We start from the raw sequence: 52,585 nt of genomic DNA on the forward strand, positions 1-52,585 counted from the left end.
CTGACCCCAAGCGAATACGTTAAATCCAACCAGGTCAGACTGCTCGAAGCGGCTAGATTCTAGTTTTGAATCCCATCAGAATTGGGGGAACATCAGTCCGACCTTTTTCTTCTTCATCAAGCGGTCGCATTTCTGGGTAGATATACACGTCGTCAAGCGTTAAATCTTCCCCCTTGCCGTAATGTGTAAATCGAGCTCCAGCATTATTGAGAAGTTCCAAAAACTCGTCGGTGATCGAGAACTCACTCCGCTTCTTCTCCGGCAACCGCCTGAAGGAAGACCATGCTGACTCCACCTCTTTGGGAACGTAAAGAGAGCCGTTCCATTCTTGAAACTCAACCGAATACTCTTGAGTCTCAAGATTTAATAATACGAGGTTGAAGCAAGAGGTTTGCGTATTAGCGCCCTGTAGGACCCCTCCGTCTATTGCAACATTTTCTCCTGCGGCCATTTCGTCAATAAACGCAACTGCCTGGGAATGCTCATGTCCCGTTAGAATCAGATGTGCGGCTTTCCTCGTAAACATTCTGAAAGGGCGATAGCTTGATTGAGCGAACCAATTTAGTGGATGATGGAACGCCACTATGGTCGCGTCTGATGTGGTTTTTACCACAGCTTCAAACCTTTTGATTGGGAAGACAACCGTACCCTGGGCCTCGCGCTGCTTCGACATCCATGCGACGTTTAGAAGATGAAAAAGTACCGAGTGACCATTTAGGGTAACCCTGTGAGACTGCCATAACGCGTGATTATTGAGAGGTTGTTCAATATAAAACTTCTGCTGGAACGCGAAAAATTGGTGCTGAACCTCAACGCATTGTTCTATGAGCGTATCTGTTATTTCGTCCGGTGACGTTTTTAAGATCTTCTCAATTATGAGCTCTCTGATTTCAGGTTTGCCCGATTCAAAGTCGCAGTCATGGTTGCCGGGACACATTAAGACTTTAAGAGGAATATTTTTTTCCCTTCTGATACTTTTCACTACATCTTCCAGAAATCCTTCAGCTAACGCGTATTCAGTTTCCTTACCACTAAAAGCAATATCGCCAGTAACGAGTATGACTACCCCGTCGACCATGGGTAGATCTTTGTAGGTCGCTCGGCCAATCAAGTCGCCGCGCGTCAAAATTTCATCCCTAGCTGTTTTGATGTGAATGTCGCTAAGATGGAGTATTAATAAGTTCATTCTTCTCGATTTTTCCAATATTTGAATTCACAGGAGCATGCTCAATCACAGCAGTATTGGCAGGTAATAGTACACTTTTTCCTTCACATTAAAACGGTACATTTGTCCACAGCTTCCAACAGTACATTTGTCCACAACTTTCCGTCGGTACGCTTCGAGTTACATCTAGGCCGAAGTTAACTACCTTTATCACTTCTGTGAATCCATTTTCCGCCAAGCTCACGCTCTGGTATACGCGATGCAGTTGGCCACACCGCTTCTGTAGTCTTTGTTTGCCAGGGTCAACAACCCATTCGTATACTTTAAACATACAAAAGTTGACAAAGTGGAGCCGAGTTGATAACCTGTGCCGTACGTGAAGCACTTAAACAGTGCTTTTATGGATCGGAATTCGGGCAGCGGTATTTGGGCAAGTCAGCGTGAAAAAAGGAAAAATTTTCGTGATGGCAGCCACCTTGGGGTTACTGGGTGCATGCGCTCCGATGAGCCCATACGAGGCCGTGGACAGCCCCGCTGTTCGTAAGACGGTTGAGAGTGCGCGTACACCCGGCGATCATGTTGCGTTGGTCACTTACTTTGAAAATTTGGCGGCGGAGATGCGGATAAAAGCTGAGGAACAGAGGCAACTTCTCCAGCATTTCCAGGAGAAAAGCTATCTCTACGGCCGACAGGCGCAGGACCGGCAGTCGCATACCTGGGCCTTGATGAACAGGTACGAGCGGGCGGCGAAGGCAAGCATCGGCAAGGCGGCTTCACACCGCCGGCTTGCGGCCGGCCTTGAGCAGGATGAGAGGGAACGCTACGCGGTTACCGGCGCGGGCAGCGCCAGGACCCCAGGAACATCGAGGACAGGGGACGCCCGTACCCGTTCCAGCCGGCACCCGCCCAACGACTAGACAGATTCAGCTAATCGCCCCCCGCTTAGCCGGGGTGCGATTTTTTATTGGTCAGCGTCGCGATGCCTTGCCTGGCGGTTCTCCACTGATCAGCCGGCTTGCAGCGCAACGAATGAAGAAGGCGTACGCCAGGGAGGTCATTTTGCGAAACATCTGGTTACCGATTGCCATACTTGCCATCTTTCTGCTGATCAGCATTGCCGCATTGGCTGGACTCGGGAGGAATATCGCCCAGAAACGGGATGCTTACAGCGACCCATTGTGCAAAGCATTCATGGACAAGACTCCCCAAGCCGTGGACAACATGGCGGCCAAAAATCCGGGCGGACAGGAAAAGAACAAGGAGGAGGACGGCATGGCAGGGCCTGAGCCTTACCGTGCCATCGGGAAAAACGTTTCCAGTAAATACAGGATCGTCGCCAGAAGCGGTACAAACCAAAGTATGAAAATGGTCCGTCGCGCGCCCACCAGTTCGGGCAGCGTGATTTTGCCGCGGTTGCCCCACTTCAAAACAGTTGCTTCCAGAAAGTCGGACGTTTCGGCATAGAGATAACTGCCAGCCAAAAGGCCCAGAACGCCTGCGATGGCATCAAAATTCCCCTGCCCAAGAGCAGCAGTTCCCGTGCCCGGGCAGTAGCCCAGCAGGCCAAAGCCAACCCCAAAGATGAGTCCCCCGATGATGTTGGCCGCATAACGGGTGGGTTTCACGTGCAGCTCGACCAGTCCCAATGCATGCAGGGAGAAGATGCCGATCATGCCGGTCGCGATGGCGGTGAGCATGATTTTCATGACGGTGAAATCCGTCAGGAACAGGGCGCCCAACAGCACCTCGTACTTGCCTACCCCGCCCTTTTGCAGCAAGAACCCGAATATCACACCAAAGAAGAGGCCCAGCATGATCTGCCTGGGCGTGTCGGCCTTTTCCTTCTGACGATCCGCTGCCTTTTTATTTGCCAGCGGAAGGATCCCGGGCAGCGGTACGTGCGGCGTAGCGCTCCCTTCTGCATGGATCAGCGAGTCGTGATCTGAAAGCGTATTCGTGTCCATATTCATGTTCATGATGATCTAATCCTAGATTCCAAACATAAGTTTGGCGGTTGTCATTCCGCCGATGAAGAAACATATCAATGCGACCCATGAGCCTACGGAAAGCTGCAGCGCGCCGCTGATGCCATGCCCGCTGGTGCATCCGCCAGCAAGCCTCGCGCCGAAGGCCATGACCGCGCCGCCGAGGAAGGCCACGCCCAACCTGAGGGCGTAACTGGAGCCAAACCGCTCTTCCCACAAGGGAGGCACCCAGTACCCCGTGATTTCACCTCCTGTGTACGCCGCGATGGCGGCGCCCAGAAGAATGCCGAGCAGGAGCGTGACATCCCACTGGATACTGGGTTTTGTTTCCTGATAGAACTTGAGGGATTCGGTGTGGCGTTTGGAAAACACCTTTCCGATGAGTCCGGCAATTCGCGCGTACGCCGTGGAAGCGCCAATCGGCTGGTTGGAAAAATAGAACGTCGCCATCGAAAGCAGCCCGATCAATGCCCCGACCAGATAAGGGGACCACGCGCCGCCATCGCTTGCCATGTAGTCCATTCTTGCCTCCCGTCGTAATTGGGTAATAGTTTCAGCTAGTTTTTGTTTCCATTGTCCGGCTCATCCCGCTGATCGGGCTGGTCGAGCGGAAGATTGAGAGCCTCCCACGCCTTGATGCCGCCGAGCAGGTTAAAAACATGAGTGAACCCGTTGCGCTTGAGGATGCTTGCGGCGAGACCGGCTCGATGGCCAACACTGCAATGAACTACCAGGTTGTCTTCCTTGGGCAGATGGGGAATCTTTTTTTCGAGGTCGCCGACATACGTATGGAGCGAACCGGGGATACGTTTCTCTTCCCGCTCGTTATCGTCGCGTACGTCCAGCACGCGTACCTCGTTCTTCTTCATCCGTTCCGCGCACTCCTGCGCGCTGATCGTGCCGGACATGGCAAGTGCAAGCCCCTGATCCCGCCATGCCTCTATTCCGCCGCCCAGCACCCCTTCCACGCGGTCCAGGCCAATGCGCGCGAGCGATGTAACGGCTTCATGAATATGCGCGGGTTCATCGACCACCAGGAATATTGCCGTGCTCTCATCCGCTAGCCATCCTGCAAACGCCGGAAGGCCCTGCAGCCAGACATTGTATGATTCTGGAATATGCGCGCCTGCGAATGCTTCGGGTGGGCGGCAATCGATCACGACGCCTGTGCTCATCCTTTCCTGGAATTCATGCGGCTGGAGCATCCGACCGCCGGTCCCGATTCCCTCGGGCAACGCCCTGCCACCCTGCAGGTTCACTTTTTCCATGTGGGAAAAATAGGGCGGACGCGGCAGCTTCTCGGCCACTTTGTGGTCCATGAATTCGTCGCGGCTGGTTTTGAAAACCAGGTTGGTTTCCTTCTCGATGCCGAGCGTGGAATCGTCGCGATCCGAAATGTTCCCGCCACAGGCGGAGCCGGCCCCGTGCGCGGGAAAGATCAGGGCCTGATCGCCGAGCGGCGCGATCTTCTCAAGGATGGAGTCGTAAAGAATCCCGGCATTCTCCCGTGTTTTCGCAGGGTCAGACAGATCCGTTCGTCCTGTCGCACTGACAAAGAGCGTATCCCCGGTAAAAATCCCCCAGCATTTCTTTCCGGTGCCCTTCGGGTAGACCGCATAAGTCATGCTCTCGCGCGTGTGTCCTGGGGTCTCAAACGCCACGAGGCGCGTGGTTCCGGCCTTGAGTTCCTGTCCGTTCCCCAGCTTGATATCCGATTGACCGAACAGTTCATGCCTGCCGGTCACGATTTGGGCGCCGGTAACTTCCGCCAGCGCTCGCGAACCGAATTCGAAATCTTCCTGGCGGTGCGTTTCGAGAATATAAGCGATGCTCAGGCCGTTATTCTGTGCGAGTTCAAGATATTCCTCGACATCCCGGCGCGGGTCGATGACCATGGCTATTCCCTGCCCGCAACCAAGCATGTAGGAATTCTGTCCCAGACCCGACGCTTTCAGTCTTTTGAAAAACACACTCCGCTCCTGTTATATCCAGCTTCGCCGTCAAGTCCTGCTAAGACCGGCCATTCGGCTTCCTAGTTCGGGCTTCAAGTTCGAGCCTCCAAGTTCTCGTCACGGAAAAGATACCAGGGCGGGCCTTACTGGTCAGTGCGCTCTCGCGCTTAAATCGGGGCGGCAAGGAATTATCGACTGAAGCACAGCCAGGAGGCTTGATCACGCGCAAATACATGCAGGTGCATATGCGGTGCGTTCGGCGGGGCACTGCGTTATCATGGCGGCAGTTTTCCGACCTTGCCCATGCCCGATATCGATTCGTTCTTTTCGCCCGAGGGCCCGCTGGCGCGCACAGTGTCCGGGTACAGTCCGCGCGCGCATCAGCTGGAGATGGCGCAGGCGATTGCTGAAACCATCGCGGCAAATTCTGTCCTGGTCGCGGAAGCCGGCACCGGCACGGGCAAAACGTTTGCCTACCTGGTTCCCGCGTTGCTGGGCGGCGGGAAAGTCATCATCTCCACCGGCACCAAGACCTTGCAGGACCAGTTGTTCAATCGCGATATTCCGACCGTGCGCGCGGCGCTGAAGGCGCCAGTTACCGTGGCGTTGCTGAAAGGCCGGGCGAATTACGTTTGCCATTACCATCTGGAGCGAACGCTGCAGGAAGGGCGGCCCAGCCTTATTAGCCGCGACGAGGTCAAGTATCTCAAGCTCATCGAACGCTACGCCAACGTCACCAAGAGCGGCGACAAGAGCGGCTTGAGCGAGGTGCCGGAAAATGCGGCCATCTGGCAGCACGTAACGTCCACGCGTGACAATTGTCTCGGTTCCGAATGCCCACATCACAAGGAATGTTTTGTCATGGAGGCGCGCAAGCAGGCACTGGCGGCGGATGTTGTGGTCGTCAATCATCACCTCTTTTTCGCTGATGTGATGCTGCGCGACGAAGGCCTGGCCGAGCTGCTTCCCGCCTGCAACACGGTAATCTTCGATGAAGCTCACCAGTTGCCCGAAACAGCGAGCCTGTTTTTCGGCGAGACTGTCAGCACCAGCCAGTTGCTGGAGCTTGCCCGTGATACCCAGGCTGAAGCCTTGCGGGGGGCGAAGGATTTCACTCCACTGCCCGAAGCTATCATGGCAATGGAGAAAGCGGCGCGCGACTTCCGTCTGACGGTGGAGGGCGAGAACACGCGTATGCCATTAGCGGCAACGCTGAAAAACCCTAGCTTCGGCGCGGCGTTGGACGAATTGCTGCAAAAGCTCGATGGGCTGGCGGAGCTGCTGGAAAACCAGGCGCAGCGCTCGGAGGGCCTGGAACACTGCGGGCAGCGGACGCGCGAACTCAGCGCCAGTATCAGACGCTGGCGCAATGAAGCCGAAGCTGACGGCTTCGTCCGTTGGGTGGAAGTATTCAGCCAGGCGCTGCAGCTCAACGCGACGCCGCTTTCCATCGCAGAGATATTCAACAGGCAGCTGAGCGGATCACCGCGCGCGTGGGTATTCACCTCGGCCACCCTGTCGGTAAAAGGCGATTTTTCCCACTACACTGGCGAGATGGGTTTGAACGCTGAATTGATCACGGCGCGGTCGGCTTGCTGGGAAAGCCCGTTTGATTTCGCCAATCAGGCTTTGCTCTATGTGCCCGCCGGCCTCCCCGATCCCAACAGCCCGAAATATACGGAAGAGGTGGTGAAAGCCGCGTTGCCGGTGCTGAAGGCCAGCCGTGGTCGCGCATTTTTCCTGTGTACCAGCCTGCGGTCGATGCAGCGTGCGCACGAATTGCTGCTGGAAGCATTCAAGCGGGAACGACTCGACTATCCGGTATTGCTGCAAGGCCAGGGTTCCCGTTCTCACATGCTGGAGCGTTTTCGAAACACGGCTAACGCAGTGCTGATAGGCAGCCAATCCTTCTGGGAAGGGGTGGACGTGCGGGGCGAAGCGTTGTCGCTGGTGGTGATCGACAAGCTGCCCTTCGCCCCGCCAGATGACCCGGTGCTGGCGGCGCGTATCGATAAAATCAACAAGGAGGGCCGCAACGCCTTCATGGAGTATCAACTGCCGCGCGCGGTGATCAACCTGAAGCAGGGAGCCGGAAGATTGATCCGCGACGAGACCGACCGCGGCGTGCTGATGATTTGCGACCCGCGCCTCATTACCAAACCCTATGGCAGGAAGATCTGGCAAAGCCTGCCGCCCATGAAGCGTACGCGTGTGCTCGGCGACGTGGAGTCATTCTTCGCCGGACGCTGACGGTAATTGACGTGTTCAGGCGGTTTCCATGAAGCATGTGCGCCCCATTTCCGTCAACTTAGCATGGCGGCATATTTTCGTATGCCACCGTACAGATTCAGCTATAGAAAACCTCAATACTGTTCGCCAAGCAGCTGATCCGAGGGGGCTGCAACATCACTCTTCAGCCGGCCTGCCAGGCCTTTCACCCATAACACGTACAGCCGGCAGGCGGGGAGCGGACAAAGAATTCCAATTTGACAAGAAGAAACCAGGATTTACGAAAATCTCAGCCAAAGCGTAAACCGATAAGTAGGTGCTTGATCTTATGTACGTTCTAACATGGCTCAGACAGACGAACATGAGTTATGCAAGCGTAAATTGGACACCTCGCTGCATTCATCTTGCCGTAATGCTGCCCGCCATGCTTGCCGCGCTCGGCCTGCCACATAGCGCAAGTGCGCAGGAGGACGACCGGCCTGAGCCGATGGTGTACGATCTGGTCGACCCGCTTGGCTCCACCAAAGGAAAAACGGAAATCAATACCTTGCTGGCCTATTCACCTCGCACAGGCGAAATGGCATGGTCGCCTGAGGTTGAATATGCGTTTGCCAAGGGACACGCAATTGAGTTTGAGCTCCCGGTTGAAAATACAACCGTAAACCAATACAAGGTTACGGTGCAAGGTTATTTCGGCGAGTTGATGAAGGGCCGCATGCTTCACGGCTGGCAGGCCGGGGGGCGGCGCATAAACGATCAAAAAGCCTATGCAGCGGAGGTGCTCTACCTGAATGACTACAAGTTTTCGGACAAGTGGAGCATGATGAATATGCTGGGCGTCAGGCACACCGCGATCGGTAAATCAGGTGAGTTTATCGGCTTGTTGAATAACAGCCTGTTTTATAGTTTCAGCAAGCGTTTTTCGTTTGGGGTGGAATTAAATAGTGAGATCGGCGCGCGAGATTATCGCTACCAGCTCACACCGCAATTTCAATACAGTATTAGTAAAAACGGGATAATCCAGATTGGCGGTGGACCGTCGCAGCTGACAACGCAATGGAACGAGCAGAAAAAAACCGAATGGCTGCTCGTTTCCCGTCTTATTTATGATTTTTGATAGGCCACCCGGCGAGCGCCAACAGCATTTCTTCAGGGGGTAAATACCCTGCCAATGGGTTGAAAACTGACCGTACAGATAAGTCGGTCGCAGGGCATGCGACATAGGCCCGTACCGCTTGGCCATAGCCCCAATTGTGTCGAAGGACGCAGCGGACCTTTTCGAGCATTGAGCTGACATTTCGTCCTTCGAGGGGAAGGAGTGACGCTGCGACAAGCGCCCGCGGCTATGACCGGTCGCGCAGTTCCGTCACCCCCTCCTGCTCGGCGCAATGGTTGCAGCAGTACATGGTACCGCTCTTTTCCAGCCCGTGCCCCACGATTCTTACCTTGCAATGCGCGCATGTCGGCGCCAGCGTGCTGATCGCGCACTCGAAGCTGTCGAAGGTGTAGGTCTTGCCGCCGGCAATTACCTGGAACGCTTTGTCATAGTCATTCCCGCATGCGTCGCATTTTGGCATAAATCCTCCTCTATTATTGGAGCTACCGGGCGCGTACGTAATTGCCCCGCCCTCCTGCCAGTCGCGTTTAACCTAACGTAAGCACAGGGTCACGGCACAGTATCCAGGGATAGCCATCCGGGGTGCGCCGGCATTCGCAGTTCTGCAGCGGATGAGTTCGCTGCGAGGTGCACACGAATCTTCCCAGCGACGGTACATAGCCGCAGCATCGCATCAAGGGAAAAATATCAAAACCCCTCCAGATCTGGCTCGGCGTCACTTGCATCGAGCCAGATTCACTGTAAGAAAGCGTTCCCCTATATGTATTCATCGATCGGCCAAGCGAGGCTTCCGCATTAAATTGTGGCATGTTCATTTTCCGTTTCCTCCTGATCACATGATAAAGGGCATCGTTTATCCTTAAAGTTCGCCCAAAACCGCGTGTATCACCCGCATCGCGCCTCCTGATGTGCAGACGCAGATATCCGTTGCGGCATCGCATTCGCAGGTCCAATCCCTGAGCTTGATGCGTTGCGGAACGATCGATCCGCTATCAGCCATGCTGAGTCCGTTAGCGGCCGTGCGATAAGGCGTGTTGATACGGTCGAGCGAGGCTTCGGCCGTGAATCCCGGTATGGTCGTCGTATTCATTTCGTACCTCCTTTCAGTTAGTGGTTCGAACAGTCGTGTTTGCGGTTATCGATCATAGTAGGGCGACATCTTGGTCACCAGAAACGGAAATTCCTCGGTGGCGTCGACGCGCACAAAGAATTTCTCGGTAAAGTCGGTGTTGCGATTGGTGTAGGAAAAGATGGCTTTGTAGATCTTGCGGGTGCTGCTAAGCGACGAGGGCACGACCTCCACTCCGGTCAGGGAACAATCCGCGCCGTATTTTTCCGCTGTCTTTGCATAAATCACCTGATAACGCATGGCCAGATAGTTCAGGACGCGATGTTCGTCAGTTGCGCCCGCGTTATCCGTCATTTGCATAATGCGGTGGAATAGTTCTTCGGCTGCCGGGGCGAATTGTTTCTCCCCGACGTTTCCCGGCCTGGGAATCGCCTTGATGAGGGTGTCGCGCGCGAATGAGTAGATCTGGTCAAACGCGACAATGGGAATCATGAGTCCATTGCACATTTCTGGCGGTGCAATGGGTCCGCGCATGCCTATAACCACGTCGATGTCGTTGGGCGTGGGCGCCGGACGGATGGCGTCGATCAGCATGTCGATATCGGCCGGATCGCGCGGCTGCAGGAGGTAGGTTTCCAGTCCCTGTATGGTCAAGACCCAGCACAGCTGGCGGACGAGGTAGCGATTCTGGCGTTGGGACAGCACCTCATGGAAGGCCTGCTGATCGGTTTTGCCGGCAGTGTCGGCGCGCCCGGTCGCCTGGGCAAATTCCTTCTCGGCCGCCAGATTCGGGAACCGGGCCTCGACCCTTCCGATGGCATAAACATATGAGATGATCCCCCCGCCATTTTGCGCTATTCCCGCTGCTCCGCCACAGCTACAGCCCGCGGCACCCATCTGCGGCGAAACCGACAGGTTCGAGCGGGTCTCCGCGAACGGCGCACCTGTACGCTTGTCCCCCCCTTCCATTCCTTTAGTCATTTGGCCCGTTGGCTGTTCTGAAGCCTCGCTCTCGATCTGTTCGGTCATTTTTTTCTCCTTCCCATTAGTTCATAGTGATAATAGAAACTCGTGTGCGTCGTGTGCCCAGTCTGCTCCTTCATCCCGCCATGCGCCGCGTTGCCGACGACGCCAGCAGGATGTGGTGGGCGGCTTCCGCATCCAGCAGAGGCGGAACGACGGAAGGCCGCTGCCTGGTGGAACCCTGTGTCAGTGCCAGCTTGATCTGGGCTGCGCTCGACGAGGGAAATTGCGACCACAGCAGCGCAATGGTCCCGGTGACGAAGGGCACGGCCACGCTCGTGCCAGAGAGGCTGAGCAATTTGCCGTCAGAACCCAGGCTGGTGATGCCGTCGCCCGGCGCGCTCAGCCCTCGCCTGCCAATCGACCCGCCCAGATTCGACTCGTTGAGCGGACGTCCACGCGTATCGCACGCCACTACCGGGATAACCCATGGATGACGCGTAATGGCGGAACTGCCCAATGTGCCCTGATTGCCGGCGGCCGCCACGATCAGCACCCCCCGGACAAGTGCCTGGTTCAGTGCCTCATCCAGCATCGCCTCACCTCTGGTGGAGGGCTGCGCCAGGGCGACGCTCAGATTGATGACACGGGCGCCCGCCTGGATGCAATCCAGGATCGCCCTCGCCAGCTCACCCGGGGTAGCAGCGGGCATGTGTTCGCGTCCGGCGCTCGTCTCGCTGAAGATGGGACGCAGGAGGAGCGTACAGTCCGGACAAAGCGCCGGCGCCGGAGAGGTTCGCTTGGCGGACAGAACGCCCGCGATGAACGTCCCATGCAAGCATGCCATGCTTTCGTTCTGTGCGCAGGTAGCCCCGTTGGGGCTGGTAAGTCCACGCAGATGTGCCGCATTGAAATCAGGATGCTGGGTGAACACGGGCCCGTCGATGAGTCCGATATGGAAGTCTGGACTGCCGCTGGTGCGTTCCATTAACGCCGTGAGCCGGATTGATTGCGTGGGAGACATGGCTCCCACTAATAGCATCCGGTCCAGAGCCCCTCTGTGCGCCAACAAACATAGTGGAAGTAATGCAGGCAGCAGGCTAAACTTCGAGGCAGGGCGGCACGTCAGCCGGGCAGCCCCGCAGGCGAAATGAACGAAACCCGAGGAATAGAAGCGTCTGGGGAATGCTCCATCAGTGCCCGCTTTCAGGTCACACCGATGCAGCGGAAATCATGATCGAAGCAGGAAAAATTTATCAATGCGCACGCGCCCGCTGCTGACCGTCATCGGTATGCTGGTAGTCATGGTTTTCACGGGAATCCAGCTTCACGTGAGCGGCCAGGGAGATTTATCCGAAACCTACCCCAAGGGCTTTCGCGGCGGAACGTGCACGATTGAATCCGATACCCTGCTGATCGGATATTCGGCTTACTTCATCCCAGCGGACTATGCGATACCCGAGAATGCGATAAGTGCGCTATCTGTCCCGGTCCTGTGTGGCAAGGTGCCTGAACCCGGCATCCTCGATGTGACCATAGACCTGCTCTACCCGGAATCCGCCCGCAACTGGGCGCTGGCGTTGAGCCTGGTACGGATGGGGAAGGACGGCTCGGCAAAAGCGGTTTTTTCCGTCCCGCCCAGAAGCTATGAGCGCGGAAGCATCACTCAAGCGATCCGCATCGGAGAAACCGGCGATTACAGGCTTCATCTCTACGGCAAGGACGAAAATCAGGCAGATTTCCGCATGGAAATACCTGTTACCGTGGGAACGAAATGGTACGAGAGTATCACCAGCTTCTGGCCCATGCTTTTGCTTATCATGGCAGCGGTCATCTTCTACAATTTTCGAAAGATATTCGGCTGACCGGGGCTCCGCTGCGGAGACCTCGGCCAGGTTTCTATAAGGATTTCCAGGGCAACCTGATCCGCCGTCCGTTTGTGTTTTTAAAGCGGCGAGCGTTGCAGCCCGCTGCAGCCATCGGGCTGATCCGCCCCCTTGCTTCTCTCTCTGCTCCAGTCGTGGGCGCATGCCTCCAGCCGACGTCTCGTCGTCCGCAGCGAAAATAGTTCAGCCGCTGAATCAATCGCTACGGTGGCAGCGAAGGGTACGTTCCTCTCCTGACTCATGTCCGTCGCGGGCGTGTGCCGCCGCACAGAATGAGCTGAAGCTGCGGGCTAAACTATGGTTCCCTTTCAAGAAAACCAGGAGATGACTGATATGAGCAATTTAAAACCTGTCCTGATTGCCGCGATACTCGCCTCCACCCTTGCTGCCTGCGATTCGAAACAGGAAAACAAACGGGAAGCAGTGCTGGAAAAGAAAGCTGACATACTGGAAAAAAAAGCCGATATAGCGCGTGATCAGGGCGAAGCCACCGCCGACCGTATTGAAAAGCAGGACCCTGGTATGGACAGCAAGGCCACCGACCGCGCGGCAGAAGCCACCCGTGACGCGTCCGAACGCCGCGCTGACCAGCTGGAGGATACGGCTGACCGGGTTCGTGAACAAAAATAGGCGTAAATAAAGCTGCTTGGATAAAGCTGCTTGGGAGCCGCGGCGACTGATCGGGCCGCGGACGCGGCGCGAGAGACCGCTGAGAGACCGCTGAGAGACCGCTGAAAAGCGTGCCGACCAGCTGGCGGATCAGGCCGACCGCCTGCGTGAACAGAAGTAGCGGTCCGCCTCGTGCCTGGTCGTGGAAAATCAGGAATGCCAGGCACAGGCAAACGACTCACAGGCGAACGCATGCGCGCCATCAAGTCGGGCGCGCGACCAAATGACTCGACAGGCAGGGACGGAGATGCGGAGGTGTTTGAGGTTGAGGCTCAGTATTTATTGGGCTGGCTGCTCGCCATACAGCCTCGTGATCTCATCGGCGTAGCGCTTATTGATTTCCAAACGCTTCAGCTTCAATGTGGGCGTCAGCAGGCCATTCTCCACCGTCCAGGGTTCCAGGGTCAGGTGAACCGAGCGCACCCGCGCGTACTTGGGAAACCCGCGAACTGCGGCCTTGATCCTGTTTACGACTTGATTCTTCACGGCTGAGCTCGCCAGGGAGGCTGCCTCGCCCGGTTGCAGACCAAGACTGACGGCCAGTTTTTCCCATTCGCCCGGGTTCAGCACCAGAATCGCGCTCAGATGGGGACGCCCCTCGCCTATCACCATTGCCTGGGCGATCAGAGCGTCCTGAAGAATCGCCATCTCAAGATCCGCAGGGGGGACCTTTTCCCCGCTGGAGGTGACCAGGATTTCCTTGATGCGTCCACAAATGAAGACGTGGCCGCCGGCAATCCGCGCCTGATCGCCCGTGTGCAGCCAGCCATCCGGATCAATCCGGAGACTTGTGTCTTCCGGCCTGTTCCAATAGCCGAGCATGACGCCTGGGCTGCGGGCGAGTAATTCATCATCCTCGCCCAGCCGGACTTCAACACCCGGCAATGGCAGGCCAGCCGACTCTGGAATATTGTCATCCAGCCGGTTGACGGTGAGTACCGGCGCCGCCTCGGTCAACCCGTAGCCTTGCACAAGCGGAAGCCCAAGGGCGAGGAAATATCGCGCGGCCTCGCCGCTCAGCGGTCCGCCGCCAGTAACCGCTATCCGCAACCGCCCACCGAGGGTTTCAAGTATTTTGTCAGCGACCAGCCGCCGCAACAACGGCCAGGCGAGGCCGTGCCACCAAGCAGCTGCCGTTTCTTGCTGCGGTCGGTGCTGGGTAGCCATAAATCGTTGCCAGCCAATCTCCAGCGTCCAGTCAAACAGCAAACTGGCGAATTTTCCCTTCTCACTCACCTGCTGGCGAGCCTTGGCGCGCATGCCTTCAAAAACCTGCGGCACGCCGATGAGCAGGCGCGGGCGGATGGTGTTCAGATCCTCTCTCAGGTCCTTTAGGGAGCGGGCATACGCTACACTGCTTCCCGCCATCATCGGAAGATAATAGCCGGCGGTACGTTCAAGCATATGCGAGAGCGGCAGCAAGGAGAGGTAGACATCGCTTCGGTAGCCGGATACGGCCGTGAGAATCGCCTCCGTGTTCCACAATATATTGCGGTGCGAGAGCATGACGCCCTTGGACCTGCCGGTTGTGCCGGAGGTATAGACAAGCGTGGCAAGCTGGTTCGGATCCGTGGACTTGAATTTATCAACTGCAGCCTGATCTACAGGCTGAGCGTCCGTTATGTTATCAGTGCGTCCGCCGGCGCGTTCCAGCCAGTCGTCGACCCCCTCAAGAGCAATTTCATCGCTGGAACCAGCTGCGGCATCCCCGTTGGGCCGTTGCAGGCATAAAACTTTTTCCACGCGGGTGCGATTGGCGCAATGCGGTGCCAGCGTTTTCCAACGGCCCTGTGTTCCTATGAGCAGCAACCTTGCGCCCGAATCTTCCAGAATGTAAGCAATATTGTCTGCCGTATCGGAAAGATACAGCGGCACGAGGACAAGGCCAAGCGCCAAGGCCGCCTGATCGAAACATACCCACTCGACAGAGTTCCGCAAGAGCACGGCCACCCGATCCCCCTGGTCGAGATGCTCCCGGTCCAGGGCTCGTTTCCACTCTGCCACCCGCGCGCCCGTCTCCCGCCAGGTATAGCGTTGCCATTCGGCCTTGACGGGATCGAACTGGCGATAAGCCGGCTCGTCCGGCGAGCGTTGGACCCGCAAAGCAAACAGCCCCGGCAGGGTTACCGCGGTTGAGAATGGAATGACATCGATTTCCGGCCGAGCAGTCATTTATCCGCCCATGGGCAATCTTGCTGGATGTCCATCAAGCCGCCTCCATTAGGATTCGACGCAGCGGCAACAAGGAGCAACAAGGCAAATTGCCGATGGGTCAATTTTGTCCGGCCGGATGGCAGCACGCTTTTCTCCTCGTTCCTTGTCTCTACGTGTCAATCATAGGATAAAACGGGGCGAGAATCAGCGTGAATGCGCCGCCTTATCGAAACAGGGCATTGATGGATGGGGCGATCCCAGTACTGCGGGCATGTCCCAAGCCATGCGGGAGCTTGCGATGGCCGCGCTTGCGGCGGGGACGCACAGCCTATTCTTCGTCCAATTACTGGTATCGGGCCCCGGCGCTAGGCCGATGAAGACACGTTCTTCATGAATTTTTCGCGATTCCTGGGATTCTTCGCAATTCCCAATTCCCAATTCCCAGTTCCTTGAGACCCCGGGTGCCGCGCCGGAGGAGTTTCGGCTAACACCGTTCGGTTGCCCACAGACAACCGCATCGGAAGCCCCTTACTTTAACGTCCGGGTTGACCGTTTTTCTTTTTTTCATATAAATTTTCAGGCCGGAATCCATCATGACAAAAATCTACGGAACCAATAATTTCGATGTGATAACACCGGGCCTTAGCTCTTCGGGTGTCACCGGCGTTCCCACTAGGCTCCCAACCCGCTTTGCCGACACGATATATGGTTTGAGCGGAAACGATAAAATCGACGGTGGAGCAGGTGCGGATACCATGCATGGCGGCCCAGGCTACGACAGCTACTATGTCGACACGATGGGGGACAAAGTAATCGAAGACGCCCATCAAGGGTTCGATATTGTATTCAGCTCGGTCAGTACTCATCCTGAATGGCTGCCCCGCAATGTCGAGAAACTGACGCTCACTGGCAAGGCGTTTTTCGGCGGCGGCAACGATCTCAACAATGTGATCACCGGCAATGCTTTCGCCAACGCACTCCATGGTTACGACGGCAGCGACCGTCTCATCGGTGCGGCAGGCAATGATCGTTTATACGGTGGCAACGGCCACGATTCGATAGATGGCGGGATCGGCGCGGATACCATGTACGGCGGCACGGGCAACGATAATTACCGCGTGAATGCGTTGTCCGACAAGGTTATCGAATACCGCGGACAAGGGGTTGACGGCATTGTCAGCGCTGTCAGTACATCACAGAAATGGCTGCCCCCAAATGTGGAAAATCTTTCCCTTACCGGCACCGCGCATCGCGGGGACGGAAATGATCTCAACAATATGGTCGTGGGTAATATTGTTGCAAACGCGCTCTACGGTTATGCCGGAAGCGACAAGTTATACGGTGGGCGCGGCGATGACGCGCTCTATGGCGGGGCGGGGGCGGACATGCTGGTTGGTGGACCGGGCAACGATGTACTTGAAGGGGGCGCTGGGACAGATATTCTGTATGGCGATGCCGGCAAGGATCGGTTTGACTTCACGAATGCCCAGCGCAATGGAAAGTCCCCTGGGGCGACCATCAAGGACCTGAATATAGATGATGACCGCATCGGTCTGGCTGCGCAGAACAAAGAAGCATTCTCCAGGGGGCTGATCTGGGCGCAGGAAGACGTCGTCGGCAGTACGCTTGACCCGTCCTGGTATTTCGAGGGGGGAACGGGCAACACAGAGGACGACCTGAGCGGAATTTACCTTGATTTTGGCGGCGCGGATCCGTCGGCCGCGACCACCGGCCAGCTCTGGTACAACCCTACACCCGGCATTCCGGGAGACAGCATATGGTTTGCAACAGTACAGGGGGCGGCCGCTGCGAAAATAATCGGACTATCCGCAAACGATTTCGTGCTGATCTGACTCAGGCGCCCAGGTTCGTCAGGTCGGCAAGGGTGTCGTATTCGTAGTATCGCCTGTAATCGACCATGGTTCGCGGCGTAACGCTGTCGTTGTATATGCTGTATAGCGCGTCGTCGACGCGGTGGAATTGCAGCGTTTCCGGGGATGTCATGTCCGGCAGGTAGGGGGCATCCGGGTGCCTTTCCTGCCACGCTGCCCAGATACGGTCCACATTGCAATGGTGCAGGAAGAATATCGGGTCATTCGGTGACGACGATAGCGACATGTCGCCGCCGACCCAGACGTGAACATTGTTATGGATGCGCGCGCTCCCGATCCAGCCTTCCACAAGGTTCCGCATGCCGTCCGAGGATGAATTGAACGGCGGGGAGTCGTAAGCGGTCTGCTCACGGATGACCGTGCGCACCGCCTCGCGGCCAGGCAGCTGTCCCGCGCTGCCGAGGTCGCGCTGCAGCGAGCGGTCGGCGCGGCGTAAATCCCCGTTCCGCAGATTCATTTCCAGCCGTACACGCCAGTCGGAGCCTGCGAATTGACCGAGGTTGGCATTATTCCAGATAGGCGATGTGACGGGTTCATCCAGTTCAGCATCGGCGCTCCAATCCCAGTAGGGGATGCGGAACTGGTCGTCGTTTACCGCCCGCCGCAGGAACCCCTCCAGCGTAATAAGAAAGTACCGGTGCCACGGCAGGAACGAGGGACCGGAGTGGGCGGCATTGCGGTCGCTTTGCGTTGGCGGCGTCATCAACATCATAGTCTGATGATGCCAGAACACAAATGAGTCATAGATCGACAATCCGTCCTGGTCGGGCCACGGAAACTGCGCCGGGTCTTTCAGCCGCCGTACCCCGTCGATGTACTGCTGGGCGGCATCGGCGTCGGTCAGGAAGTTGCGGCGGATCATGTGCCCTCTCCGTGAGTATGGTTGTGATCCGGACTGGCTGGCGCGCTCGATGACGTGCCGGAGGGATTTGCGAAGGCGTCCTCAGGATAGGCATCCATCACCGCTTTCATCAAATCCACAGCTGAAGCATAGGTTACGAAGGGCGTGGCGTGGGTGAACACCTGCCCGTCTTCGTCCACCGAAAGGTGCAGGTCCGCAGGCTTGCCATCCACCTCGACGCGGTAGGTGGTGATAATTCTGACAGTATGGCCCTTATGGGTGAGCTCGCGTACGCTGGTTGCTTCATGCTTGCCGTGCGGCTCGACATAGGAAGGAAACCTGGTCTTGACCCATTGCGGATGGGATTGCGCGGCATCCGTGGGGGAATATTGCGCGAGAACGGATATGTCGGGGTTGGCGACGGAATCGTTCGGTGCTCCCTGAGCCCCAGCCCCAACCTTAACCTTCCTGCCCTCCCCGTCTCCCGCGCTTGCAGGCGCGCCCTTTTTTTCCATTATCGTTCCTCCGTGATCTGCAAAGACCGCGATAATCTGCTGGTTGCTTCGAGTTTATCGGGATTTCTTTACATGGTTCGGTGCGAGTGCCCGTCGCTCAGAGCACCGGGATGTCTTCGGCCACGCCTTTCAAATGCACCACATCGTAGGTCAGTTCCGCCCCGGCAGGATTGATCAGCCGCCCGCGGCTTCGAATCCTGATTCCCAACGTATCAAAATCCTGATGCGCCTCCCCGCCGAGATTGACCGGCGGGAGAATCAGCGCGAAGTCGAGACCGCCTGCGTCGGCATTGGGTTTCAGCACCACGGAAACGACCAGGCCGAGCGCTGTTTGCTCCTGCGCGATCTCGTCGCCCCGAAAGACCAACTGGCCTTCCAGGCCATGGTATTCGAGTTGCGCTTCCGCCGCAGACTCGCTTGTGCCCAGTGGTGTCAGCGTCCGGGGGAAAAAAACGATGCGCGTGCCCTTGCTGCTGTCCGTCAGCGTGAAGCGGTTGGGTTGGCGCTCCGGCTGACCCGCGCCGGCGAGCAGCGCTGTTTTTGAATTTTGCGCAGCATGGATGCGCACGCCCTTCACCCCTCCGGGCGAATTCTCCCATATATCCGTTACTTCGATAGGGGAAATGATTTCCACCGCGGGGCCCGCAGGGGGGTCAGCGACGAAATCAAACCCATAGATGCCATCAGGCGGAGCCTGGATATGAATATGTGGTTTTAATCGCGGATTCGACCAGCCGCCAGTGGGCACCTTGCCCAGGGTATCGATGCGCAACTTGGGGGGGAAGCTCTCCAGAACCGCAAGCTTGACCTCGGTGACTTCAAGAATTTTTTCCATGGTTGTTGTCCCCCTTACGACGGTTACTACCTCCTGCTACCAGAACCTGTCACTGCATGGCTGCAGAACTACGCGCGCTGCCCGATAGCTGCCGTTCCTAATATTTGTAGTTTAGAACAGAAAAAGGCAAGGCGCAGATCCAATTCCCTATCCTTACCCTTCACCTCGCTTCAGCTGGTCGCCAGGATGCTCAACGTGTTAGCGGCTTGTATTTATCCCAACATGAACTATTTTTAACCTTTATACCGCCAAGGCTAAGTTCGCCCACAAGAGGAGGAAACCATGCAGGCGCGACATATCTATTTGAAAATCGAGCCCATAGCAAACTATAGCCCAGTCGCGCCCGACGATGCCGAGCATCACAAGCATCGTCTCGACTGCATGCGCAACATGGAGCACACCGACGGGACTATTCCTCAAACCGAAGTGGACCGGCGCATGCTGAATGCCCTGGTCTACCGCGAATATCTGGACGCAGCCTACACTATCCTCAGGAATGATCCGCTCATTGCGGCGGACATCAATGAGCCCCGGGTCGAGCGGCGCATACCGGGAACGGTCGTCTATACCGAGCCGGGCGAGCGGCTCTACGTCCATGTCCTGAACGGTGACACCGAGCCGCACAGCTTCCATACGCATGGGCTCCACTACGGCATCGACTCGGACGGATCGTGGCCGTTCGGCGTGCAGGAATACGATGGGCCCAACCGCAGCGATGCCATCTGTCCGGGAGAGCAGTGGTGCTACATATTCGATGTCAAGGAGGATACGATCGGCGCATGGCCCTTTCATGACCACCACATGCACATCGAGGACGTGGTGAAACGCGGGCTTTTCGGAGGCATCGTGGTGCGTGACCCGCATTGCGAGAAAGCCGATCTGGAAGCACCGATCTTTTTTCACAAGCTCACGGCAAACGTCGGCGCGGCGCTGTTCGACAGCGGCTCGCTCAATGCCGGCGACCTGTTCACCTTTACCTTTACCCAGGAAGGCACCTTTGAATATTACTGCCGCTTCCATCCCATGCAGGGACGGGTGCGGGTCACCGGCGGCGGTCCCCTTACCGCAACCATCAATATCCTCGATACCCCGGCCCGCTTCGAACTGGACGATATTACCGTGGGCGTGGGCGCGCTGGTCACCTGGGCCCATGCCGGCACGCAGCCGCATACCGTAACCGAGCGTAGCGGCGCCGGCCTGGAATCGTTTGCCATCAACGGCCGCACATTCGTCGGCAACACGCCCACGATTGTCGCCGAACATGGAACGCGGGTGCGCTGGTACGTCTTCAACCTGGATTTGAGCATGGTCTGGCATAACTTCCATCTGCACGGGCAACGCTGGCGCTGGGGGACGGAATGGGTGGACACGCGTTCCATGGGACCGGCGGAATCTTTCGTGGCAGATACCATCGTGCCGCCGGTCATACTCGAGCCCCTGCCGCTGGATTGCGGCTGCAAACCGCGCAAAGGCGAGGATGGCCATGACCACGCGGGCGACGATGAAAGCGAGGCCGGCCGCCGTAACCTAGGCCATATCGCCGCCGAACATACGGGTGTTGGACATGCGGCCATGCACGGAGGGGGCAGCCGCGAAGCCCAGCCTGGCAGGTCTGGCGAGCGCGGCAGATCCGGCGCAGACCGGCATTCCCAGTCCCGCCATCCGTCTGGTGGCAGTGAAGAAGATGAAAAGTACCCTGAGCACGAAAAAAAATGCCGCAAATATCAGCTGCAGGGCGACTTTCTCATCCACTGCCATGTAGAGATGCACATGATGGAAGGTATGGCTGCGGTGCTGCGAGCGACCCAGGAAGTGGAGTTGAGCGAAGACGATCTCGACCGGATCTGTTACCAGTTGCCCAGGGTGCGGCTACAGCAGTGTCCGGAGATCGGCCATCATCCCTGCGGCGGAGACGGTCAGGACAGCTGGGAGCTGCTTAACCCCTCGCCGATATTCACCGTGCATGGAGCGCTGCTGAACAGCGGCCATGTGCTGCTCTTCTCGGGCGCGGCGGAACGGAATTACCCGCTTGAGGGGCGTATCTGGGATCCGGCCACGAAACAGATCATGCCCGGAGTGATTACGCTGCCCGAAGATTTTTTCTGCAGCGGCCATACGTTTCTTCCGGACGGCCGCCTGCTCGTCGTCGGCGGCGATACCAATGGCGCCGGGCATACCAATAACCGCTGCTATATCTTCACTCCCAATAACGCGGCCCCGGATGCAGGCACGTTTGCCGCCACCGGCAGCATGATGCATGCGCGCTGGTATCCCACCGCGGTGAGCCTGAGCGACGGCAGGGTGCTTGCATTTTCCGGCGGCCACCCGGTCGCGGCGGAGGTCGAAGTATTCGATGGCGGAACCTGGACAACCGTTGCTGGCGCCAATCGTACGTTCGACGAGCTGTATCCCGGCCTTCATCTGCTCCCCTCTGGGGAAATCTTCTATACTCGTGCGGGCTGGGCCGCCGCCGCCGGCACCACGACGGCCTACCTGTCCATGACCGGACCGGCGAGCGGAGCCTGGACTGACCATGGTCAGCAGCAATTCTACGACCGGCAGGAGGGCATGAGCGTGCTCATCATCGACACGACTGTCTCGCCCGTGCATACCAGCCTATATGTCTTTGGTGGCGGCGTATCGGGCGCAGCCACCGCGCGCAATAACAGCACCGCCGAGGTGATCGAATTCAGCGGCGGCATCACCGGGTCGGCCTGGCGGCGTATCGCCGACATGAACTTCGGCCGCACCAATGTGAACGCCGTGGTTCTGCCGACCGGCCGGATACTCATTATCGGCGGCCACAGCAACGGCCAGAAATGGTCGCCGACCCCAGTGTTGCAGACGGAGATCTACGACCCTGGCACGGACAAATGGGCGGTGGGTGCGCCGCTCAATTTCCCGCGGCAGTATCATTCGGTTTGCATTCTCCTTGCCGACGGCAGGGTCGTGACGGCGGGAGGCGTCGCCCCAGGTACGGCAGATCCCGACCAGCACTCGCTGGAACTTTACTCACCGGGTTATCTCAGCCAGGGAACCCGTCCGGTTATCTCGACCGCACCGCCCGCGGCGACCTACGGCAGCGTTTTTGTGGTCGAGACCTCGCAGGCCGCCAATATCAATTCGGTCGTGTTGATCGCGCCGATCTCGGTGACCCACCATACCGATGCCGGACAGCGATACATAAAACTCCCCATCCGGTCGCGCACAGCCATCACCATTGAAACCGAAGCGCCTGCGAGCGGGAATATAGCCCCGCCCGGCTTCTACATGCTGTTCGTGGTCAACAACCAGGGTGTTCCTTCGGAAGCGAAGTTCGTCGCCATTTCATAACATGGCCGTGCATGGGTTTAGTTGAGATTCGCGGGGAGTTACCGGAACAAGTTCATACCGGGAAGAAAGAGCCCCGGGCAAACCGGTGCCTATGGCTATCGCAGGTGACCGTGGGCTACAGCAGATGATGGCGAAACAGCCACGCGGCGAGCGGCAGCGTAATGGCTGAAATGATCAACAGGGGGACCAGATCATACGCAACCATCAGCAGGCTGGCTCCCTCTAGATAGACGCGTTGCATCAGATCGATGGCGAATCGCAGCGGATTGGCCAGCGTGGCAATCTGCAAAAATTGCGGCATGTTACGAACGGGAGTGGCCAGTCCGGAAAGCAGGATTAAAGGCATGATAAGCATGAAGGTGTAGAGCATGGCCTGCTGCATGTTTGCCGAAACTGCCGAGATCGATAGCCCCAGGCCAACGCTGGCAACAATGAACAGGATCAGGCCGGCATAGAGCGTCAGGAGCGAGCCTGCCAGCGGTATTTTGAACCAGAACAATGCCACCAGCAGGACGATGGTGGACTGCATTAGGCCGATGAGCATGATGGGGATGGCCTTGCCAATCATGATTTCCGTTGGCGAAAATGGCGTCACCAGCAACTGGTCGAAGGTGCCATTTTCTCGCTCCCGTGCTACGGAAAGCGCAGCCAGCATCAGGGTCTGTATCATGCTGAGCGAGGCGATGAGGCCGGGCAGCAGGTTCCAGCGCGTTTCGAGGTTGGGGTTATACCAGGCGCGCGACTCGACCGTAAGCGGAGGCCTGTTCTCCGAGCGCAAGGTAGTGTTGTAGGCCTCGATCACTGTGCCGACATAAAATGCGGCGGAGCCCGCGGTATTGGAGTTGCGCCCGTCAAGGATCAGCTGCACCGCAGCCTGTTCACCCGCGTTGAGCTGCCGCTCGAAGCGCGGCCCGATCTGGAGCACCATCAACGCTTCCCCGGAATCGATGACGCGAGCGATCTCGCTCGGGGTTTCTAGGGTCGCGACCCGGCGGAACACGCCCGTTCCGTCGAGGCGCGCGACCAGTTCAACGGAGGCAGCGCCCCTGCTTTGATCAAGTAACGCGTATGGCACGTTGTTCAGGTCGTAAGTCGCCGCATAGCCGAACAGAAAGCTCTCCACCAGCGAGGGAACCACCAGAATTATCCGGTTGGCGGGATCTTTCAGGATGGCCAGCAGTTCTTTCCGGCACAGGCTGACCACGCGGCGCAGAAAGTCGAGCATGGGTCAGTCCAGCTTCTTGCGCGTGACGAACCGCGCCAGTCCCAGCAGCAGCACGGCGTAGGCGGCCAGGATAGCGCTATTCTTGAGAATCAGTGGCCAGACATTGCCGGCGAGAAACAATGTCCTGATCAGTTCCATGAAATAGGTGGCAGGCAGGAGCTGTCCCACAAGGTAAATGACCGTAGGCACATTCCGCAGGTCGAACAGGAAGCCGGAGAGCATCAATGCTGGCATGAAGCTGCTAATCAGGGCTATCTGGCTGGCCAGGAACTGGTTTTTCACCGACGAGGAAATGACCAGTCCGATGCCCAGAGCGACCAGCATATAGAGCATCGAGCTGCCGAGCACGATCAGAAACGAGCCGAACATCGGTACCTGGAAAAGGAAGCGCGCCGCCACCAGGCACATTCCGAGGCCCAGCATTCCGACCAGAAAGTATGGAACGATCTTGGCCAGCAAGATCTCGGTTGGCCGCACTGGCGAGACGAATAATGCTTCCAGGGTGCCGCGTTCCCACTCTCGGGCCATTACCATCGCGGTGAGGAAAGCGCCGACCAGCGTCATGAGGAGCACGATGAGCCCCGGCACCAGGTACCAAGTGCTCGTGTTCGCGGAGTTGAACCACATTCGTTCAACCAATGTTACAGAGCCTGCAGCGACCATGTCCGCGCGTCCCCTCCGGTCGGCAAGGCGTTGGGCCCATTGGCGGATGGTGCTGTTTACATAGCCGCGTATGATCAGGGCGCGGCTGGCCTCGGAGCCATGCACCAGCAGTTGTACCTGGGCATCACCTGCCGCCAGGCGGCGGGAAAAATCATTCGGTACCCGCACGATGGCATCTACCCTGCGTGCCAGCATGAGGCGCTCGGCATCATGCATCGAGCTTACCACCACCGGCGATATGTATGCGGAGAGCCCCAGCCCCGCGACGACGTCAGCGGCCATGGGCGAGGGGTCTTCGAGTACCACCGCGACAGGCGCGTTCGTAACATCGAGCGACAGTCCGTAGCCAAAAATCAGGATGAGCGCGATCGGCAAGCCGATCCCGATGGCAAGGTTGCTTTTGTCCCGCAGCAGTTGGCGAATTTCCTTGCGGGTCAGGGAAAGCACGCGCTTCCAGAATCCTTTAAACCCGCCCCCGCCCCCATGCTTCCCACGGGTCGCAGCCCTTTCTTTGCTCATCAGCCTGCCGCCTCCGCATGGGTTGCATTCTCTCTCTGTCTCGCGCGCTCAACAATACTAATAAACGCCTGCTCCATGCTCAGTTTGCCGTCTTTCCCGCCTGCCTGCAGACGCACCTCCTGCGGGGTCCCGAGCGCAAGCAATTTGCCCGCATCCTGTATCACGATGCGGTCGCAATACTCGGCTTCTTCCATGAAATGGGTGGTGATGATGATCGTCGTTCCTACCTGTGACAACGCCGTAATGCGGCGCCAGAACTCGCGCCGCTTCAGCGGATCGGTGCCACTGGTGGGTTCGTCCAGGAACAGGATGTCGGGTTCGTGCAACAAACCGACGGCCATTGCCAGGCGTTGCTTGAATCCACCGGGCAGTTGGCCGCTGGGTGAATTTTCCCTTCCTCCAAGATCGAATTGCTCAACCACGGTGCGGATGCGATCATATAAGCGAGCCCCATACAAGCCATAAGCGCTGCCAAAGAACTCCAGGTTTTCGCGTACCGAGAGATCGCCATAGAGAGCGAATTTTTGCGAGACATAGCCGATGTTGCGGCGCGCAACGGCTCGGGCGTGCCGCAAGTCAACCCCCGCGACATGGACGAAACCGCTGCTCGCAGGCAAAAGACCGCACAGTACGCGAAACGTGGTGGTTTTGCCGGCGCCATTCGGACCCAGCAAGCCAAAAATCTCGCCGCGCCGGACCGAAAACGAGACATGATCCACGGCGATGAATTGACCAAAAGTCCGCACAAGATCTTTCACCTCAATTGCGATTTCATCGCTAATTCCTGTTACAGGGCGGTGAGTGACCATCGCTTCGGCATCCCGCGCGATAGTTTCCATCTGCGCATCGTACCGTTTGCGCAGCAGGACCATGAACCCGTCCTCAAGACTTGCCGCTGCCGGGAATACCTCGATACCGTCCAGCAAGGCATCCAGCCGCGTATTGCCCGCGTCGGCACGCCGGATGAAACGAACGGCTCCGCCTTGAGGAACTGCGTCGATAATGCTTTCGGCGTCATCCAGCAGGCGTGCCTGGAGGATCCGCGGCGGCTGGTCCTGCGGGGGGATGGCGATAAAGCACAGGTTGTTCGCCTGGCCCCGAATGTCTGCCGGAGTGCCGCTGGTCAGCAGCTTGCCCTCGTGCAGCACGAACACCCGGGCGCAGCGCTCGGCTTCATCGAGATAGGCGGTAGTGACGAGCACGGTCAGGCGCTCATCGTGAATCATTTGCAGGATAATTTCCCACAGCTCGACACGGGATAGCGGGTCCACACCCACGGTCGGCTCATCGAGCAGCAACAACTCGGGCGCGCGGACCAAGGTGCAGGCAAGGCCCAGTTTCTGCTTCATTCCCCCCGACAATTTCCCAGCCGGGCGGTCGGTAAAACGCGCCAGGTTGGTCATGTGCAGCAGCCGGCGGTAGCGTTCCTTGCGAGCCTCCTGCGTCACGCCATGCAGATCGGCATACAGGTCGAGGTTTTCCTGCACGCTCAGGTCTTCATACAGGCCAAAACGCTGCGGCATATAACTGATGCGGTCCTGAACCGCTTGCGGATCGGTGGCGACATCGATGCCCAGTACTTCGAGTCGGCCTTGATCTGCTTGCATCAGTCCGGCCATCATCCGCAGCAGTGTCGTTTTGCCCGCCCCGTCCGGGCCAACCAAAGCGGTAAGCGTTCCCGGGAGTACTTCGAGAGAGACATCGGTGACGGCGAGAACCGTCTGTCCCGTTTCCTTGATCAGAAAGCGCTTGTGAAGTCCGTTTCCCGCCAGCGCCGCCGCTTCATTCATCCTTACGTCCTGGGAGCTGCTTGTCCTCTTGCAGAGGAATACGCACGGTGGCCGGCATGCCTAAACGCAGCCGATCGCCAGGGTCATCGACATAGACGCGCACTTCGTAGACCAGGCTGGTACGGAGTTCTTCGGTCTGGACGATTTTCGGCGTGAACTCCGCTACGGAGGAAATATAGCCTATGCGTCCCGGGATGGGCTGATCCGGATGGCTGTCGATGATCACCTGAGCGCTCATTCCCGGCTTGATATGGCCCAGATCGACTTCGGTTATGTAGGCGCGCACCCATTTCGGGTCGGTGATTGCCAACGCATAAACCGGGCGTTCTGGTGAGGCCATATCGCCCGGTTCCAGCAGGCGCGAGCGGATCGTGGCGTTGATGGGGGCTTTCAATTCCGCCTGGTTGAGATAATGAATGAGCAGTGCCAGCTCGGCTCGCGCGCCATTCAACTGCGCCCCGGCCTGGGCGATGTCTTCGCGCCGCGGACCGATCCGGGCCAGTTGCAAAGCCTTTTTGCGGTTCTCGAGCTGCGCCCGGGCTACGCGCCGGCGGGCACGCGCACTATCGAGATCCTGTTCGCTTACAGCCCCGGAAGTATTGCCGGTGATGTCCCGTAGGCGGGTCAAATTCACTTCTGCCAGATCCGCCTCGGCCTGCGCGGCGCGCACCTCAGCCCTGGTCTGCGCCACCTCCTCCGGCCGCGTGCCATTCTTCAGCCGCAGCAAAACCTGCTCCTGTACGGCGATACGAGCTTCCGCCTCCGCGATTTGCAGGGTCAAGGCGCGGGTATCAAGGCGTGCGATGACCTGCCCGGCCTCGACTCGGTCACCTTCCTGCACCCGCATCTCGGCGATCCGCTCGCTGCCGTTGAACGCCAATGAAACCTGGCGGATATCGACATTACCGAAGAGTACCAGTGTGCCGCTGTCGGCCGGATGGCGAGTGAAATACCACCCCGCCAGTGCCAGGGCGGTCAATATGAGCACTACAGTAGCCGCAACGAGCTGTTTGAGTCGTTTGTTCATAAGGCAAATTGGGCCAGCTCCCGTTGCAGCGCGTCTGCGCTGACCGGTCGGTTCCAGCTTATGGGTTCCCGGTTTGCGGCCTTAACAAGTTCTGCTGCTCCTGCAATGATTTGCCACTCAGGTGCCGTCGCTGCCCTGCCGCTGGACAATCGCGATCGTGGCATCGTTCACTGCCAAGATTGCGGCTGGGATAGCTGCTGCGTTGCCCGAGGACACGGCCGCGGCGAAGAGAATCAGCGCAGAGGCGAGATCAAGCGCCTGCTTGAGCGTGGCAATACGTTGCACCGCAGATCGCGCCGCTTTTAGGCTGGATTGCAAATGAACAACCGCCACCTCACTGTCCAGCAGAACGAGTCCGATGGCGGAGGTGTAGATGCCGGAGGCCGTGTTCAACAGCCGGATCTCCTGCTGATCGATTTCATCCCATTGGGCTTTCGTCAGGCTGGCGCGGTGACTGATGCGCCAGTCGCCGAGTGCAATTGCGGCATCCCGAAACTGGTTGCCCAGCTCAAACGCATCATCCGGGTTGAGTTTATCCATGCGGCTGTCTTGTATTATCGCGTGATCTCAAGCAAGCTGCGGTAAGCATACCGAAGTTCATCGATATATGGGCTGAATTGCTCGTTTAGCTCGTTATTGCCGATCCTGTCTCTATGCTCATGCAGATATTGGTGACCTTGTGCGAGCTTCTCCAATACCGCGTCATACGCCTGCGCGCCCTTGATCCGGCTATCGATCCGGCCCAGCGCTTCGGCTTTCGCTTCCCTCGCCAAGGCCATCGCCACGGGCTCCGGCGGATTGTCGGGCGCGAGCATGAAGTTGTCGTAATACCGCGAGACCAGCGTCGATTCCACCTGTAAATCCGCGTAGATACCCCTCATTACGATCTTGCGCGTAGCCTTGATGATATCCTGCAGGGGCTGATTGCCGTCCTGGATAAGCTTTTTGATTTCGTTCCGCCGGTATACCGCCGTGACCCCGCGTGCCAGCAAAGTGGATAGTGCGGCGACTGCCTCTTTTTCGTCACTGGTCAGCAACGTCGCCTTGTTTAGGCTGGCGCCGAGGTCTTTCAGCGATTTATCATATGCCCTGATCTCGCCCGTCGTCAGTCCTCCGAGCCCCTGCATGTAGCCGACCATCGTTTGCTGAAACACATCCAGGCTTGCCTGCTGTGCTTCCCGTCGCGTCCTCTGCGCGTCCAGTTCCGCGTGGAACTCAGGTGGCTGATATTGCTTGCGTCGATCCAGCGCCGCAATATAGTCTCTGGTTACGGCTGCATGATTTGCCGCGTTGGACGAAAGCGTCGCAAACTTTTTTACTGCATCAAAATTTGCACAACCGGATACGCCTACCGCCAGCAGAAAAGCGGCGAATCCGGGAAAGAAACCTCTTCCTATATGAAGGGGGCGAGCCATGTTGAATTTCCTGTACCTGGATGAACGATCGTCCATCGGTGCAATATCCCGCATTTCAGCCACTGGCGGCTACCCAGCTCATCATTTCTTATGCAAAATGTGCAGCGGATGCTGCATTGTAGAGCTTCATATCAGGTTAACGGAATGTCGGGTAAAACCTGATAGAGTCTCATTCCTCAAGCGGATGGCGGCGCGCCGTGCTCGTACACAGCTCAAGGTTTGAATAATACTGAAAATCGCCGTACTCATGAGAAAAATTACTCTGCCGGCGGTTGCTCTGGCGGCAAGTTTCGCCATTGCCGCCGCGATGCATGCGGCCGCCGAAGCGGTCACCGAAGTGGCCACCGAAGCGGCCGCCGGCAACGCACCCCCCAGCTTCAGGCTGAATTATATCGGTCATCAGCTCGTGCCCAACAATACCCGCTTCAACGGCACCACCGTCGGAGGTTTGTCCTCTCTCGATTATGATCCGGCCAGCGGCCGTTATCTGGCCGTCAGCGATGACCGCAGCAAATTCAACCCCGCGCGGTTCTATGAACTTTCCCTGGACCTCTCCCGTTTTACCCGCTCCGCGACACCGGGCATGGACGGCGTGACTTTCCACTCAGTTACCACGATTCAACGCCACGATGGCGGCGCTTTCCCGAATGGCACGGTGGACCCGGAAGGCCTGCGCCTGGACGCCACGCGCAATAAAATATATTGGAGTGATGAAGGTCACCGCGGCATTATGCTCACCAGAAACCCGGCAGTGCGCGAAATGAATCTCGATGGCAGCCACAGCCGCGATTTCGGTGTGCCTTACTACTATTATCCGCACGGCTCCAGGCTCGGTATATTCCCCGGCGACAGCGGGGTCTATGGGAATCTCGCATTCGAAAGCCTTGCAATTTCGGTGGATCGCAGGACGCTATATACCGCCACCGAGAATGGCTTAATCCAGGATACGCCGCCGGCGAATATCGTTACGGGATCCCGTGCACGCATCCTGTCCTTTGACATCGACAGCGGTGCGCCAGGGGCCGAATACATCTACGATGTGGCGCCGGTTGTTTTCATCCCCGCCTCGATTATCGGATTTGCAACCAATGGGCTGACCGATTTCGTTGCCGTTGGAGACCGGCAGTTCATCACGATCGAACGGGCTTTCACGCTCGATGCGCTCATCCCCGGTACCAACTCGACCGGTTATTCCATCCGTCTCTATTATGCGGATGCGCGCAACGCTACGGATGTATCAGGAATGCGGACGATTGCAGGCCTCAGCGTTGTTCCGGTAAAAAAGACATTGCTGCTGGACTTGTCGGAACTGAAAAACGCGGACGGCTCCGCGCTCGCGCAGGGTAATATCGAAGGGATCACTTTGGGACCTGTCTTCAATGGCAGGCACACCGTCATACTGGTAGCCGACAATAATTTTACCCGCACCCAGTTGACCCAGTTCATAGCATTGGAAATGCGGCATGACATGTCGAAAAGCCCGCCGGCTTTTTGAGGACTGGATAACAACGGGAACGTTTGTGGACATTCTTCGATAACCGTGCCGAGATACTGCCGGTAAAAGTTCATCCGCCATGGCCCCCGGACGCCTGCCGCGCTCGATTCAAACCGCCGGGCTGACGTGATTACACGCGACGTTTCCAGGCTGGCGGAAGGCGAAAATGGGAATCGAGCGCCCCGCCCCACTTAACCAATTGACGTAACAGAAACGTCCAGCGTCGCCTTTCTCGATGCTAGACAACGAACACCTGGCAACAACTGCGGGCAACTATTTCTGCTAAGCTTTATGCCGGGCGAAACGGAAACGAAACGATTGGAGTGTCCATGAAGCATACCTATGCGGTGGTTGGGCTTGGCATTTTCGGATCGACCGTCGCGCTTGAGCTTGCACGGCTGGGGCATGACGTCATCGGGATCGATCTTGACCCCAATCTTGTCAATAACATCGCCGATAAAATCACCCAGGCCGTCATTGCTGACGCGCAGGATGAGAAGGTATTGCGCGACCTGGGAGTTCATGATTGCGATGGCGTGGTGATCGCCATTGGAGAAGACATCGAGGCCAATATCCTCGCTACCTTGATCGTCAAAGGCATGCCCAAGCCCAAGGTCTGGGCAAAAGCCAATAATCCCAACCATCACAAGATATTGGAAAAACTGGGCACTGACCATATCGTGCACCCGGAACACGAAATGGGCCTGCGCCTCGCGCGCGGAATGGTCTATCCCGAGGTGATGGACTACATCAGCTTCGGCGACGATCAATTCGCCGTAGAAGTGCGCGCTTCAGAGCGGCTAGCCGGGCAGGGGCTGGATTCCCTTCATCTGGCGGAAAACGATCTCCAATGTTTGCTGATCAAGCATCAGGAGCAGGTTCTGGCGCCGCCGCCACCGCAATATGAGTTCAAGCTCAATGACCAGATTCTGTTATGGGGGATGTTGCGCAACCTGCGGAAAATCAGCAAGTATTTATGAGGTGGGCGCTGATGCGCGAGACATTGCTTCAGCGAATCAAGACGCATGTCCTGGAATTGACGCCGCCCCAGGCTCTGGCTCTCTCCTATATCGGTTTATGTCTGGTGGGCTCTCTGCTGTTGAAGCTGCCAGCAGCGGCCCAAATACCTATTACCTGGCCACAGGCCATTTTCACCGCTGTGTCGGCTTCTACCGTCACGGGCCTGGTGGTGGTCGATACCGGTACCCACTTCACCCTGCTTGGGCACTGGATACTGCTTTTTCTGATGCAGTGCGGCGGGCTGGGCCTGATGACATTCGGCATTCTCATCATTCACCTCATGAAGGGCCAATTAGGCCTCAAGCACCGCGCGGCACTACGTGAAAGCTTCAATCAAAGCGGACAAGGAGACTTGCGGCGCCTGATGCTATGGGCGGTGGGTTTCACGCTGATAACGGAAGCGCTGGGTACCGCACTTCTGGCTCTGCAGTGGGTCCCCGAACTGGGCTGGGGACAGGGATTGTTCTATAGTTTTTTCCATGCTCTTTCCGCATTTAATAACGCGGGCTTTGCACTTCGCGCCGATAGCTTGATGCCCTACGCAGGCAATCCTCTCGTCAATAGCGTTATCTCCTATCTGTTCATCTCTGGGGGTATCGGCTTCATCGTGGTCGCCGATATCCTCGGCCAACCGGGCTTCAAAAACTATTCGCTGCATACCAAACTCATGCTGATTGGGACGCTGGCTATTAACCTGGTTGCAATGGTCATAATACTGGTGCTCGAATATGGCAACCCTGCCACGCTCGGTGCACTTCCCGGCTGGGACGCCAAGCTTTGGGCCTCCTGGTTTCACGGAGCTGTGCCGCGTAGCTGCGGGTTTAACACGCTTGATACGGGCGCCCTCCTCCCATCCACCACTTTTTTCATTATCGGCCTGATGTTTATCGGCGGCGGCAGCGGCTCGACGGCGGGCGGCATCAAGCTCAGCACCTTCATCGTCGTTTTGCTCGCCACATGGGCATTTTTGAGAAAGCAGGAGCGCCCTGTTGTATTTGGCCGCAGCATCCCACTCGATATCATCCGCAAATCGCTGGCGATCATCGTCATTTCGCTGCTTTGCGTCACCACGGGCATCTTCCTGCTAACCATAACGGAATCGGCGCCCTTTCTGGATGTGGCTTTTGAAGGGGTGTCCGCGGCAGCAACGGTTGGGCTATCCCGCGGAATTACTGCGGATTTGTCGCTCCCAGGCCAAGCGATCATCATGGTGTTGATGGTAATCGGCCGCATCGGGCCGCTCACTATCGCGTTCCTGCTGGCGACTTGGCGCGGCGAAAGCATACAGTATCCGCCGGGACAAGTGAGCATCGGATAGGTAAAAATTCTGACCTCGTGACAACTACTAAACTGAGCTAGCAGCTAAAATCGCTCACCCCAGCCAAATGTTCTCCGCCAGAGTTCGACATAGGTTGAAAAACCTTACGGTAGGTTCCATAGGTCTAGGGGAAAAATGACAAAAAAAGGTTGTATGAGAAACCACTAAGCACAGGAATACGCATTATGAATAAGATAGAGAGTATGGAACTCTATACGCAAGGCGTAGAGGTCTGGAACTCTTGGGCAGCCGAGATGTTGGCTGAGCGTACCAAGCTTATAGAGACCGGAGAATGGATGGCTGAAATTGATCCCTTGGGTAAACTCTGGGGATCAAATCTAGCAACTGAGAAATGGTTAGATGCGGTAATGAGCAATTTCTCAGGAGAAGTGTTTAAGAATGAGATGAATTTTATCAATTTCGTATTTCCTGGAGATGCAAAATTTACAGGGACGGTATTTACGCGCGAAGTGAGGTTTAATGGCACGACGTTCAACGGCTTTACAGATTTTGAGACCGCGGTCTTTCGTAGCTATGCGGGGTTCGGGGAAACCAAATTCCTCGGCTTAACATCATTTTATAAAGCCAAATTTGGTTTCAGCGGGAATTTCAACGGAGCTGAGTTTAGCGGTGGTGCAGAGTTTAGTAGCGCGACGTTCGGCACAGCGGTTTTCATTGGAGCGAGGTTCGACAGCTATGCTGAGTTTAGCAAAGCAATGGTTAACACTGGGTACTTTTCTCAAGCGGTATTTAACGGCGAAGCTCGGTTCTCAAAAGCGAGTTTTAATGGCGATGCCCAATTCATGGGGGTGAAATTTAACCGTTCCTTGCACTTTGATGAAGCAAATTTCAACAGCAACGTAATGTTCCATGGCGCAATGATGGCGGACAGGGCAAGTTTCGATAGAGCGGAATTCAAGGGCAGAACGTGGTTCGACCAGTCTCTTTTCAAGGGGAATGTAGTATTTGATCAAGCGATCTTTGCGAATCTTACAAGTTTTTTTCGCGTCACGTTCCAGAAGGAATCAAGCTTTGTTGCAATAGAAGGGCGAAGTCTCTTTACGCTTGAAGAGTCGGTCTTTTTTTTAGTGCCCGATTTCGCACAAGCGCATTTTGCGGAAGCGTTGCGGCTCGACAATTCACATTTCAGTGCCGCCCCACGTGAGTCGAGACGATTGTGGAAGCGCGAGCTTAGGAGTACTAACACAGATCTCGCCTCCCGTTGGCGTACTCTAAAACGCCTTGCACTTCAGGGACACGACCACGAACGGGAGCTCAATTTTTTTGCGGAGGAGATCAAATCGCTGCGCGGCGTAAAGGACTGGCTCTTACCTAATCCACTCAGTTTTCGCAAAGGTTCTCCGGTATGTTGGCCGGGGGGTGGACGCTATTGGGCAGGACTTCTGTATGAATGGTTTTCGGACTTTGGGAGATCTGCACTCCGCCCGCTCTTATGGTGGGTAACTATAACGTCCATTTTTGCAACCTATTATTTCCTCCATTATTCTGATCTGCCGTCTGAGAGCCCACGCACTACCCCGGCATTTACCTGTACTGGTGACCCGGTGGCGGCCGCACTCTACTTATCGATTCATAATGGTTTGGTTATTTCAGGGCTGGGCCGCGCTGAAAAATTAGCTCAGAGTTATGCGTGCTTGTATGGAAGGGAAGAAAACAGTGGTTTCTTCCCGGTGATGCCCGATGCTGTAGTGTTTGCTGGGCTTATTCAAACGATACTTTCGGCCATACTAATCTTTCTATTTTTACTTGCCCTTAGAAACTACTTTCGAATTAAATGATGCTTAATTAAGCCAGTGGGGCTGCGGTTACCCTATGGATATGTGGGAAAGCGTGACTAGGTGCCGAGTTAGGGAAATGAGCGGGAGAAAATGGAACAATTACATGTTTAAGGTATTCGATATTTGCTCCATATAATTCAAACACTGTCATACGACATATGGTTAAGGTATGCACTATTGTTCCGAGACCGGACTAGCATTCTTCTGGTCGACCACTCCGGGGATATCGCGAGTGGGCCGGGCAAATTTACCTTTCAGGTCGTCAACGCCCGACTGGGGCTTGGCGTATTGTTTGAGGTCGGCGCGCTGTTTGCGCGCTTCGTCGCTGTTTAACTTAAGCTTCTGGTCGCGTTTTTCCACGAGTCCAGGTATCGCTTCGCCATCCCTGCTGAAAGACCAGCCAAGCATCGGCGCGCCCAACGGAAGTGCCGTGCCCGGTTTTCCTTCATGACCCGTATTCCACACGTGCCATGTTTTGCCATAGCTGTTCATTTTTTCTTTCATCAGGGATTTTTCGGCCGCATCGGGAATATGGGGTGCAACCAGCTGACCGGAAAGGATTTCGCCGTTATGGGGATGCCAGTACTGCTTTTCCTCTTCAGGCAGGCGCGCAAAAAGCTTTTCCGAAATAATATATTCGATTCCGTTCAGATTCGCAGCCGCCGTGTTGCCGTCGAACAAGGCGCACTGCGCAAAATCCTCGTTGACCTGATGACAGTAGTGATGAGCCTCCATCTGGTCTTCGGGGGAGTCCTTCATGGGGTGGAAACCGACCAGATAGATGTCGAAGCGCTTTAACGGGGCATTGCTCTGCAGAAGCTTCGCGCCCAATTCCAGGATTCTTGTTTTCGGAGATTTGGTTTCCCCAGCCGGAACCACATCCGGTTCCTTTGACTCTTGAGCGAAGGCGCCTTGCATAAGAGCAAGCAACATTGCACATGAGAGTAACGCCGCATATGCTGGGGGAAAATTCCCATTCAGCTTATTCATATTCTCCTCCTGGATAAGCCTGCTGGAATCATTCTACGGATGATGCAGCGCTTTTCGGTACGCTAACGCACACGCTATGACGACAATTGGCGATTGGCGTCATTTAACGCATAAATCCACGCCATGCGCTGACATGGCGTGGATTTGCTCAAAAAACTGATCCTGATTGTAGTGCTGATCGCCAGCTAGTCCGCACCGCCCCCGCCCGACGAAAATTTATCCAGGTATTTTTTGATGATGGTCTTGCTTGGGACCTTATCAGCCTGGCTGAAGACAATATAGTTGATAAGGCCGTGCACCGCCATGGCGATAAGCAAGCCTTCGAAAATTCCGACTTTATAGACCAGCAAGCCGCACACCGTGGCCAGGATCATGGCGTATTGCCCGTAATGCGCCACGTGCCACAGCCCCATTATCATCTTCCACCCGGAGAAAATCATGATGGCGGCCAGTGAAAACTTGGGCAGATATTCCAGATACTGCGAGTTCATGGCGAAAAAGGCGACCACGATCCCGATCACCAGGACCGAGAATTTCGTCATCGCGCCGGCCAGCTTGTTGGTCGTACTTTTTGCCAAGCCATCGAGGTTGGTCATGCCGCCAAAGAAGCTTGAACCCATGTTTGCGATCCAGATGGCCAGCAGGCTGTTGTTGGTATTGCACTTTCTATCCAGCGGATCGATCTTCTCGATCGCCGCATTGCTCATCACCTGCTCGATGACGTCGATCACAGCCAGCATCGCCGCGAAGCCAATAACGTAAATCCAGGTTAACGCGCTATCAAAATGCGGCAGCGGGAGTGCAAGCTGGAGCTCCACGTCATCTACATGCAGCATCGGCACGGGCAGGAATTGGGCCAGCACAATGCTCGCGCCAATCAGCAGGAAATAAGGCACGGCAGGCTTCGTGTCCTTGAATTTGGAGAACAGGTACACGAACGCGACAAAACCCGCCAGGGAAATAAGCGCCATTTGTATTCGCGCGCCGTTCCAGAATGCATCAGCCGCTTCCTGCTCGGCGGGAATTTCGTAAGTGAATGTGAGGAATTTCAGTGCGATCTTCAGGCCGACCCCCGCCAACAGACCCTCGACAAGGTAGCCCGGCACGGCCAGCAAAATGTACTTTTGCCAGTTGAACTTCCATATCAGGGCCTGCATCGCGGCAGTCAGGAAAATGACGAAGGCCATGTTTTCCATGCCGAAACTCGCGACACCCATCGCCAGCACGGGCGCGAGGCCTGCGGCGACGCCAGGCGCCCCAATATAATTTCCGGGCCTGATAAAAGCATTGATCCAGCCGATGAAACAGGCAAACGCGACGGTTGCGAGGGCAACTTTGATGGGGTAATCGGACATCAATGCGATGCCGACGGACAGGGGAATAGCCATTGCGCCGGTGATAATCCCGGCCTGTATATCGCGGGCAAGATACTTGGCCTCAAACGCCGCGGATGCGGATTGAACGCCAGACGCGCTCGCGGCTCCGGTGCTGGCGATGTCACGATCTCCCAGCGGTCCGGATCTATCGTTGTGATGATGAGTTTCAGACATATTGATTTATTCCTCCTGAGAATTGCTGCGGTTCATGCCAACCCTTGCCGCGCATCGGGGGATCGATTTGCCCCTGTTGCTTCCGGCAAGACTCTTCATTTTTTCGCCCTCCTCGGTGTCCCTTTGGCAGACTTGGCAGAAGTGTTCGTCCGCAGCGACGCGCTCCGCGTCTGTTTTGCGTAGCCGGAATCCACGTCAACATCATCTGCAAACGAATCATCAGCCATGTCTTTATCCGGTCGGACAAAGTCCACGCTCGCACAAAACTGCAGCGCATCCGGTTCTGCCGCGATTGTCGGGGTGGGATGTTGCATGGGCTCCGGGGATACTTTGGGCGACGCGCGCGATAGGGCGGATACGTCGTTACCCTCACGCTCGGCGTGTAATTTGGAGAGCATTTCAACGACCAGTTGACGGTCGGCCTCGCGTTGTTGCTTGAGCTGTTGAAACTCGATAGCCATGCGTTCCAGCGTAGGCTGCGCCATCAACATGAATTCGGAAATCACCCCACTCATGCTTTGACCTGCTGCCGCGCTTATCTGGCGCAAAATTGCATACTGCTCCTCGGTAAGCGTGACCGTTATACGCGGCTTCGATGTGGGCATAATGCTCTCCTTAATAGTCGTCCTTCGAGGTGATGTAACTGATGCACCGGATGCAGGTGATGCACCTGATGCATGGAATGCTAGTGCATCACCTCAAGTACAGTCAATGAAATTGTTGGAGGCCCGGGAAGCTTCTACGCAGCTTCTAAACAATGGCTGCGCCACCCACCTTTTCAATTATCGGACTGCCACGCACATAGGAGCGACGTGCTGGAACCAACGCGGTACCGTGCCCCCGCGTTGACACGAATGTGAGTTTTTTGTTAATTAAATGTGAGCGGTATGGGAAGACTGGCCGAAAACGCTGAGCGATGATCGGAGATGTGTGTAAATCGGTTGCTCAGGCGTTCTCTTGAGAGTTGCCGTGGCGGTTGTCCTCGGGGGAGTTCAAGTGAGGGACTTTCCTCCCGCCTGGCTTTATTCCACCCGGAGCTCGGACAAGCCGAATTTCAGCGCCAGATCGGATTGTCCGGTACAAATGACGTTTTGATTTGCTGGATCGTAAACCATTCGCCACATGTACCTGGCGCCATTCTTCGGTATCTGTTTGACCAGTTGGTTATTTTCGTCATAGGCCAGCACACACATGGCCATGCGGTTATCCACGTAGTCCGCCACCCAATATGTGTGCGTTCCCCAGCGCAGTACCGATGTGTTGGGCGCGGCATTCAGGTTTGATCCGGAAAAGAAGGCATCCATTTTCATGTCGCCAGGAATTGGCGGGTGACTGAGCACGGGTACGGACTGCACCACGGGCGCGTCGCAATAGGCGCACATCACCGTATTGGTGGTAATCGGTGTACCGATGATGCCCTGGGCACCGGTCACGATGACATCCCACTCGTTGCAGGCGGCATTGAACCATGCCTTTTCCACTACCCACGCGCTGGCGTTTTGAGCATTGGAAATTTTGCTGACGATCCCGCTCATTTCCTGAAAAAAAACGTCCCAGCTAGTGCGGACCTGGTCGAGCATCTGACTCGAGACCTGCACATCGCTCAGGGCAATATTCCCCGACACGAGCAATCCGTTCAGCGTGACCAGTTGTGCCTGATCCTGGGTAAGAGTCTGCTGGGCGGCGACGATGCGATGCTGGTAGCTTTTAATGGTGCTTTCAAGCGCGTTGACCTTGCTCTGTGCCTCGACTATCGAGGACACGCCGATACCTGCCAGGACCAGCGAAAGGCCACCGGTGAATGGCGCGAACAGTACGCCAAAAACAGTTTCTACAATACCGCTGGTGTTTTGCGATTGGGCTTCCGCAATAGCCTTCCGGTCCCGGACGACTTCGGTGGTCATGGCGCCGATGGCAAGGTTGGTGGCCACGATTTGCGCCTGCAGACTACCGGCCTGGGCCTGGATCTGCGCCACGGTCCGGCCCATGCTCGCCTGAACCGTGCTCAGCCGCTGGCCCCAGTCGCGCAGCTGAGCCTCATAATTGGCCGTGGTGCGCAGGATCATCTGCGTGCTTGCCTGCAAGCCGGTCAGTTCAGCGACAAGCTGCGCCCTTACGCTCCCGAAATCGCCGCTGGTGGAATTGAACAGATTGGTGATGGTGGCCCGCCGCTCGCCAAAGGCCTGCCCGCAGTGGATGACGCAGGTGAGCACATCGGTTTGCAACTCGCTTGCGAAACGGGTGCGCCACTCTCCTGCCAGCGCCTGGGCCTGTTGCAGCTGGCTATTGAGGTTGGCATACCAGGGGGATGAAACGGCTTGCAGATGCGCCTCCAGTATTCCCTGGCAGGAGACGGACAGGTTTGCCGCCGCGGTGGCGCTGGAGCTGAGTTGCTGAGTGATTTGTGCGGCGTTCAACGTCATGAGAGGTCTCTATGGTTTAAAAAAAGGGGGTGCCCTGGCAACGAAACACCCCCCCAGGCAAAAAACAGTTCTATGCTGCCATGGGCAGCGTTTTCGCTTCCACAGGAACAGCCATGCCAGACAATTGCTGCGCGAACTGAACAGCCAGATTCCACTCGTTTTGAGCCGCGATGATGTAGGCCTTGTTCACGATCGCGGACAGGTTCTCGTCCGTCTTCTCGAGCTTGTCCATCGTCCCCTGCAGTTCATTCTGGAACATGGTCCACATGACTTTCACGTCCGATAGCGCGCTGGTGGCGGTGGCAATGGAGCTGATGGCAGAGTTCGCCGCAAGCGACAAGCCCTGAAGCGCCACCAACTGACGCTTGTCGTCGCTGATCTTTTTCTGATCTTCGGCGATTTCGTCAAACTGACCATTGATCTTTGCCTGCATGACGCCCCAAGTCACTGCGCCACCGATGATTGCCGCACCACCAATACCCGAGACAATAAGCGAAGCGCCGCCAGTGACAGGTGCAAGCGCAATTCCGACCACCAGGGCGAACAAGCCCACGCCGATAGCGAGCGCGCCCGCCACGATCGCCTTGTTTTCGGCGTCAATTTGCGCCCGGAGACCCTGAATCGCGGCGTTCATCTTGCCAATATCGGCCTGTAAATCGACCTGCAGAGATTGAATGTTGGCCGCCCCGGCGAACAGATCATCGTGCGATTTTTGCATTGCATCTCCCCAGATTTTCAATTGCTCCTGGGTGCCGATCACATCAGTGATGATCGTTTCGATTTCATCGTGCAACGCGCTGATAAGCGCAAATACCTGTTGCACCACCGGGTTGTCCTTGCCCTTGGCATTCGGGTTCTTGTTCAGCAAATCGACGATTTGATCGGTCAGCGCGGTGTAGGTCGTGCCGTAGTCAATCACGTGGCTGGGTACGCTCGCCGTCAATTTAGGGGCGATGTCATCAATCCACTGGTTCGCGAGCACTTTGGCTGCGTCCAGCTTGGCGTTGAGGTCATCGAACCAGCTGGGCTTCGGACTGGGCGGGATAAATTGCGTGTTCAGCACCCCGTGACAGGACGCGGTCACAATCTGCAGAGAAGCAAAGCCTGAGGCCGTGCTGCTGTTGGTATTGGTTGCGGCGGCGGTGTTTGTGCTAATCGAGGTAATCGAGGTAATCACGAATGAAACTCCTTGAGTGGGGTGGCGAAGTTTAAGGTGGTGACAGGTTTGGTCGTGGTAACCGTCACCGGTTGACCGTTCCTCGTCACTTGTGAAAGCTTGATGCAGAAGTCCGATAAAGTGTTCCAGCTGGCCGAAGCGGCGGGCATCGCTACCAGATCGACAATTTGTGTTGGGTTGGCGCCTGCGTTAATCGCGTTGATGACCTGGCGAACCTTGGTTTGCTCGGCATCCCACATGGCAGCCATCGGCGGCAACTGGCGATTCACCGCCAACAGGCTCTTGTCGAAGTTATCGATCAATTGGATAACGGCCTTGCTCATGGCAGCGGCTTGCGCGTTTTCCGACATGTTGATGCGCAACCTCACGATTTTGCCTATGGTTTGATCGATCTCTTTATCCGTCACGATCAGGTCGTAAGCCATCTTGCCAACGGTGAAAAGCAGGCCCCCGATCGCCAGGTAAGGAACCTCTACGCCTGCGGTGGAAACCAGCGTATAGCTGATGGTGACCGAAGACTGAATGAAGTTTTTTCCCGCCGCGATTTCCGCGCTCGACAGCGAACCCTCGAGGCCACCGAGCTGGTCCTGCAACGCAGTAACTTGGGTGGCAAGGTCGATCATGGCTTGTTCTTCGCTTGCCAGACTGTTCCAAGCAGTCGCAATGCTGGTGTCGAGTACCTGCCGAATATTGTTGAGATTATTGATCTGCAACGTAAACTGGCCTTCTGCGGCGCGCGTCACATTCTTTCCTGTCGCGAGGGCTGCGCTCATCGCATTCAGTATTTCCATCCATGCATCCTTGTCGTCGCCGATACTGGGCGCAACTTGCGCAAAGCCGGAAAACAATGTGCCGTAATTGATAAACTGGTTTAAGACTGGAGCCCAAATATCTGTTTTCTTTAGCTGCCAATGTTCACCCGCTTCACTCAACAGCTCGATGCGCTGTCGCACTGTGGGCAACCAGTCCGGATCTGGACTCAGTTTTCCTACCATCGTGTTCATACTTGCAAATGCAAAAGCGTCCACCTGGCGGATGGTGGAGTACGCCAGGGCCAGCTGGTCAGTCGCATTGTTGACATTTGGACTTAACATTTTTTCCCCCAGGAAATTGAATGGGCCGTTGTAAGCGGCAGAAGCACGGATGTGTCGGTAGACCGATGCCGTTGGTGTTGTACGGCTGGAATCAATGCGCAGGATCGGTCTTTCATAGACGTTTCCAGGTCAGATGAGGCAGCAATAGAAAATGGAATAAATGAGCACGGCGATACAAAAAATGCCCTATCCCGCCATATGCAAAAACGGGTTTTACCCGGCTCATTGCGCATCGGTCTCTAACGGCAAGACAAACGGATACTTGAACGGAATTTACGAAGCTGGCGAATATTTGAATATTTCTGACTGGTCGGTTGCAGGAATAGCTGAGGGGGAAACGTGGCGATTAGGATGATGATGAGTTTCAGGAGAATAACAATTCGTTCAGAAAGCGGCTTGACCACAGCCTCGAGGGGAATCGAGAAGCTGCCTTTTTCGGTTCCCGTAAGCTTCGCCCCGGGGGGTCAATGGCATAACATCTTAAAATGGTGGAGAGGCCGTCCGTTGAACTGGAGGCGGAGCTGATAAAGCGCCTCCACACTGGGGCTGGAAGGAAGAGGAAGGAAGAGGAAGGAAGAGCGTCCTGTGGCAGCGCCTCTAAAACGTGTAGCTTGCGTTCAGGCCCACCATATAGTTCCGTACCGGCGAGGGCTCATAAAACCGCCCGTTCGCTTCATTCACGATCACGGAGCCGACGTAGCGCGTGCCCGTCAGATTATCGATGCGCGCGAATCCGCTGATCTTCCAGGCACCGATCTGCCGCATATAGGCCACACGGACATTGGCGATGGCATATGCTTTTGCGGCTTCGGTATTCACGTCGTTGACAAAGATTCGATCCCGGTACAGTGCCTCCACCGCGCCGGAAAATCCGGGGAGCCCGCGCCGCCAGGCAAGTTCGCCGAAGGCGGTGTTGCGGGACACACCCGGCAGGAAATTGCCCTCCGAGACAGTCACCGCTGCCGGCGCCTGCGCCGGACGATAGCTGTATTGATCGCGAAAGACGGCATCGAGGTAGGTATAGGATACATATGCCGACAGGTCCCGGGCAAAATACGCATCTACGGAGAATTCCACGCCGCGGCGGCGCGTATCGGAAGCATTCTGGAATGTCGCTCGCCCGCCGGAGCTTGTTGCAGGCACAATCTCGCCGCTCACGCGGGTTTCGAAAAGCGCGAGATTGACGCGCGTGCTGTTGGTAGCGAGCCACTTCAACCCTGCTTCGATATTGTCGCTTTTGCTCGGCCTGAGCGCGAAATTGAGACCCGCGGCGTCATCCGGGCGATAGGCAAGCTCGACGAAAGTTGGCGTCTCGAACCCCTGCCCTCCGCTGGCGTAAAGATTGAGGGTGGGAGTGGCCTTGAACAGCAGTCCCACTACGGGGGTGATCTTGCTGTAAGTGACGCCGCCGCTGTCATCCCCGTTGCCGCCCCGGATAAAAAAATCGTCCGACTTGAACTTCACCTCGGTATTGCGTACCCCTGCGGAAAGCGACCACGAGGGCGTGAATTGCCACTCAGCCTGCGCATACTGGCTGAGACTGGTCACGGTATTGTTTTCGTCACGCCGCAGGTCTCCGCGGACCCCCAAAGTGGTCCCGGAGAAATTCTCGTAGCCTTTGCGCCGCTCGCGGAATGTTTCATATTCGATCGCCCCGGTGAGGGTGATTGGCTGCGGCCCGCTGCTTCGGTGCGCCAATCTCAATCCCAAGCCGGCGAACCCCCGGTCAAGGTCCACTACCCCGCCCGAATTGGTCTCAGGTATCTGTGCGACCCGAGGGATTGCCAAAAACTGTTCCACCTGCCGCGTTCCGGCATAGCTGATCAGTTTGAGCGAAGTCTCGGGAGAAAACTTATGCTCATATACAAGACCACCCTGGGTATTATTGATGCTCTTGCGCGTGTTGAAAGTGATCGCCCTGCTATCCGCCTGACGAGGATTTGCGAGCATTTGCCCCTGTGTCAGTCCGAGCGGGTCCCGCGTATCGCCCTGGTTAAGCTCGTTGAATACCAGGGTCAAGGTGCTATCGTTCGTAACTCGATAGGTGAGCTTTGCGTTTGCCTGGAACCGTGTGGCGGCACTGTGATCGCGGTACCCTTCCGTATGAAAACGGGAGATATCGACGATGTAATTGAAAGGTCCGGGGATGGCATTGCCGTCGGCGCCCTTTGTTCCGCCAAGGGTTCCTCCAAGTTTGATCTCGCCCCGGCTGGTGCCAAAGCTGCCCCCCAGCAGCGTGCCTGTTATCGTTGCTCTAGCGGGTCCATCCTCCGTAAACGCCTGGATCACGCCCCCCGAGGCATTGCCATGGATAGCGGAAAAAGGACCGCGCAGAACTTCGATGCGTTCGACCGAACCGAGGTTGATATTGGCCGCCTGGCCCTGCCCGTCCGGCATGCTGGCGGGGATGTCATCGACAACCAGGCGTATCCCGCGTATGCCGAAAGTGGAGCGGGCGCCGAAGCCGCGGATCGATACCTGCAGATCCTGGGCATAGTTTTGCCGGTTTTGAATCAGCACTCCCGGTACGCGCGATAACGCTTCAGACAGATTGACACGCGGCTGGCTGTCCTGCACCACCAAGCCCTCCACCACATCAATGGACATGGGCAGAGAAAAACTCGATTGTTCCACGCGGGTTCCGCTGACTACCACCGGGCTAAGGGAAACCGCCGCGTTACCCGTTGAAACGCGGGGAGACGAAATGGCCTGCGCTAGCGCCGAACCCAATCCCGATATCAGGATGGAGGGCGCGATTGCCGCGGTGGCAAGGATCGAGTTCAATGTCTTCAATGATCTTGCTTCCCCAAGACTTGAAATCGGCGTGACGGCACGAACGGGGGCACTCGGGCCCTTTCCCAACCATCGTTGGCTACCCCATGTACTTAGGTGGTTGGACGTGCAACAACTCCCAGGCGCGTCCCCGCCATTAAATCGCGGCTGGGTATTTGCCTAATAACCCGGATTGCCAGGCATGGTTCCTGCAGGCGGCGCCAGCGTTGGAGAGGGCGAAGAAGAGCTGCGTTCTACTTTTTGCCGCCCTGCGGTAGCATCCTGGTTTACCTTTTCTATCGCGTCGTTAATACGCTTCTGCTCACCGGTTGCTGCGTGATTAATAGCCGCGCTGTCGGCGTTTGCCTCTTTCACCATGCAGTCGTGATACGCCAGCAGCTGCTTCTGCCACTCATTGATTGCCCCGACGCTCTTATTGAAAGCATCCGCGGAGCTTGAGTCGATGCTGGGTGTCTGGGGCCTCGCACCGCATCCCGCAGGGGACCAGCCCTCTGGTCCAATAACGCCCGCATGGGCCGTGAATGCGGTAGTAAACGCAAATGATGCGACAACAAGAATGAGTGATCTCATAGTAAATTTTCCTTTATGTATATTCAGTCCATTTTAACCTGGTGGTTCGCGGAAGCCGCTTTTAAGGATAGGTGAAAGACGGCCGAATCGGGGGCGCGGGCGAAGTATCCCTTTCCATTCTATCCGTAACAGAACCAATCTTGGCATATTGCCGCCGGGCTGATCGAGCTGGGCCTACTCGGATCATCGCCCCAGGCAGCCCACATAAGTTATGATACCGCCGCCTATGACTTCCTCTACTTCCTGAAACGTGGCAACTTCCGCCCCCCCGCCAGCCCTGTTGCAAGGCGCCGACGCCTGGCGCAACGCGCTGGCAAAGTTCGCACTCCTGTTCTTTGGCATTGCCCTGTGGCACAAGGGCCTGAGTTTTTATGCCTACTATCTTCTTCCGATCGCCTGGGTCCTGGATGGTGCTTTAAGCCGGTTCAGACAGACAACGAAAGAGCCGCTGGTTGTCGCCCTGCTCGTTCTCTGCCTAGTCCTCGCATTGGGAATTCTATGGAGCGACGATCCCAAGGCCGGGTTGAAGGTGTGGCGGCGCTATTTCGCATTTCTGGTTTTTATTCCCTATTTTTCCCTTTTGACTAAGGCCCGGCTCCCCTGGGCGATCTTCGGCTTGTTGACTGGCTATTTCGGCGCCGTCGCGGCAGGTATCTATCAGCTGCTCATTGTCGGAGAGCAAGGAATTCCACCGCTGGGCATGCCTTACCTGCACTTCTCCTCCGTCCTGGGGATCGGAGCACTAGTGACTCTTTATCTTGCTGGCGTCAGCGGAAATAAAAAGGCCAAACTTGCGTTGTGGCTGCTCGCAATCATATTGCTGTTTCTCCAGTTCAGTCAGAGCGCACGCGGAATTCTTATCGCTACAATTGCTTCAGCGGCGATTTTACTTTTTTTGCTATACAAACGGGAGATCAAGACGTTTCTCGGCATGATGGCATTGCTGGCGGCAGCGGTTTCAGTTTTTGCTTACAACAGCAGCAATTTCCAGCAAAGGCTCGCGCAGGCGAAAGATGACATCGAATTATCCAGAGCGGGAAACTATGGCAGCAGCGTCGGATACCGGCTCGCGCTGTGGGATATCGGCCTGCACGGAATTGCCGAACGCCCTCTTCTCGGTCATGGCACAGGCATGGCAATAAACTACTTCGAAAAAAACGTGGAGACCTACAAGGGCGGCATCTACAAAAACCTGCGGGAATTCCACGACGATATCCTTCATTACCACAATGACTGGATAGAAATTGGAATGCATCTCGGCGCGCTCGGCTTGGCAGCTTATGCGTATTTATTGTGGAGCTGGTACAAGACATTCAGCTTGCACCGGATGGCTTCCTTGGGAGCGGCGCTGGTCTGTTTTATTTTTCTTTGCGGCGTGACAGATAATCTTGTTTTCTTTCGGCAGACCTTCTACCTGCTTCTTGTGCTTACGGCCATCGGAATTGCCTGGCAAAAATGGAATAATATGCCTTCCCTGGGCCCTGCACCGCCTCCTTGAGGAGTTGATGGACATGTTCTTCCCATCCCGCTGGCTTCAATAGCAGCAACCCAGAATCATGCTAAAACCTTACCGCCCGGATGGGGTAATATGAGAACTCGAACGGAGTGTATTCCTCCTGTACACGTCCGATTGCGAAGGAACGCAGGTTGATGCGTGTCTGCTTTGTCTCTCATACAGCCGCGCGCAATGGTGCGGAACTCGCATTGCTGGAGCTGTTGCAAGGTCTCCATCGATTAGGTGTCCAATGCCTGGTGTTCGTACCAAAAAAAGGTCCGCTCCTCGAAGAGCTCGACAGGCTGAATATCGAATGGCGGTTAATAAGTTATCCCTGGTGGTGGAAATTGAGGGGAAAATCTCTCCCCCGCCGTCTTTTTCGGACCCTTCACGGGTTGACTGCTGCCGCGCGCATCGCAATAGTGCTGAGGCGCTGGCGCTGCGATGTTGTTGTCACCAATACCGTTGCGGTCGCCGCGGGGGCATTCGCCGCCTGGCTGGCACGCAAGCCGCACGTTTGGCACCTGCACGAGTCCCCGTATCGCGACACCAGAATAACATTTGACCTCGGGAACCGTTTGTCAGCGCGCCTCATAGAGGAGTTGTCCGCACGCATTGTCCCGGTTTCGAGCGCAGTAGCCAATGAGTATTCGCGCTACATCAAGCGAGACAGGATGCGTGTCGTTTATCAATCCGTCACCTTGCACGTTGGGATAGAGGAAGGGCTTGATCGCAATCCTGGTAATACTTGTTTTCAGTGTTGCATGGTTGGCTCGATACAACCGTGGAAGGGGCAGGACGAGGCAATTAAGGCCTTGTCCGAGCTAGTCCGTAGAGGCGTTGATGCTCATCTACTCATAGTCGGCGATGAGAACAGGTTCTTTACGGCTTCTCTGCGTGAGCAGGTGAGGGACTACGGCCTCGAACAGCGGGTTACGTTTACTGGGTACGTAAAAGAGCCGGTGCGCTATATACACATTGCCGATGTCACACTGTTATGTTCCGCCTGGGAGGCTTTTGGGCGCGTAATCGTGGAGACAATGCTGGCAGGAAAGCCCGTTATCGCCACTGCAAACAGCGGCGGAACAGCCGAACTGATTGAAGAAGGGAAAACCGGCCTCCTGTATGAGCGCGGCAATCACAATGAGCTTGCCGATAAGATACAGTATCTGTATGAGAACCCCAAAGTTCGATCAAAGCTGGGACAAGCGGGCTACGCGTGGGTGATGGGACGTTTTACTCAGGAGCGGTACGCGAGCGAAATGCTCGATCTTTTTACGGAAGTGCTGGCGAAAGGGAACGTGTCGACAGATTCAATACCCTCTTAATTTTTCCGTAATAAAACCTTGTGATGGTGCCTCCCTAATCGATTTCTTCGACACTATTATTTGCTAGCCCCTCGTGACGCTGTGATCGGCTGAGGAAAAATGACTACACCGCTCTCATTATCGGTCGCGCTCGCCAGCTATAACGGCGAACGCTACATCGGCGAGCAACTGGACAGTATCGCCCGCCAAACGCGACTACCGGACGAACTGGTAATCTGCGATGATGCATCGACCGACTCCACAGAGGTCATCGTGCGAGAATTCGCCCGGCGCGCGCCCTTTGCGGTCCGCTTCCTCCAGCATGAGCGAATGGGTAGCACACGCAACTTCGAGTTGGCCATAGCCGAGTGCCGGGGCGATATTATCTTCCTTTGTGATCAGGATGATGTGTGGTATCCAGATAAGGTAAAGACCATCGAAGCTGTTTTCATCGACAGACCAGAGACCGGTGCAGTATTTACGGATGCCGACGTGGTTGACGAGAATTTACAACCTCTCGGGTCGCGATTATGGAAGTACTTTAGATTTAAACCGAAGGAGCAGGCACAGGTCGAAGCTGGCGATGCGCTCAGCGTGCTGCTCAGGCACCCGGTGGCCACCGGCGCAACCATGGCCTTTCGTTCCAGTTTTCGCGATTTTCTGCTGTCGATGCCGCCCACGTGGCACGATGCGTGGATCGCTCTGCTTATCGGCACCACATCTCATCTGGTTGCATTGCCAACTCCGCTTATTGCTTATAGGCAGCACGGCCATAACCAGGTCGGAATACCGCGACCGGGCAGAAATCGGGATAAAACCGTTGAGGAAATCTACGGACCACGAGTGTTGCTATATGAAAGAGCACGGGCGCGTCTACTGGAATTTGCCGATCGCTTTCCGACTGATGCGGAAAGGATTTACCTGTTCAATGAAGTTATAAAACTTCTCCGAGCGCGCGCTACGTTACCGATTGACCGATGGCGACGCCTACCGATGGCTCTACAAGGGTTGATTGCATACCGATATCACCGATATGCTTATGGATGGGGAAGCTTCCTCAAAGATTTGTTCCGATAAAAAGATGCTGCTGTTTTTCTGTTTAGGGCTGTAGAAAATAGAAAATCCCACCCTTTAGTTGGGGTGGACGGTTGTCTCGCTCAGAGAGGTTGAGCCATTTTTTATTAATTCAAGGTAAACAGATTCGTACTTCTTAAATAAGGTTACTGGGTCAAACTTTGCCGCGGCTTCAGGTACTTTTTGCAGGTGATCAAGGTACAGATTGGTGTTTTCAACGTACTTAACAATGAGGCTAGCGACATGGGAAATAGGAATGGTCCAGTTGTTTAAGTCGAATACCATTCCAGCATGACCTTTACTGGTTGATATCATGTTTTCAATTTCACCCAAATTACTCGCCAATATGGGGCGGTTAGAAAGAAGGCATTCGATTAATACGAGAGGAAAGCTTTCTGCTGGGTAGCGTGAGGGCAAAAAGCCGAGATCAGACGTTGCAAAGTAATCGCGAACATTTCCTCGAAATCCTATTAAATGTACAAAATTATCTTCAACAATAAACCTAAGTCGCTCATATTCTGGCCCCGTACCTATAAGTAGCAGGTGAATATTTTTCTTACTGATTTTACGTGCTAATTTTACAATCTCAATAGCCTCCCCCCAGCCTTTCTCAGGGATGGCTCTACTAACCAAACAAATTAGGAACGCATCTTCTGGAACCCCCAATGTTTGGCGAGGAACAGGTGTTATCGGAATTATGTCCAAGGCGTTACCAATCTTTACGAAACTGCCAAGATCGAATTGATGGGACATGAATACCGGAAGGTTTTTATCCGTTAAATACACGAACTTGTTCACCCTCTTTTTGAGCAGTGGAAAAATTTGAGCCAACACAGCGGGAGGCGTCATCTCATATATGCCGTGGGTGGTAACTACTAAATGAATGTGAGGACTATTCTCCAGAAAATAGGAAACACATACGTCGACCCATGAATGGTGTGAATGCACAAGCTCTATGCCCATGTCATCAACAGCCGACCCAAGCTTTGAAAGGGTATCAAGCTCTAGCAGGGGTATACTCGGATGAAGCATTTGCCTTATGCCGGCTTCGGTGGGCGCTTTATGGCAATTTAGAAAAGTAATCCCATAACCGGCAGCCTTTAGGATATTGGCGAGTTTGATTGGAAATGTTTCTCCCCCACCTGCGGTTAAAGCGAAAGAGGCCATCAGTATATTTGGCTTGTGCTCCGCGGCGTTCTTTTGGATTCGTTCGTAGTCGTAGCATTTTTTAAATGATTCCTCAGAGCAATCCATACGAGAAGCAAGCCATAACGATTTCAAAATCCGCCTTTGTCGTATTACTACGTCCACTTCTAGTCGATACAAGGAGGTTAGTGCTTTTGCAACTTGCTCGTGCTCTTGATAATAAAAATCAGTACGACACGCATTTTCCTCGACGTCATTTTGATACAAGGGAATGTAATTCGTGGCGTGAGGAGAGTAGGCGACGAGCCCTCCACGAATCAGATGTAAATAGAGCATCCAGTCGCGACATATTGTCATTCGTTGCCAATTTTTATTATTTAGCAATTCGAGTTTCCGGGGGTGACGAAAAACGGTACTACTGATTCTTGGCAAGTTAGTCTTGATGAACCAGGCTTTATTTACCAAGCGGTGGGCGGATATTACAAATGGATCGGGCCCTAACTCAAAGTGTAGCTTCTGTGAATGCTCCTTTGAGTTGTGCATTGATTTAGCAAACCTACTATCCCCGCATACACTGAGGCCGAAAGCAAGCATTACTGCCTCATTTATAAAACATCTTACGAGTTCTGCCAGGAAGTTATAGGAACAGTAACTGTCGCTTTCGGCTATCCATATCAAATCCCCTCGCGCCATGGTAAAAGCGCGACTCCATTGACCCATAGTCACAGAATTTTTTTCATAAAAGGCATAGCGTGTCACCTGAGGATAGCGATATTGATATTCTTCGAGAATATCTTTACTCCCATCCGTCGAACCGCCATCCAAAAGAATGACCTCAAAATTGGTGAATGTCTGTTGATAAATCGAGTTGAGTCGTTGCCGTAGAAACTCAGCCTGATTGTAGCTGAACACAATGACTGATACTTTGGGACTGAAATTGGCGGCAATAGGCGCGGCAGTCGGATAAAGACTTGTGGAAATAGGAATGTGTGATGAACGGTCTCGGTATAAATACTGTTTTCTCAGATACAGCGTCAGTTTCTGGAAAAGCAGTTCATGCAGTAAAGGAAATACTGGCATGACAATTTTAGCTGAAAGGTCTTTGGTCCAAATATAGCAGCGGCGAATCCAATTGTTAGATACATATTGCTTTACTAAGAATTTTGCTGTGGCTCTGATAATGTGCCGACCTCCGCGCTCAAGCGGTTTCAACTGGTATTTGTGCATACTTGCCTATTCTCAATCACAAGGCCGCAATATGGAAACGAGCTATATTGAGCGGCGCGGGTTGTCTGCCTTTTTTGAATGCGAGGAGAAACGTCGAAAGGGGATAGTGTCGTAGCAATCGTGAGCGTCAAATACGATGTAGAAGATACCGAACGAATTTTGCTTGTGCGTGGGAGTCGGTTTGCTAATGAAAAGCTACCTTTGGAGAAGAAGAGTCCTGGCTATAATACATGAGCTTAGTAATCGGATTAGTCCAGCACCGTTAGTACTCAGTTAAATGGTCGTGAAGTTCAAATTGAATCTTAGCGGCAGTTACGCTAACACTAGCAAAATTTTTGAAAATTATTGTCACTCTTTCGAAAGGGAGCATATTAAACGTGAAATTAGATTTAGCTAAGCAACTATGTTAAGAAAACCGAGCCCACGTATCTCCACCTACTCGTTATGTGAACCGACCTCGCTCATAAAGTTTTCGAAAATTTGGGTGAAGAACATTTGGAAGTTTTTCCTCGGACGCAAACGGTTTCTTTTAATTACTCCACCCTTTTTCAAGATTCAGTTAGCATTTGATCGTTGCAATAACTCCATGTTTACCGTACAGATCAGAGACGCAATCGACTGGTGCACAACTAAACAGATCTATATAGATCAAGATTATAGTTTTAAGAGCCTGAAGCGCCGAGAAGATATTGAAGGGTATTACAATTTGCTAAAGAGGGAAGGAATATCTCCATTAATTGTCGACTGTGGCGCCAATATCGGATTAGCTGTAGTAGTTTCGATTTAATCTGACAGTAGGGCCTTGCCAAAGGTGGGGTTACCCGGTTTGATAGAGGTGCGAATCTTTATCAAATTGAGCGCTG

The 52,585-nt window shown here is 55.6% G+C and carries 41 protein-coding genes; 14 read left to right on the forward strand and 27 right to left on the reverse strand.

What is annotated here, in order from left to right; translation table 11 throughout:
* Positions 1 to 52: 52 nt before the first annotated feature.
* On the reverse strand, positions 53 to 1,186 hold the full coding sequence (locus BM022_RS12560; RefSeq protein ID WP_091139778.1) for a metallophosphoesterase family protein: 1,134 nt from the start codon (positions 1,184 to 1,186) through the stop codon (positions 53 to 55).
* Positions 1,187 to 1,605: 419 nt separating this feature from the next.
* Between BM022_RS12560 and BM022_RS12565 the strand changes: the two genes are divergently transcribed.
* A complete protein-coding gene (locus BM022_RS12565) occupies positions 1,606 to 2,082 on the forward strand; it encodes a hypothetical protein (RefSeq protein WP_177191717.1) in 477 nt (158 codons plus the stop codon).
* 372 nt (positions 2,083 to 2,454) lie between these two features.
* Here the strand turns inward: BM022_RS12565 and BM022_RS12570 are convergent, their stop codons facing one another.
* The 3 genes from BM022_RS12570 to BM022_RS12580 are packed head-to-tail and all read right to left on the reverse strand — an operon-like array spanning position 2,455 to position 5,120.
* Positions 2,455 to 3,141 (reverse strand): YeeE/YedE thiosulfate transporter family protein, encoded by a 687-nt coding sequence (locus tag BM022_RS12570; RefSeq protein ID WP_256209163.1) that lies wholly within the window; start codon positions 3,139 to 3,141, stop codon positions 2,455 to 2,457.
* 12 nt (positions 3,142 to 3,153) lie between these two features.
* Positions 3,154 to 3,672, reverse strand: a complete 519-nt coding sequence (locus BM022_RS12575) for a YeeE/YedE thiosulfate transporter family protein (RefSeq protein WP_256209164.1) — start codon at positions 3,670 to 3,672, stop codon at positions 3,154 to 3,156.
* Positions 3,673 to 3,707: 35 nt separating this feature from the next.
* Complete coding sequence (locus BM022_RS12580) at positions 3,708 to 5,120, reverse strand: MBL fold metallo-hydrolase (RefSeq protein WP_091139780.1); 1,413 nt, start codon at positions 5,118 to 5,120, stop codon at positions 3,708 to 3,710.
* A gap of 285 nt (positions 5,121 to 5,405) precedes the next feature.
* Between BM022_RS12580 and BM022_RS12585 the strand changes: the two genes are divergently transcribed.
* Positions 5,406 to 7,352, forward strand: a complete 1,947-nt coding sequence (locus BM022_RS12585; RefSeq protein WP_091139782.1) for a DNA repair helicase YoaA — start codon at positions 5,406 to 5,408, stop codon at positions 7,350 to 7,352.
* 307 nt (positions 7,353 to 7,659) lie between these two features.
* Positions 7,660 to 8,448, forward strand: coding sequence for a hypothetical protein (locus BM022_RS12590; protein ID WP_256209165.1), 789 nt, complete (start codon positions 7,660 to 7,662; stop codon positions 8,446 to 8,448).
* A 226-nt stretch (positions 8,449 to 8,674) separates the two neighbouring features.
* Here BM022_RS12590 and BM022_RS12595 read toward each other — a convergent pair whose 3' ends face one another.
* From BM022_RS12595 to BM022_RS12610, 4 genes are all read right to left on the reverse strand, one after another.
* The gene (locus BM022_RS12595) at positions 8,675 to 8,908 is read right to left on the reverse strand and encodes a hypothetical protein (protein ID WP_091139785.1); all 234 of its coding nucleotides are present in this window, start codon (positions 8,906 to 8,908) and stop codon (positions 8,675 to 8,677) included.
* A 399-nt stretch (positions 8,909 to 9,307) separates the two neighbouring features.
* A complete protein-coding gene (locus BM022_RS12600) occupies positions 9,308 to 9,538 on the reverse strand; it encodes a hypothetical protein (protein ID WP_091139786.1) in 231 nt (76 codons plus the stop codon).
* 45 nt (positions 9,539 to 9,583) lie between these two features.
* Positions 9,584 to 10,546: a cyanobactin maturation protease PatG family protein gene (locus BM022_RS12605; protein ID WP_091139789.1), complete on the reverse strand. Its 963-nt coding sequence runs from the start codon at positions 10,544 to 10,546 to the stop codon at positions 9,584 to 9,586.
* 70 nt (positions 10,547 to 10,616) lie between these two features.
* Positions 10,617 to 11,504, reverse strand: coding sequence for a S8 family serine peptidase (locus BM022_RS12610; protein WP_091139790.1), 888 nt, complete (start codon positions 11,502 to 11,504; stop codon positions 10,617 to 10,619).
* Positions 11,505 to 11,739: 235 nt separating this feature from the next.
* On the opposite strand from BM022_RS12610, the gene BM022_RS12615 reads away from it, so the two are divergent.
* Entirely contained in the window at positions 11,740 to 12,345 is a 606-nt protein-coding gene (locus tag BM022_RS12615; protein ID WP_091139793.1) for a hypothetical protein, read from the forward strand.
* 354 nt (positions 12,346 to 12,699) lie between these two features.
* Positions 12,700 to 12,996, forward strand: coding sequence for a hypothetical protein (locus tag BM022_RS12620; protein WP_091139796.1), 297 nt, complete (start codon positions 12,700 to 12,702; stop codon positions 12,994 to 12,996).
* A 318-nt stretch (positions 12,997 to 13,314) separates the two neighbouring features.
* On the opposite strand, the gene BM022_RS12625 is transcribed toward BM022_RS12620, so the two are convergent.
* Positions 13,315 to 15,207, reverse strand: a complete 1,893-nt coding sequence (locus BM022_RS12625; protein WP_091139797.1) for an AMP-dependent synthetase/ligase — start codon at positions 15,205 to 15,207, stop codon at positions 13,315 to 13,317.
* Between the two features lie 575 nt (positions 15,208 to 15,782).
* Between BM022_RS12625 and BM022_RS12635 the strand changes: the two genes are divergently transcribed.
* A complete protein-coding gene (locus BM022_RS12635) occupies positions 15,783 to 17,042 on the forward strand; it encodes a calcium-binding protein (RefSeq protein ID WP_091139802.1) in 1,260 nt (419 codons plus the stop codon).
* Position 17,043: 1 nt separating this feature from the next.
* Here BM022_RS12635 and BM022_RS12640 read toward each other — a convergent pair whose 3' ends face one another.
* The 3 genes from BM022_RS12640 to BM022_RS12650 all read right to left on the reverse strand — a co-directional run bounded on the left by BM022_RS12640 (position 17,044) and on the right by BM022_RS12650 (position 19,272).
* The gene (locus BM022_RS12640) at positions 17,044 to 17,943 is read right to left on the reverse strand and encodes a tyrosinase family protein (RefSeq protein WP_091139804.1); all 900 of its coding nucleotides are present in this window, start codon (positions 17,941 to 17,943) and stop codon (positions 17,044 to 17,046) included.
* Positions 17,940 to 18,437, reverse strand: a complete 498-nt coding sequence (locus BM022_RS12645) for a hypothetical protein (RefSeq protein ID WP_091139807.1) — start codon at positions 18,435 to 18,437, stop codon at positions 17,940 to 17,942. The genes BM022_RS12640 and BM022_RS12645 overlap by 4 nt, the downstream gene beginning before the upstream one ends.
* A 97-nt stretch (positions 18,438 to 18,534) precedes the next feature.
* On the reverse strand, positions 18,535 to 19,272 hold the full coding sequence (locus tag BM022_RS12650) for a hypothetical protein (RefSeq protein WP_091139809.1): 738 nt from the start codon (positions 19,270 to 19,272) through the stop codon (positions 18,535 to 18,537).
* A 282-nt stretch (positions 19,273 to 19,554) separates the two neighbouring features.
* Between BM022_RS12650 and BM022_RS12655 the strand changes: the two genes are divergently transcribed.
* Positions 19,555 to 22,605 carry a galactose oxidase-like domain-containing protein gene (locus tag BM022_RS12655; protein ID WP_091139811.1) on the forward strand — a complete coding sequence of 1,017 codons (3,051 nt, stop codon included), beginning with the start codon at positions 19,555 to 19,557 and terminating at the stop codon, positions 22,603 to 22,605.
* 115 nt (positions 22,606 to 22,720) lie between these two features.
* Here the strand turns inward: BM022_RS12655 and BM022_RS12660 are convergent, their stop codons facing one another.
* The 6 genes from BM022_RS12660 to BM022_RS12685 all read right to left on the reverse strand — a co-directional run bounded on the left by BM022_RS12660 (position 22,721) and on the right by BM022_RS12685 (position 29,244).
* The gene (locus BM022_RS12660; RefSeq protein WP_091139813.1) at positions 22,721 to 23,830 is read right to left on the reverse strand and encodes an ABC transporter permease; all 1,110 of its coding nucleotides are present in this window, start codon (positions 23,828 to 23,830) and stop codon (positions 22,721 to 22,723) included.
* 3 nt (positions 23,831 to 23,833) lie between these two features.
* A complete protein-coding gene (locus BM022_RS12665) occupies positions 23,834 to 25,012 on the reverse strand; it encodes an ABC transporter permease (RefSeq protein ID WP_091139816.1) in 1,179 nt (392 codons plus the stop codon).
* Positions 25,012 to 26,802 carry an ATP-binding cassette domain-containing protein gene (locus tag BM022_RS12670; protein ID WP_091139818.1) on the reverse strand — a complete coding sequence of 597 codons (1,791 nt, stop codon included), beginning with the start codon at positions 26,800 to 26,802 and terminating at the stop codon, positions 25,012 to 25,014. Before BM022_RS12670 ends, BM022_RS12665 begins: the two co-directional genes overlap by 1 nt.
* Positions 26,795 to 27,829, reverse strand: coding sequence for an HlyD family secretion protein (locus BM022_RS12675; protein ID WP_091139821.1), 1,035 nt, complete (start codon positions 27,827 to 27,829; stop codon positions 26,795 to 26,797). The genes BM022_RS12670 and BM022_RS12675 overlap by 8 nt, the downstream gene beginning before the upstream one ends.
* 117 nt (positions 27,830 to 27,946) lie before the next feature.
* Positions 27,947 to 28,369 carry a hypothetical protein gene (locus BM022_RS12680; protein ID WP_091139822.1) on the reverse strand — a complete coding sequence of 141 codons (423 nt, stop codon included), beginning with the start codon at positions 28,367 to 28,369 and terminating at the stop codon, positions 27,947 to 27,949.
* Between the two features lie 14 nt (positions 28,370 to 28,383).
* A complete protein-coding gene (locus BM022_RS12685) occupies positions 28,384 to 29,244 on the reverse strand; it encodes a hypothetical protein (RefSeq protein WP_091139825.1) in 861 nt (286 codons plus the stop codon).
* Positions 29,245 to 29,491: 247 nt separating this feature from the next.
* Between BM022_RS12685 and BM022_RS12690 the strand changes: the two genes are divergently transcribed.
* From BM022_RS12690 to BM022_RS12705, 4 genes are all read left to right on the forward strand, one after another.
* Positions 29,492 to 30,739 (forward strand): esterase-like activity of phytase family protein, encoded by a 1,248-nt coding sequence (locus BM022_RS12690; protein ID WP_091139827.1) that lies wholly within the window; start codon positions 29,492 to 29,494, stop codon positions 30,737 to 30,739.
* A 329-nt stretch (positions 30,740 to 31,068) separates the two neighbouring features.
* On the forward strand, positions 31,069 to 31,719 hold the full coding sequence (locus tag BM022_RS12695; protein ID WP_091139828.1) for a potassium channel family protein: 651 nt from the start codon (positions 31,069 to 31,071) through the stop codon (positions 31,717 to 31,719).
* The gene (locus tag BM022_RS12700; RefSeq protein ID WP_091139830.1) at positions 31,716 to 33,077 is read left to right on the forward strand and encodes a TrkH family potassium uptake protein; all 1,362 of its coding nucleotides are present in this window, start codon (positions 31,716 to 31,718) and stop codon (positions 33,075 to 33,077) included. The genes BM022_RS12695 and BM022_RS12700 overlap by 4 nt, the downstream gene beginning before the upstream one ends.
* A 185-nt stretch (positions 33,078 to 33,262) precedes the next feature.
* A complete protein-coding gene (locus BM022_RS12705; protein WP_091139833.1) occupies positions 33,263 to 34,876 on the forward strand; it encodes a pentapeptide repeat-containing protein in 1,614 nt (537 codons plus the stop codon).
* A gap of 174 nt (positions 34,877 to 35,050) precedes the next feature.
* Here BM022_RS12705 and BM022_RS12710 read toward each other — a convergent pair whose 3' ends face one another.
* From BM022_RS12710 to BM022_RS12750, 8 genes are all read right to left on the reverse strand, one after another.
* Complete coding sequence (locus BM022_RS12710) at positions 35,051 to 35,866, reverse strand: OBAP family protein (protein ID WP_091139835.1); 816 nt, start codon at positions 35,864 to 35,866, stop codon at positions 35,051 to 35,053.
* Positions 35,867 to 36,051: 185 nt separating this feature from the next.
* Positions 36,052 to 37,416 (reverse strand): SulP family inorganic anion transporter, encoded by a 1,365-nt coding sequence (locus BM022_RS12715; protein WP_256209166.1) that lies wholly within the window; start codon positions 37,414 to 37,416, stop codon positions 36,052 to 36,054.
* A 95-nt stretch (positions 37,417 to 37,511) separates the two neighbouring features.
* Positions 37,512 to 38,021, reverse strand: coding sequence for a hypothetical protein (locus BM022_RS12720; protein ID WP_091139837.1), 510 nt, complete (start codon positions 38,019 to 38,021; stop codon positions 37,512 to 37,514).
* A gap of 417 nt (positions 38,022 to 38,438) precedes the next feature.
* Entirely contained in the window at positions 38,439 to 39,839 is a 1,401-nt protein-coding gene (locus BM022_RS12725) for an alpha-pore-forming cytotoxin subunit MakE (RefSeq protein ID WP_091139840.1), read from the reverse strand.
* A 70-nt stretch (positions 39,840 to 39,909) separates the two neighbouring features.
* A complete protein-coding gene (locus BM022_RS12730) occupies positions 39,910 to 41,016 on the reverse strand; it encodes an alpha-pore-forming cytotoxin MakA (protein ID WP_177191718.1) in 1,107 nt (368 codons plus the stop codon).
* Positions 41,013 to 42,110 (reverse strand): alpha-pore-forming cytotoxin subunit MakB, encoded by a 1,098-nt coding sequence (locus BM022_RS15575; RefSeq protein WP_177191719.1) that lies wholly within the window; start codon positions 42,108 to 42,110, stop codon positions 41,013 to 41,015. The genes BM022_RS12730 and BM022_RS15575 overlap by 4 nt, the downstream gene beginning before the upstream one ends.
* A 597-nt stretch (positions 42,111 to 42,707) precedes the next feature.
* The gene (locus BM022_RS12740) at positions 42,708 to 44,903 is read right to left on the reverse strand and encodes a TonB-dependent receptor family protein (protein ID WP_256209167.1); all 2,196 of its coding nucleotides are present in this window, start codon (positions 44,901 to 44,903) and stop codon (positions 42,708 to 42,710) included.
* 159 nt (positions 44,904 to 45,062) lie between these two features.
* Positions 45,063 to 45,473 (reverse strand): hypothetical protein, encoded by a 411-nt coding sequence (locus tag BM022_RS12750; protein WP_091139850.1) that lies wholly within the window; start codon positions 45,471 to 45,473, stop codon positions 45,063 to 45,065.
* Between the two features lie 250 nt (positions 45,474 to 45,723).
* Between BM022_RS12750 and BM022_RS12755 the strand changes: the two genes are divergently transcribed.
* The 3 genes from BM022_RS12755 to BM022_RS12765 all read left to right on the forward strand — a co-directional run bounded on the left by BM022_RS12755 (position 45,724) and on the right by BM022_RS12765 (position 49,352).
* A complete protein-coding gene (locus BM022_RS12755; RefSeq protein ID WP_256209168.1) occupies positions 45,724 to 46,971 on the forward strand; it encodes an O-antigen ligase family protein in 1,248 nt (415 codons plus the stop codon).
* 152 nt (positions 46,972 to 47,123) lie between these two features.
* Positions 47,124 to 48,296: a glycosyltransferase family 4 protein gene (locus BM022_RS12760; protein ID WP_091139851.1), complete on the forward strand. Its 1,173-nt coding sequence runs from the start codon at positions 47,124 to 47,126 to the stop codon at positions 48,294 to 48,296.
* 99 nt (positions 48,297 to 48,395) lie between these two features.
* Positions 48,396 to 49,352 carry a glycosyltransferase family 2 protein gene (locus tag BM022_RS12765; RefSeq protein WP_091139854.1) on the forward strand — a complete coding sequence of 319 codons (957 nt, stop codon included), beginning with the start codon at positions 48,396 to 48,398 and terminating at the stop codon, positions 49,350 to 49,352.
* A gap of 54 nt (positions 49,353 to 49,406) precedes the next feature.
* Here the strand turns inward: BM022_RS12765 and BM022_RS12770 are convergent, their stop codons facing one another.
* Positions 49,407 to 51,722 carry a glycosyltransferase gene (locus BM022_RS12770; protein WP_091139857.1) on the reverse strand — a complete coding sequence of 772 codons (2,316 nt, stop codon included), beginning with the start codon at positions 51,720 to 51,722 and terminating at the stop codon, positions 49,407 to 49,409.
* Positions 51,723 to 52,585: the final 863 nt, after the last annotated feature.

The organism is Nitrosospira sp. Nsp14 (genome assembly GCF_900113575.1).
Classification (GTDB): Bacteria; Pseudomonadota; Gammaproteobacteria; order Burkholderiales; family Nitrosomonadaceae; genus Nitrosospira.

Coding starts and splice junctions, on each gene's coding strand:
- BM022_RS12610 (WP_091139790.1), bottom strand. CDS start 11,504: ATGTCTCCCACGCAATCAATCCGGCTCACGGCGTTAATGGAACGCACC.
- BM022_RS12615 (WP_091139793.1), top strand. CDS start 11,740: ATGCGCACGCGCCCGCTGCTGACCGTCATCGGTATGCTGGTAGTCATG.
- BM022_RS12720 (WP_091139837.1), bottom strand. CDS start 38,021: ATGCCCACATCGAAGCCGCGTATAACGGTCACGCTTACCGAGGAGCAG.
- BM022_RS12570 (WP_256209163.1), bottom strand. CDS start 3,141: ATGAACATGAATATGGACACGAATACGCTTTCAGATCACGACTCGCTG.
- BM022_RS12560 (WP_091139778.1), bottom strand. CDS start 1,186: ATGAACTTATTAATACTCCATCTTAGCGACATTCACATCAAAACAGCT.
- BM022_RS12575 (WP_256209164.1), bottom strand. CDS start 3,672: ATGGACTACATGGCAAGCGATGGCGGCGCGTGGTCCCCTTATCTGGTC.
- BM022_RS12600 (WP_091139786.1), bottom strand. CDS start 9,538: ATGAATACGACGACCATACCGGGATTCACGGCCGAAGCCTCGCTCGAC.
- BM022_RS12760 (WP_091139851.1), top strand. CDS start 47,124: ATGCGTGTCTGCTTTGTCTCTCATACAGCCGCGCGCAATGGTGCGGAA.
- BM022_RS12645 (WP_091139807.1), bottom strand. CDS start 18,437: ATGGAAAAAAAGGGCGCGCCTGCAAGCGCGGGAGACGGGGAGGGCAGG.
- BM022_RS12690 (WP_091139827.1), top strand. CDS start 29,492: ATGAGAAAAATTACTCTGCCGGCGGTTGCTCTGGCGGCAAGTTTCGCC.
- BM022_RS12725 (WP_091139840.1), bottom strand. CDS start 39,839: ATGACGTTGAACGCCGCACAAATCACTCAGCAACTCAGCTCCAGCGCC.
- BM022_RS12670 (WP_091139818.1), bottom strand. CDS start 26,802: ATGAATGAAGCGGCGGCGCTGGCGGGAAACGGACTTCACAAGCGCTTT.
- BM022_RS12655 (WP_091139811.1), top strand. CDS start 19,555: ATGCAGGCGCGACATATCTATTTGAAAATCGAGCCCATAGCAAACTAT.
- BM022_RS12715 (WP_256209166.1), bottom strand. CDS start 37,416: ATGTCTGAAACTCATCATCACAACGATAGATCCGGACCGCTGGGAGAT.
- BM022_RS12770 (WP_091139857.1), bottom strand. CDS start 51,722: ATGCACAAATACCAGTTGAAACCGCTTGAGCGCGGAGGTCGGCACATT.
- BM022_RS12585 (WP_091139782.1), top strand. CDS start 5,406: ATGCCCGATATCGATTCGTTCTTTTCGCCCGAGGGCCCGCTGGCGCGC.
- BM022_RS12680 (WP_091139822.1), bottom strand. CDS start 28,369: ATGGATAAACTCAACCCGGATGATGCGTTTGAGCTGGGCAACCAGTTT.
- BM022_RS12750 (WP_091139850.1), bottom strand. CDS start 45,473: ATGAGATCACTCATTCTTGTTGTCGCATCATTTGCGTTTACTACCGCA.
- BM022_RS12765 (WP_091139854.1), top strand. CDS start 48,396: ATGACTACACCGCTCTCATTATCGGTCGCGCTCGCCAGCTATAACGGC.
- BM022_RS12650 (WP_091139809.1), bottom strand. CDS start 19,272: ATGGAAAAAATTCTTGAAGTCACCGAGGTCAAGCTTGCGGTTCTGGAG.
- BM022_RS12705 (WP_091139833.1), top strand. CDS start 33,263: ATGAATAAGATAGAGAGTATGGAACTCTATACGCAAGGCGTAGAGGTC.
- BM022_RS12695 (WP_091139828.1), top strand. CDS start 31,069: ATGAAGCATACCTATGCGGTGGTTGGGCTTGGCATTTTCGGATCGACC.
- BM022_RS12660 (WP_091139813.1), bottom strand. CDS start 23,830: ATGCTCGACTTTCTGCGCCGCGTGGTCAGCCTGTGCCGGAAAGAACTG.
- BM022_RS12590 (WP_256209165.1), top strand. CDS start 7,660: ATGTACGTTCTAACATGGCTCAGACAGACGAACATGAGTTATGCAAGC.
- BM022_RS12595 (WP_091139785.1), bottom strand. CDS start 8,908: ATGCCAAAATGCGACGCATGCGGGAATGACTATGACAAAGCGTTCCAG.
- BM022_RS12665 (WP_091139816.1), bottom strand. CDS start 25,012: ATGAGCAAAGAAAGGGCTGCGACCCGTGGGAAGCATGGGGGCGGGGGC.
- BM022_RS12605 (WP_091139789.1), bottom strand. CDS start 10,546: ATGACCGAACAGATCGAGAGCGAGGCTTCAGAACAGCCAACGGGCCAA.
- BM022_RS15575 (WP_177191719.1), bottom strand. CDS start 42,110: ATGTTAAGTCCAAATGTCAACAATGCGACTGACCAGCTGGCCCTGGCG.
- BM022_RS12640 (WP_091139804.1), bottom strand. CDS start 17,943: ATGATCCGCCGCAACTTCCTGACCGACGCCGATGCCGCCCAGCAGTAC.
- BM022_RS12620 (WP_091139796.1), top strand. CDS start 12,700: ATGAGCAATTTAAAACCTGTCCTGATTGCCGCGATACTCGCCTCCACC.
- BM022_RS12700 (WP_091139830.1), top strand. CDS start 31,716: ATGAGGTGGGCGCTGATGCGCGAGACATTGCTTCAGCGAATCAAGACG.
- BM022_RS12675 (WP_091139821.1), bottom strand. CDS start 27,829: ATGAACAAACGACTCAAACAGCTCGTTGCGGCTACTGTAGTGCTCATA.
- BM022_RS12635 (WP_091139802.1), top strand. CDS start 15,783: ATGACAAAAATCTACGGAACCAATAATTTCGATGTGATAACACCGGGC.
- BM022_RS12710 (WP_091139835.1), bottom strand. CDS start 35,866: ATGAATAAGCTGAATGGGAATTTTCCCCCAGCATATGCGGCGTTACTC.
- BM022_RS12685 (WP_091139825.1), bottom strand. CDS start 29,244: ATGGCTCGCCCCCTTCATATAGGAAGAGGTTTCTTTCCCGGATTCGCC.
- BM022_RS12625 (WP_091139797.1), bottom strand. CDS start 15,207: ATGACTGCTCGGCCGGAAATCGATGTCATTCCATTCTCAACCGCGGTA.